This window comes from Chryseolinea sp. H1M3-3 (assembly GCF_029360725.1).
Classification (GTDB): Bacteria; Bacteroidota; Bacteroidia; order Cytophagales; family Cyclobacteriaceae; genus Chryseolinea.
This window is the reverse complement of the sequence record NZ_JARKMY010000002.1, coordinates 173,015-230,685: the sequence shown is the minus strand read 5'-3', so window position 1 is coordinate 230,685 and position 57,671 is coordinate 173,015. Positions and strand designations below refer to the sequence as shown.

Sequence of the window (57,671 nt, the reverse complement as noted above, 5' to 3'; positions counted from 1 at the left end):
AGAAGATTTGTTGGAAACAGCTCAACGTGAATTTTTTGAAGAAACCGGCATCAAACCCAAGCCACCCTTCAATCCTCTGGGGACCGTTAAACTAAAAAGCGGCAAGGTGATTCATGCATGGTGTTTCAAAGGGGACTGGAAACCTTCCGAAGGTATCGTATCAAACATTTTTACAATGGAATGGCCACCCTCTTCAAAAAAATTTATCGATGTACCCGAAGTTGACAGAGCTGAATGGATGACATTTGATAAGGCCTCTAAAATGATCAATCCGGTTCAAATTCCCCTGTTGGAAAAAGCTCATAAAATTTATCACCCTCAAATAAAGAAATAGAGAAAGAACCGCGGTAGTAACGTTTAAAATGGTCAACGTTTTATAATACATTTTTTTTACATTGCCCTTTCCATAAAACTATTCCTTGACCATGAGAATAATTGTTACGCTTTTGTTTTTCATTTCATCTTATGCGGCATTTTCACAAAATGGCTTGCTAAAAGAAAGTCTTAAGGTGAAAAGCACTATTTTATCAAAAGATGTTGAATACAGCATTTATTTACCTGCCGATTATGAAACGTCAAATCGACGCTATCCGGTGTTGTATTTACTACATGGTTATACCGATGACGAAACCGGTTGGACACAATTCGGCGAAGCCCACCTTATCACTGACCGTGTAACCCAAATTGGAGAGGCAGCGCCGATGATTATCGTTATGCCTGACGGTGGCGTTACCTGGTATGTAAACAGCCATGATGGAAAGATAAACTACGAAGACTTCTTTATTAAAGAATTAATACCGCACATTGACGCAACCTATCGAACTCGTTCTACAAAACAATACAGAGCGATAGCCGGATTATCAATGGGAGGATATGGAACGTTAATTATGGCTACGAAACATCCTGAGTTGTTTTCAGCGGCAGCACCGTTAAGTGCTGGAGTATTTCAGGATGAAGCAATAGTTAATGGAGATGATAATTTATGGAAGAATGTATTAGGGGACATTTACGGCAAAAAGGACTTAACCGGCAAAGCAAGGTTAACAGATCACTACTACAAGAACTCAATTCTTAAAATCGTCGAAACAGCTAATGCGGACGAATTAAAAAAAGTTAGGTTCTACATAGACTGTGGCGACGAAGATTTTTTAATTAAAGGGAATATGGCGCTGCACGGTGCCATGATCGATAAAAAAATACCTCATGAATTCCGGGTTCGTGATGGCGTTCATAACTGGACCTACTGGAGAACCGCATTACCTGACGTCTTGACATTTGTCAGCGAAAGCTTTCATCAAAAGTAAACCCATTTAAAGTAAGGGATACGTTGTGAAGTATTTTAATTTCATTGTCGCGATCGTATTAACTCTATTGTATTCGATAGGGAAAATTCCCCCATCGGAAGACTATAATTTATGGATCGGCACCTTTCTCATACCTTTTGCCCTTGCCTTAAATATTATCTTCCTGCTCATTGCTTTATTATTACGAAAAAAATCCAGCCTCTACTACCTTGTTACGCTCGTTATTGGTAGCAATTATTTACTTGGAACCATAGGATTAAAAAGCATTTTTAAGCGACATGTATTATCTGAGCAATCCTTCCGCGTTCTTAGTTTCAACAGTCATTCCCTGGGCGGCCGATTCTTAACGCCAAGAAGTTTCAATGAAATGACTAAAGCAACGGCGGATCATAAGGCGTGGATACTCAAGCAAGATGCCGAAATCCAATGTTACCAGGAATTTATTAATTATAATGGTCACAAGGAACATGATGTTGTGAGGAAGATGAATGAGAAGGGATATCATGCTTACTTTTCATTTGACTCCACCCAACACAACGTTAATTCAGTGGCAGTCGGGACATTAATCATTTCAAAATATCCCATGATAAAAACTGGCGATATTATGGTCAGCACAAATGGATTTAATCGAATAACATTTGCAGACGTTAACATCAACGGTGACACACTACGCATCATTAACGTTCACTTGGAATCGATGGGACTAAAACAGTTTGATCCCATCCATACCTCGAGCTTTCAATCCCGAAAAGAAAATGCAAAAATTATTTTAGCCCGACTTAAGGAAGGAGTGTTTGAAAGAAGCAGGCAAATAAAAATTCTTAGAGACTTTATCGAAGCTTCCTCTTATCCGGTGATCTGTGTTGGCGATTTCAATGACATGCCTTATTCGTATTCATATCAATTTATGAGACGTAAGCTAAAGAACGCTTTTGAAGAAAGCGGCACTGGATTTGGATTTACTTACAATGGAAATACATTGCGTGCGTTGCGTATCGATAATCAATTTTATACAACAGGCGTTACAGCAGTAAATTTTGAAACGCTGCACGATGTTAAACATTCAGATCACTTCCCCATCATTGGTCAGTACCAGTTGCAGCAATGAGTTACCCGCATCATGAGAAATGAATTAAAAAAACAAGAAGGCCAACGAAAGAAATTTCGCGCTACTGTCATTAAATATGGCAAAAAAATTAATTATCAAGGTTTTTCCGAAGAGACTATTTTACTGAAGGACATAATCGATTTGGAAACGCAGGCGATTGTCGCTGACCACGTGTGGTTTACGTATTCCAAAAATTTTCAGAAGGCAAATATTAAAGAAGGTGCAAAGGTCGAATTCGAAGCTAGGGTTAAACAATACGTTAAGGGATATGTAAATGCCCGGTATAAAATCAACAAACAAACCACGGACTATAAGTTAAGCTACCCGACAAAAATTGAACTGGTGTAGGGATAGTTACCAGTGTAAGATTGGAATACTAAAAAGAACGTTTTCACCCGCAGAATCCATAAGATGAGCGCCTTCATCGTAATGATTATCTTTTCCTCGCGTTTATACTTATAAAATTGATTGCCACGCACACACCCCCACTTCATTAAAACCGGAGTAGGTGTTATCTCCCGTAAATCTTTGCAAACGTTTGATTTCCTTGCATTCAATTGGGCCTAACAGGCAAATTGAGTTCCTTTAAATAGATTTTGTAAGCCCCAAAGTCACTTTAATACCTGCAAAATGCGATTTCTAAAGAAACAAGCACTGTTGATTTTTACGAGTGTGTTCGCCGTATTGCTTATTGTGCATACGGCTTTTGTTTTTATCTACATAATGCAACAAAAAGAACTGGCGGCGCCGTTGCAAGACGCCGCCAAGGTATCAGGTTCTATAATGCCTGAGACCAATGCACTGAACATAATAACCATTCTTCAAGTTTTATTGGTATCATTTGCACTTCCTGTACTCTACCTTTTTTTTACAAATATTAAGCGCAATCGCGAAAGGCTGAGCAACGTCATGTCCGACCTCGATCAGAGCAACAGAACCTATATCTTCAATTCACTGGAGCAACTGAGTAATCAAAATGAAGAAGAGGTAAAGGCAAAAGTAATTGCCAACTTAAAGCAGGCGCGCGAATTCATCAAGGCCATCTCAAGTGGTAATTATGCCATCACCTGGAACGGCATGACCGATAAAAATAAAGAAGCTAATCAGGAAACAATAGCCGGGGCGTTGCTTCACATGCGCGATCAAATGCAACGTGTCAAGGAAGAGGACCAGATACGGATATGGACAACAGAAGGGCTATCCAAATTCGGAGAAATAATCCGTAAGTATCAGGACAATTTTGATAAGCTATCCGAAAATCTGATTTCGAATGTTGTAAATTATGTGGGTGCAAAGGTAGGTGGTCTTTTCATTTTGGAGGAAGATGAAAAAAGCAATAGTAAGTATTTACAACTGCGGGCAAGTTATGCTTACGATCGAAAAAAATATATCTCCAAGACAGTCGAAATTGGCGAAGGTATCGTGGGTCAATGTTACCTTGAAGCGCAGACCGTCTATTTGGCCAAGGTACCCAATAACTATCTTTCGATAACATCAGGACTCGGTGGAGCGAACCCCAATAGCTTGTTAGTGATACCGCTACGAACAAACGACAAGATAGAGGGCGTGCTGGAACTTGCCTCTCTAAAACCTTTCAAACCTCATGAGATCGAGTTTCTCGAAAAGTTAGGCGAGCTGTTGGCTTCGTCGATTATTACCGTGCGAACAGCTGAAAAGACAAACCATCTTTTGCAGATTTCGCAAGAGCAGGCGGAAGAAATGAGGGCACAGGAGGAGGAAATGAGGCAAAACATGGAGGAATTAGAGGCGACACAGGAGCAAATGAATAGAACAGTCTCGGAGCTGGCGACCCTGAAAGGGAATCTTGAAAAAGAAAAGTATCTTCTTGACTCCTTAATGGATAACATCCCGGACGCGATTTACTTTAAAGACCGTACGAGCAAGTTTATTCGGGTGAGCAAATACCTGGCAAGCCATTTTAGCGGGAATGTGGAAGACCTCATCGGAAAATCTGATTTTGACTTTCAAGATAGATCCAGGGCACAACAAGCTTATGATGATGAAATGAAGATCATGGCTACCCGTAAACCCAAGATTGACTACATTGAAAAAGAAATCATGACCGATGGTTCAGAACACTGGGTATCAACAACGAAGATGCCGTTGATCAACGGTAAGGGTGAGGTCGTTGGAACATTTGGTATATCCAGAGATGTAACGCGACTAAAAAAGTTAGAGAATGAGGTAATAAGCAAGGACAAAAGTCTTTCTGCCGAAAAGAAACAATACGAAGACAAAATTAAACTTTTGGAAAATCAGCTAAAAGGTAACGGGATTGCCGATGACTAACAGTACTCATCCCCTGCAGCAGTGTAGAAATAAAACCACAGCATGCGACCTACTTTTACCCGCTTGAGATTTTAGAAGCTATCAATACCAGTAACGTACCTCACTTTTCTGGCACAAATTTGTAGTGAATGTTTTCAAACAAAAAAACAGTCGCTATGAAAAAAATAAACATATTTATCCTCAGTGCAGCCTGTATAGTCGGATCAGCTGCCTACGCACAAGAATCCTCAGATTTGGATACAGCCCAAAATCCAGTAAGACAAGGTGATCCTGCTGTGCGGCAATCCCCGGAAGAAATCCGAGACAACGGCCTTCGGGATATGGTAAAAATATCAGCACGTGAAATTCCGGCGAACTTACAAAACGCTTTAAAGGGTGACGATTACAAAGGGGAGTCTAAAACGTTTTATAAAAGTAAAGATGGCGAATCCTATGCAGTCGAAATCAAGGATGGAAACATCACTCAAATCTATCGTTTCGATAAAGAGGGTAAGCCTGTAAATGATAAGAAAAATCGCTAATGGCGCAGTCTAACAATTATGGGAAACGCATAGGTTAAGGCTACAATCCTAAAGGAATTCCGAAAGCATTCACCAACAACTACTAAAAAACTTCTCAAGCTACTTCGACATTAATTGCGTCAGTAATCTTGAGAAGTTCTTTTTTTGAGCAAACCTAAATCTGATTTCTCATTAGATCTTGCTCGGTATGCAAGTGGCTATGTGAAAATGCTTCGTTTAGTGCATTTACGATTTGAGAAATGTATTCTTTTTTGTCGCTGACGATTGCATTCTTTTCGCCCTCGGCAGTCGCTATCCGCACAGCATACCGTTCGCGCAGAACGGCAAGAATTAAAAGACCGATCAATGCAACAGAACCTCCTGCCCACATGGCTACCGTATTCGCTGAAACATATTCGTTATCAATCTGCATGTTGGGAATAAATGATGGCGGGATTAAATTAAGAATGCCAACAACAGCGACAATAAACCCAACTATCAATAGGAGCATGCCGGGCAAGCGCTCAGGCCGCATGATGAATAAACCATGTTTCACTATACCATTAAGTCGGTAAGAAGTTTTATTCACCTGAAACGTTGAGTCAGTTACAGTAACCCCACGTCCATCTGTGTAAAGTACTTTATCAGGTATCATAACGTTTTTATAATGTTTTAAAGTTTAACTTCCTTTTCTTCCTGCTACCAGAATAATTGCACCAGCTACAATAAGTATTCCACCTGTAATCGGTGACCAATAAATCGGAGTTTTTTCTTCCTTGTTGATTTCCAGCGGCCCTATATCCACAACCTTCTCCTTCGTGATTATATTAAATCCGGTGAAGATTGTCATGATGATACCAAGAGCAAGAACAACTATTCCTAAAGTCTTCATAATTTTTTTTGTTAAATAAGCTTGTCACAAACCATTGCAATTATTCCGCCATTGATTTTTAAAGGAATATCCAACTATTTGCATGAAGGCGTTAAAAAATTGGGCAATTATTTCTACAACAGTTATCATTTATGTGAATTTTAAAAGATAAAAAAATAAGATCTTGCCTTATTGACTACTAACGTTGAACTATGTAACCAAAAGCTGTAACACACAACTGCTAATGATTAAGTCCCTTCGATCAGCATCCAAACGTCCTATACTTTACTTAAAAGATAAGTTACCGCCGACCCAGTTCTTTGTGCTGTCGAGTATTCTGGTCGGGTTGCTATCAGGGTTTGCAGCAGTCATGTTAAAATATTTTGTGCATTCCATTGAACGACTCGTCACTTATTATTCTAATGCTTTTGAAGAGTTCCTTGTCTTCGCCTTATTTCCGCTGATTGGAATCTTATTGACGGTAATCTATATCCGTTATGTACTCAGAAAGGACATCCAGAAAGGAACGGCTGAAATCGTACACACAATCGTAAAGAAGTCGAGCAGGATACCACGGGAAACAATGTATTCTCATGTCATTACCAGTGGACTGACCGTTGGTTTTGGCGGCTCTATGGGACTCGAATCACCGATGGTGAGCACAGGATCGGCCATCGGTTCGAATTACGGATCTACGTACAATCTATCCTATAAAGACAGAACCATCTTACTGGCTTGTGGCGCTGCCGCAGGCATTGGTGCCGCCTTCAATTCTCCTATCGCAGGCGTTCTTTTCGCTGTGGAAGTTTTGCTAACGGATATCAGCGCAGCTGCCCTCATTCCACTGATCATTTCGGCAGCGTGTGGAGCGTTGTTATCAAAAATTATTCTACAAGAAGATGCACTCATCTCTTTTTCTTTACAACAACCCTTCAACTATTACAATGTTCCCTACTATATTTTATTGGGTCTTCTCGCTGGATTTATGTCCTTATACTATGCACGTGTATTTACCTGGGTAGATCTAAAAATGAAGGCAGTCAGCAACCTGTGGATCCGGGTCTTTATGGGCGGTACACTGTTATTCATTTTAATGATATTTTTTCCGCCGCTATTTGGTGAAGGCTATGAATCCATTAAGTCATTATCGTTGCTTCAACCAGCAGTGCTAACAAAGGTGAGTGTATTGAATAACTTCATTCGGAATGACATACACCTCCTGCTATTTTTAGCGGCACTGATGTTTTTGAAAACAATCGCCGCCGCTATCACGACGGGCAGTGGAGGAAATGGAGGAAGCTTTGCTCCTGCTTTGTTCGTTGGCGCCTACCTGGGATTTGTCTTCTCCAGGTTCATCAACCTTACGGGCATTGCCAAAATCCCGGAAACTAATTTCACGCTGGTGGCAATGGCCGGAATACTTAGCGGTGTATTTTATGCACCCCTCACCGCCATATTCCTTATCGCCGAAATAACAGGCGGTTATGAATTAATGATTCCTCTCATGATCGTTTCAGCGCTTAGTGTTACCGTGGCAAAGTATTTTGAACCCCTCTCCATGGAGGGTAAAAAGCTTTCCCATATGCTGAACCTAAGTATGGAAGATAAAGATCGTTTTCTATTGAGTAAACTTGATCTTACCACTCTTATTGAAACAAATTTCTCGATTGTAAAGCCTGATGATACACTTCAGTCTATGATCCAGATCATTTCAAATTCACGGAGAAACACTTTTCCGGTGGTCAGCGATAAGAATGAGTTGCTTGGGCTCGTGCACATGGACAGCATCAGAAACATCATTTTTAACCCGGAGAAATATGATAAAATTACCGTGCGAGAACTGATGACAAAACCGGCAGCCATCATTAACCTGAACGAAAACCTACACACGGTTTTAAAAAAATTCGACGACACCAATCAATGGAACTTGCCGGTTGTTGAAGACAAGCAGTATCTGGGTTTTGTTTCCAAATCCAGTATTCTCACAAAATACAGGTCAGAGCTTTTAAAGTCGGTCTAGCCTCTCGATTGCTATCTTTCAATTCTATTTTAACAATAGATAAAAAGATAATTCAGATCGTTTACTGCTCCTCCCCTTTCTTCACTTCGAACTTACCCAGCGCCGTATTCTTATTGATCTTGCCTGAATTAAAGTCCTTTAGCACACCGCTTTTTACGGTGTATTCCAACGACGACGGAATTTTGCAGCCTGCACAACGGGTCATTTTTACCTGAAAGACCAGTACCTCCTCATCTTTAAGGCTTTTTAAGGTACGACCATACTCAAGAATATTATCTTTCAAATCGCCCTCGAATTTTGGATATAGTTCCTTGACTGTTTTATCACGGGTAGCCTGATCAACATCTTCCAACCCAACGGTGGGCATAACATATCTTCTTGAATACCCTAGTTCCTGTGCACTCAATGCCTGCATATAGTAAACCACACCGTAATCTTTTAGTCGTTCAAAGTAAATATTATCCTGTATAAAAAAGGTCTTAGAAAGATCTGGACGGTATAAGCGGGTAAAAATGCTGGATAACAATTCCAGGTCTGGTTCTACCTCGTTGACCGATTCGGTATTGATCACTTTTATTTTTGCTAATGCCTGATCGCGTGTAATTTTATTTTGCTTGTATTGTACTAAATCTGATTTCATAACTTCAATAGACAAATGCGTCCGGCTTGGTGAATTAAAATACTTTTTTACCCAAACCCGTGGCTGGTCGCCCTGATTCGATATGGTGATTCTTTCCGTTGCTGCTAGCTGCGTAATCATATCTCCATAATCAACTAAGAACGTTTTTGCCGCTTCGATAACTTTATTATTGTACATATCCTGAACGCTATCCATATCGAGTTTTGATTTTTCTTTCGCCCTGTCTTTCAGGCGAAGCGTTTCTTTTTTTCCAGCTAGTTCAGGCCTGTTAACTCGGTCGTCTTCATCACCTTCTTCAAAATCAAAGGAATAATTTACATTAGGACCTTGAACCCGTTCTTGCCAGAGATCCGCGCCCTCAATGGTTAATACGATTGGTGTTGTATAGTCGGAAGGGATGTAGAAAGTAACACCATACCCAGGCTGATAGTTGCTTTTGATTTCCAATGAGAAAAACATTTTTTGTTTCTCAAATTGCTGCTTTATCAATGTACCCAACACGTTTTCGGCCACAGCAATATCACGCTCCATCCGCTCCTGGTCTATCTTTTGTGCTAAAGCAGATTGCATTACTAAAATCATCGCACTGGAAAGCAAAGTTTGAATAATCTTCTTCATAGTCTTACATATTTTTAAAACTTAATGCATTTTTAAATGCATATCAATTTGTGGTTCCTATTGGATTTTTATTTTCTACCGTCGTGATTATGCTCGACAGTATTTGTTCTGTTTCTTGCTTAAATACATTCGTATTTTTTTCCAAACTGTTCAACCTGCTTTGTACAAGCTGAAGATCATCATTTCTTTGCTGCTGAAGGTATTTCGAAAAATCCACCAACAAGCTTTCGATGTATTCCTTCTGCTCGTCCGAAGAAAGTTTAAAATAACTTTTTACCAATTGCAGGTTTTCTGTTTGCATACCCGATACATATTGACGTATCTGGTCTTGTGACGCAACGGAAGCTTCGCGTAACAGCCTGTCAATTTTACTGGAGTTTAGCGCAAGACTTCTATTGATGGATGCATCGAGTTGTTCCTGCGTTTCTTTCCAGCTCGATTGCATCGTCTCATTATTATTATCTAGAGAAGCATTAATCATGGCCTGAACATCATCAGGGGATAATGAAGCCGCAGGATTGGAAGTTGGCGTTGTTGCAGGATTTGCCGGGGTGTCTCCACCAAAGCTTATTCTTACCTCATGCTGCTGGTATTGAATTCTCATGCCCGAAAATCGTCCTACCAAGATCACAATCAATAACGATGCGGCTATACTAATAATGGTTTTCAGGTAAGGGGCGTTCCAAAGGACGCGGTGTCTTGTATCACCTACAAAAATGGGAGGCGCAATTACTTCCTTATCCTTCACCTGATTTAACATCTTTCGAATTTGATAAAGGCGCTCCATTTCCGCACGTGCCTCCGGATGTTGAAATAGATATTTCTCCATAGCCTCTAATTCAGCACCTTCTAATTCGCCGTACAGGTAAGCCATTAAATCATTTTCACTGGGTTTATAACTCATAGCCTATTGTATCTTTATTAATATTTTTTCGATCTAAAATTTTTCGAAGTCCATCCAGTCCGTAATACATCCTCGACTTCACTGTATTCTCCGAGATATTTAATACTTCTGCAATTTCCCGAAATTTTAATCCTTCATATTCTTTCATGATCACTACTTCACGTTGCTCTACATTCAATTCACTTAAGGCATCCTGTAAAATATCTGCGAGTTCGGTTCGATGCAATTGAGATTCCGGGTTATCGTATCGCTGCCCTGCCGATTCCCATTTGGGCGATTCCTCTGCATCACGGTTCCATACGACATCAAAAGACAAGGACCGGTCTCCTTTCTTTTTCCGAACTTCTTCGCGACAATAGTTTACGGCTATTTTATAGAGCCAAGACTTAAACCGGGCGTTGTCTTGAAGGCTCGGAAGATTCTTGCACATGGAGATAAAGGTTTTTTGTGACACCTCCATGGCCAGGTCATGATCCATAAAAAATTTGTACCCGAAGTTGTAGATACGTTTGTACCACAGCTGCACAAGCTTCCCTTGGGCGCTCTGATCCCCTTCCTTCGCCCGTGTAACAAGGGTATCAGAATGCATCATGGCAATGTCCAGTAAAGTATCTACCACAGATTCGGTTGGTTTTTAAATTCTTCAGCTTCTTGCCTTTATACGCTTAGGATGGAAAGCTTTCACAAAAAGTTTTATGAAGTTTGCCTTTTTTACCCAAATAAACATACCGTTCTCATTAATTTAAGCCTTTCACCTTTAAGCATTTAACCGTAAGCTTGTAGCCGAATTTCGTCTTCATGAAAAAAGTAATTTCCTGGCTGATCCGTTACGTGCCGCGAAAATATCTTCAACGGGTTAGTGGTGTCGGCCTGAAGGTTTTAGGACTGTTGTATCATGGCAACATTGTTACGTGTCCTGTTTGCAGTAAAAGTTACAAGAAATTTTTGCCGTATGGACGAATCAAGCCCAGGGAAAATGCCTTGTGTCCCAATTGTCTTTCATTGGAAAGACATCGCCTGATGTGGCTGTATTTAAAGGAAAAGACTCCTTTTTTTAACAAAAAATTGCACATACTTCATATTGCTCCTGAAGCGTGTTTTATTAAACGATTTGAAAAGGTTCATGGCGATCAATATGTTACTGCTGACATCGAGTCGCCGTTGGCAAAAGTGAAAATGGATATCCATCAAATTCCCTTTGATGCAAACACTTTTGATGTCGTTTTGTGCAATCACGTGTTAGAACACGTGAACGATGACATTAAGGCGATGACCGAAATTAATCGTGTACTCAAACCTGGAGGTTTTGCAATCCTTCAAGTACCTTTCTATAACCCGGTTTCGGATGTCACATTTGAAGACTCAACGATCAATGACAAAAGGGAGCGCGAAAAGATTTTTGGCCAGGATGATCATGTTCGAAAATATGGAAGAGACTACCCGCTACGCATAAAACGCGCAGGCCTGGAGCCCATCGAAGATCCCTACGTGAATGATCTTCAGGAAATCACCCGAAAGAAATTCGGCCTCGTGAAAGGTGAAATTATTTACGGAGGCCGGAAGAAAGTGTTGATATTATAGGTGTTTAAGTGTTTAAGTGTTTGAGTGGTGTACAACCTTCAACACTTCGAACTTCAACACTTCAACACTATCAGGTTTTTATTCAACAAAAAAGCCGGCTTCACACCGGCTCTAATTGTTTGCTGTAAGTTTCGTGCTTCTAGCCTTATCCCAGCTTTTCCAACACATCCATCACTTCGCGAACTGCCTTACGGCTGGATTCAAGCAATGCTTTTTCGTCCTTATCAAGGTCAAGTTCAATAACCCTTTCAATACCATTTTTACCAAGAACTACAGGGACACCTAGGTAACAATCTTTGATGCCATATTCACCTTCAAGCTTCATACACACCGGGAAGACTCTGCGCTGATCTTTTACGATCGCTTCCACCATTTGCGCGGCCGCTGAACCTGGCGCATACCAAGCTGAAGTGCCCATCAATTTCACTAATTCTCCGCCTCCAACTTTAGTTCTCTCAAGAATAGCATTCAGTTTGTCCTTGTCTATCAACTCCGTTACAGGAATACCGGCAACAGTAGTATAGCGCGGCAGTGGCACCATTGTATCACCATGGCCGCCCAATAACATTGCCTGGATATCTTTTGGAGAAATATTTAATGCTTCAGCCAGGAATGCACGATATCGTGCTGTATCTAAAATGCCTGCCATACCCATTAACCTAGTCCGCGGTAATTTCGATGTGATGTGTGCCTGGTATGTCATTACATCGAGCGGATTGGATACCACGATGATGATAGCCTTCGGGGAATGTTTAATAATATTTTCAGTAACTGATTTTACGATACCGGCGTTCGTTCCGATAAGATCATCACGGCTCATACCTGGTTTGCGTGGAAGCCCTGACGTGATCACAACTACATCTGAATTTGCAGATTTAGAATAGTCGTTAGTTGCGCCGATCGTGCGACTATCATACAAATCAATAGGAGCTTTTTGCCAAATGTCAAGCGACTTACCTTCAGCCAGCCCTTCTTTGATATCTAATAGTACAATTTCATTTGCTACCTCGCGGTAAGCAAGAACATCTGCACATGTAGCGCCAACATTACCCGCGCCAACTACAGTTACTTTCATAATGATATAGATTAAGTTTTAAAAATCGGATTCGGCCTGATGTGTTGATCAAGTGTTGTGAATGAACGTTTGGAAATGGTATCGGTCTAGAAATCAACACATTGCAGGATGGGGAAAAGTGCTCCCCTAAACCGGGCGGCAAGTTATCAATAAGAAGGGATTTTGAAAATAATTTTTAAGAAACGTAGGCGGAATGGCTGTTCAAACTTTCTCCACAGAGATATTCAACACACGCTGCGTTTCATCAGAAATTTTAACCCGCTCATCAATTCGCCAGCCAACTACGTAGACTATTGTTCCTTCAGATTCTAAAACAGTTACAGTATCCTTATCGGGGAGGGAAACCTTATTGTCGATTAAAAAATCACTTAACTTTTTGTTGTTTTTCATTCCAAGGGGTTGGAATGAATCACCGTGCTGCCACTTTCTCCAACGTAATGGAAATTTAAGTTTGTCGGCATCAATGGATACCTGCATGTTGCTTGTGCGCGGCACTTCCACATGTCCATTGGATAAACTCAATTTCCAAGGGCCGAGACTTACCGCCTGTTCACTACCATCAATCACAATCGTGTCCCAATCCTGCGGATGACGTGTAATAATGATCACTTCCCTATCAATCACCAAAACATGGGTAGGTGATAGAAAACGTTTACCCGATTGCCCCTGCATCGCCAAGACAATTTCACGTGCCTGATCAAAATTGAAAGCGTATTTTTTTATGAAACGCCACAATACGGAGACTGCTGATGAAAAAGAATCAAATGCTTTTTTATCGATCACGGTCCGCTCTTCCGTTTCTCGTATAAATTTCTTTTCCCAATCCTCAAAAGCAATGTGGATCAATTCCAAATCACCCTGAATTTTTGCAATACCCTGCTGCCATGTAGATTCCAATGAAGGATTTACCTCTCTAAGTTTCGGGATGACATGGTGGCGTATAAAATTTCGTTGATAGTCATCTGTAAGGTTGCTTTGATCTTCACGCCACGCCACCTTTTTCTCAGCACCATATTTTTCTATTTGAGCACGCGTGGTAAAAAGCAACGGACGAATGATATACTGGTTCTTAAGAGGAATTCCTGTTAAGCCCTCCGTTGCAGCTCCCTTTGTAATATTCAACAACACGGTTTCCATGGAATCATCGAAATGATGAGCGGTTGCCAATAGATTGTACGAATATTTTTTTACGAGGTCATCGAACCATGCATATCGCAATTCACGCGCTGCCATCTGGATCGACAATCCATGCGCAACAGCAAATGATTCGGTTTCAAAACGCTGATTAAAAAACGGTATACCTAATGCAATACATGTTTCATGAACTAATTTCTCATCCAGGTCAGAATCCTGTTCCCTCAATTGAAAATTGCAATGCGCGACGCCGACATTAAAGTTAGCCTCCTTAAAAAGTTGTAGCATCACCATCGAATCCAAACCACCGCTAACCGCCAGCAAAATGGAATCTTCATGGCTGCAGAGATGATGTTGCTGAATATGGTTCAGAAATTGCTCAAACACAGTCAAAAATACGAATTACAGGGTATGAAGTACGATTTTCAGTTAAAGGATTGTAGCTTGCACAAATGAATTTCCGACTCACAATTAACCATTTCAGATGCTATTGCCTGCTCATCATGATGTTGGTAATTGGTAACGTGGCGCTGGCGCAAAAAAAAGTGCAGCTGAAGCATGCCGATCAATTGCGAGCAGGAAAAATTGGTGATGAACGAATTGAACGTCTTTTGGGTAACGTGGTGCTCACCCAAAATAAAACCACCATTTATTGTGATTCTGCTTATCTCTTTAAGAAGAGAAATTATGTTGAGGCCTTTGGAAGTGTGCGCATAACGGAGGGGGATTCGATTACCATTGTGGGCAAGAAACTGGAGTATGACGGCAATACAAAGCGGGCAGAACTTCGTAAGGATGTTGTTTTCACCAAGCTCGCAACGTCTACCTTATACACGGATCACCTGGATTTCGATCGACCTAAAAATCTCGCGTACTATTACAACGGTGGTAAGCTTGTCGATAGCATTAATACCCTGACGAGTAACAAAGGTTATTATGACCTCACTTCCAACATGGCGTCCTTTAAAAAAAATGTCCATGTTGAAAATCCACCGGATTACACCATGACGTCCGATAGCCTTCAATATAATTCCACAACCAAAGTTCTGTACTTCAGAACCCCTACCACTGTACTTGATAAAAAAGATAGCAGCACTTTCGTTTATAACGGTGGAGAATATGATACCAAAACAAAACAGTCTGACCTTGATTTAGGAATAGCAGAAAGCTCTGAATACACCCTGGAAGGCGAAGATTTTCAGTTGGACGACATCAGAAAAATTTACAGGGTCAGGCGGTCTGTAAAGATGATTTCTAAAAAAGAAAACCTGATCATTTATGGCCAGGCAGCCGACTATTACAAGGGAAAGGGAATTATAAAGGTATATGATCGGGCCTATCTGGCAAAAGTGGGTGATCAAAACGACACACTTTTCATCGCTGCCGATACCCTTGTATCGATCGATAATGTGGATGAGAGCAAAAAAAGATTGTTGGCTTACAACACGGTTAAAATATTCCGGGACGATCTTCAGGGAGTAGCCGATTCAGTAGAATATCGCGCCGCCGACTCAACCATTTATTTTTACCAGGATCCCATTTTATGGTCAGATGGCAATCAAATGACCGCAGATTCAATCCGCATGCTCATTAAGAACAATACGATTGATAAGATTTTCATGAATGTGAATTCATTTGTTATCTCAAAAGACTCATTACTGAACTTTAACCAGATCAAAGGAAGAAAAATGATTGCCGAGTTTGAGAAACAAAAAATTAGCAAGGTTATCGTGGAAGGAAACGGGGAGAGCATTTACTACATACTGAGCGAGGAAGAGGATTCGGCCCTGGGTTTAAACAGAATTATTTGCAGCAACATCACCATTCGATTCAAGGAAGGGCAAGTCAACAACCTCAGCTTTTATGTCCAGCCTGAGGCGCGGTTCATTCCACCTCATGAAATAAAAGAAGAAGACATCCGCCTGAAAGGATTTTTGTGGAATGAAAAAGCGAAACCTATCAAATCAGAGGTCAAGAAAGAGCAACCAAAGACTTCGGTAATTCCGCGGTCACCCAAGCAATTAAGGTGACAAAAGAAGCATATCTTTTCCCTCGAATTTCCTATTTTTTTCAGCCGATTAAACATTTTTAGAGCCGAATAACACGGGCGAACGGTTGGCCTATTATTTTATTGTTATGCCTAACGAAATATTTCATTTTCTATTATGAGAATCATCGAAAATGTTTAACTTTTGTGAATTCGAGAAGGATTTTATGGTAAGAACCCTGTTGTCGGCAGTCATGATTTTAGTGAGTTCCTGGGCATTTGCCCAAGGATTCGAAATCGCGCCGTTGCAGGAATCCTACAAAGCAAGTATCGGAGAAACGATCAAGGTCCCTCTTCGCTTTAAAAACACCTCCGAAAAATCCATCACCCTTATCATCCGGAAAGTCAACGAACAGATCGGAAGCACTCAAAAGAAATACTTCTGCATCGATAATAATTGCCTCGATGCAAAAATTGAAGATTACATCATCAAGGTTGAACCCGGCCATACCGTAACAAATTTCTATGTGGCGTTGGATGCTGGTCTCAATCAACATGAAAGTACACTCCGATATATCGCTTACAACAAGTCAAATCCAAGCCAGGCATTAGATCTTGACCTCAACTTTAACGTGGAGGAAAAAACTGACAAGGCTACCATTTACCAATCGCGATACATCACGCTGTATGACGTTTATCCAAATCCAGCAGTAGAGCAGGCGAATTTGTCTTATAAGCTATTAAGCGACCAGGTTAAAGCTAAGGTACTGCTTCACAATATCCTTGGAAATGTCATAGGAGAGTACAGCCTTTCTTCATTTGAAAACCTCATCCGAATCAAAACAGAGGATCTAAATCCTGGCATCTATTTTTATACGCTATACATTGAAAGCGAGGGTGTAATGACGCGCAAACTGATCGTTAAGAAATAATTCTGCGATTCCGCCAACTTTAAGAACCTTTTTCCTTCATTTTTCATCACTTCGTAAGTGATGGTTTGTAATCAAACCCTTTAATTGGTTGGATTTAAGCCTAAACAAATGAAAATCAATCGGGAAACTGAACGTTTTTCAGAATATGGCGTCTTATGTTATATTTGCGGGCTTATGCAACGAGTATCATCTTATTTTCTTTTCGTCCTCATTCTGGTGATTGGAGTCTCCTGTGGAAAATTCCGAAAAATTGAAAAAAGCCAGGACTGGCGGATAAAATATGATGCCGCCCTCAACTACTACAACCAGAAGGAATATTATAAAGCTTCTGTTTTATTTGAGCAGATTATTCCGATCGTGCGAGGTCTTCCGGAAGGTGAAAAGGTGCAGTTTTATTTAGCCTATTGCCAGTATTACGACAAATTATACCTCCTGGCCTCCGAGCAGTTCAAGACTTTTTACGAAACGTATGGGCGAAGTTCGATGGCAGAAGAAGCTCGTTATATGTATGCCTACTCCCTCTATAAGTCATCTCCTAAAGACAATCTTGATCAAACCAGCAGCATAGATGCTATGGCGGCGATGCAGGAGTTTTTAAATCGGTTTTCCAATAGCAAATTCAGGGATCAGGCTATTGACGTAATTGTAACCACACAAAAGAAATTAGAACGGAAAGGCTTTGACAACGCCTATCAGTATTATAGGATGCGCCAGTACAAGGCTGCTATTGTGGCCCTGAACAATTTTAAAAATAATTTTCCCGACTCCGAATTTCTGGAGGAAGCATATTACCTCGTCATTGATGCAGAGTTTCGTTTAGCTGAACAAAGTATTGTCAGCAAACAAGAAGAACGTTATAAAGGAGTGGTAGAACATTACAAGGAGTTTGTAGATAAATACCCACAAAGCCCCTTCCTGCGTGAAGCAGAAAAACTTTATGCCGACAGTTTAGAAAAACTTAATAAGACAAAAAATAACAATTCATAATTATGGCAGTTCAATCCTCAATCATCACGCGCGATGTTGAAAAGATCGCATCACAGACAGGTAATCTTTACGAATCTGTAGTGGTCATCTCCAAAAGAGCAAGACAAATTGCAGTTAACATCAAAGAAGAGCTTAACAACAAGCTGGCGGAGTTTGCTACGACAGTAGACAATCTTGAAGAGGTTTTCGAAAACCGTGAGCAGATTGAAATTTCAAAGTTCTATGAACGTATGCCTAAGCCCACAACAACAGCAACCGAAGAATTTTTGGAAGGAAAACTTAATTTCCGTCTGCGCGGTGAAGGCGATTCTCAACCGGAGTTATAATTTCCTTTAAATGATTAGTGGCAAGAAGATCATTCTTGGTGTTTGTGGAGGCATTGCTGCCTATAAATCTGCAGTGCTCACCAGACTTCTTGTCAAAGCTGGTGCTGAAGTAAAAGTTATTATGACGCCTTCAGCACATAGCTTTATCACACCCCTTACCCTTTCGAGCCTGTCAAGAAATCCTGTGCTTACGTCTTTCGAAAAGGAAGACACAGGAGAATGGAATAACCATGTGGAATTGGGTTTGTGGGCAGATGCAATTATCATTGCACCGGTTACGGCCAACACCCTCGCTAAAATGGCTAATGGCATTTGTGATAACCTGCTTTTAGCCACTTATTTGTCTGCACGTTGTTCCGTATGGCTAGCGCCGGCAATGGATTTGGATATGTTGCAACATCCTTCCACTAAATCCAATATTGAAAAAATAAGAAGTTTCGGCAATGTTCTGATAGATCCCACTCACGGCGAACTAGCCAGTGGGCTGACTGGAACCGGAAGAATGGCTGAGCCTGAAGATATCTTCAATCAGGTGGATTTTTTTTTTAAAGGAAGTCAGAAGTTAAAAGGAAAAACGGTTCTCGTTACCGCCGGCCCCACCTACGAAGCAATTGATCCTGTTCGTTTCATCGGCAATCATTCCAGCGGCAAAATGGGATTCGCCATTGCAGAAGTTTTGGCAAATGAAGGGGCTGCTGTAAATCTTATTGCAGGGCCAACAGACCAACAGACTCGTCATCCGGGAATTACAGTAAAACATGTTACTTCAGCGGAAGAAATGTACAACGCCTGTACTTCACTTTTTAATGAGGTTGACATCACCGTACTTGCTGCAGCCGTTGCCGACTATCGTCCAACAACACAGGCAACTGAAAAAATAAAGAAGAACGGAAGTCTGACCCTGGAATTGACAAAAACGCACGACATTGCTGCTTCATTGGGAAAATTGAAACGCGAAGGTCAGTTTGTTGTAGGCTTTGCGCTCGAAACGCAACAAGAAGAAGAGAATGCACTCAAAAAATTGGAATCCAAAAATTTCGATTTGATCGTTCTCAATTCATTGAAAGACGCCGGCGCCGGATTTGGCTACGACACAAATAAAATTACCATTATAGACCGTGAACATAAATCGACGTCTTTCGCGTTAAAGGATAAAAAGTCTGTAGCGAAAGATATTGTTCAGGCTATCATAGCAAAGCTTCATGCATAAATATGCGTCATTCATATTACTTCTTATCTCGTGGTGCCCACTCGTTGCACAGGAGCTGAATTGTAACGTTACCATTAATTCCACGCAAATCACAACGTCTGATCGTGGCATTTTTCGTGATATGGAGACAGGTATTGAACAATTCATGAATTCACGTAAGTGGACTAACGAAGCCTACAAGGTGCATGAAAAGATCAACTGCAATATGCTCATCACCATCACAAAGATGCCAGCTATCGGCAGTTTCTCCGCTACCGTTCAGATTCAGGCTGCGCGTCCTGTCTACAACACCAATTATTCCAGTCTCATTTTTAATTTTGCAGACCGCGACTGGGAGTTTGAATATATTGAATCCCTTCCCCTGGAGTACAACGATAACACCTACACGTCGAACTTAACGTCAATGCTCGCTTTATACGCCTATCTAATATTAGGCGTCGACGCAGATACTTTCAGCGAGCTTGGTGGGACACCGTATTTTCAACGTGCGCTCACCGTCGTGAACAATGCTCAACAATCCAACAGGCCCGGATGGCAATCCATCGGCGGAAGTAATAGAAGCCGGTATTGGATTGTTGAAAACTATAACAACCCTCAAATGGTTGATCTTCGTAAATCGGCGTATACCTATCACCGCTTGGCATTAGATACGTTTGATCAAGACCCAGACAAAAGCCGAAAAATTATTCTGGATGGATTGAAGGAGGTTAAAAAGGTCCGTGATATAAATCCCAACGCCATTCTTTTGGTAAGCTTCCTGGATGCTAAAGGCAAGGAACTCGCTAACATTTTTTCTTCTGGTAATATTCAGATTCGACGGGAGGCCTATGATATCGTAACAACTATTGATCCTTCAAACCGGTCGACTTACGAAAAAATGATTCAGAATTAATATTTCAATTTCCTTCCTGTTGCATTCGACATTTGAATTATTCAGATTTGTCTGAATAGCGTTTTAACAATGCGTACCAAACAATTAAGATTGAGTGATGTTGATCAAATCCGCCGTAGAATTGCTGAATTTGTAGGAAAGAAAATTAATGTTGTCTTAACCGACAGAACGGTTATGTTCGGCGAACTAAGCAAGGTTAATGACTCAGGAATTGTGCTCAAAAACATGCGCCTCGAAAATATGAAATATCCATTTCAATCCATTGCTGAAATTTATTTTGACATTATAGTATAATGCTAAAGCACCTTACCATACGAAACTATGCCTTGATAAAACATTTGGAGATGGATCCTTCCGCTAATCTGAATGTGATTACCGGTGAAACCGGCGCAGGGAAATCTATTATGCTCGGTGCCATCGGATTGTTAATGGGGAACCGTGCCGACACAAAAGTATTGTGGGATGAAAATGAAAAGTGCATTACCGAGGGCACGTTCGATATTAAGAATGAAAATCTGAAATCAATTTTTGCAGACGAAGATCTCGACTACGATTCAACAACGGTAATACGCAGGGAAATTAGTCCTGGTGGGAAATCAAGGGCATTTATCAACGATACACCTGTTACCCTGGAAGTAATGAAGCGAATTGGAAATTTCCTGATGGATGTTCATTCACAACATGAAACCCTGCAACTCGGACAACAAACATTTCAATTAAAGTTAGTTGATGCTTATGCTGAAAATCGAAACCTTATAGAAGAATACGCCGCAGCCTGGTCCAATTACCTTAAGGCTAAAAAAGCATTTGAAAGTTTAACATCGGAGGCAGAAACGCTTCGACAGGAGTCAGATTATGTTCGCTTTCAATTGGATGAATTGGTGAAAGCGAACCTAGAAGGAGCAGAACAAGAAACGTTGGAGTCGGAATTGAAAATCATGGAACATGCGGGCGAGATAAAAACCCGTTTCCAACAGGCTATTGAATTACTCAATGATTCAGAATATGCTGCACTTAACAGCTTAAGAGAAGCGAGAAACCACCTGCAAATTGTTACATCGTTTTCAACTCGTTATGAGGAAGTGTATAAACGAATTGACAGCCTCATGATTGAACTTGATGACCTTGTGAGTGAGATTGAAAGAGAAGGTGATGAAGTTGAGTTTGATCCTGAACGTACGGAGACTATAAAAGAGCGCTTAAGCCTCTTATACCGGTTATTAAAAAAGCATCGTGTTCAAAATGTGAAGGAGTTGATTACTATTCAAGAGACATTACAGCAAAAAGATAGCCTCACATCAAATCTTGACGAAGCGCTTGCTGCCTCGAAAAAAACTTTTGATCAGACTCAACAACAGGTAAAGATTATTGCGGCAAAACTTAGTGAGTCGCGAAAAAAAGGGTTTCAGCCATTGTGTAAACAGATCAGCAAATTATTGCATGAACTCGGGATGCCTAATGCTGTTTTTGAAATCGATTCAAAAATAACCGAACCCTCTCCCACCGGGATTGATCGTATTGAAATTCTCTTTAGTGCCAACAAAGGAATTTCTCCGAGGCCATTAGCCCAGGTGGCTTCGGGCGGCGAATTCTCACGGGTAATGTTTTCTATCAAATATGTGATGGCTTCAAAAACCGCGATGCCAACGCTGATACTAGACGAAATAGACAATGGTATCTCCGGAGAAGTAGCCATCAAGCTCGGTAACTTAATGAAGGGGATGTCAAAAAAACATCAGATTATTTCCATTAGTCATTTGCCACAAATCGCAGCGAAAGGTGATGCTCATTATTTTGTGTATAAAGACAACTCAGCTGCCAAAACGGTAAGTTCTATTAAACGTTTGACGAACGATGAGCGGGTTGAAGAAATCGCTAAAATGATTGGCGGATCAAAACCTTCCAAAGTTGCCCTTGAAAATGCGCAGGAACTTTTAACGAACTAATTCCAAAGTTCAGTTTCAGGTAGGATTAACTATTTAGACCCGCCGCCCGTCAAAGTCACTTCTTCTTTTTCTCTCCTTGCTTCTTTAGATTGATCTCTGATGTCTTCTCTTACCCGCTTACCCAGGGTGCCCCGGAGTCGTTCCCAAAAACTCTCACGTTCAGTAATCGAAACAAAGTCCTCGACATAGGCTGCCGTGGTATCAATTTTTGGTAACGAACGGTCATCAATATCTAACATTGAAAACACAATAGGAATGGTTTTAACGCCAGGAGTATAACGTCTTATAAATCGTCTTAGCAAGGCAGCCTGGTATGGGTCGGTGGCCACAGCGATTTTATCAAATCCTTTTTCTTTTGCCATCTTCCAGGAATAGTAAACATTTTCAGTACTGTGCTCGGCATTTGTTTCATAAAAGGTATGATCGGATGGAATACCGAGTGAATCGGCCATTATTTTCATGGCGATTCCTTCTACGAAATGTGTGTATACTGATGAACCCGAGAAAATAATATTTTTAGTAATTCCGCTGTCATAAAGATGCTTTGCCCAATAGAGCCGCAAAGTCATCACGGACGTTGTTGCTGCTTTGTCATAAGGAACGCCCGGTACGATGATTACATCGTACGGTTTTTCTTTTTTTGCCCGCGCATAGGATTTTTCAGCATGATTGGAAATGGAACAATGGGTAAGCAAAAGTGCTAAACCTACAAAAACATGGAAATATAAAAACCACCTCAGAACTCTTTTCACCGTCTTCATACCCTATATAACAGGGATTTATCGTTTTTGTTGTAATAATTTTAAGCGCCAGGATGCATCATATTCCAAGTAGCCATCGTCCACCATCTCCCGGATCACATCAACAAATAATTCGTGTTCACGCGGGGCAATCTTTTCTTCAAGTTCTTCCACCGTCATCGAATTTTTTTTAAGCATGTTTAAAACTTCTTCGCGGATTTCATCAAAGGCCCGGATATTTTCCTTTTTACGTTTCTCAATGCATACGTCACAGATTCCGCATTCATTGAAAGTAATTTCATTAAAATATTCCTGAACCACTTGCATGCGGCAACGATGTTGGGTTGTAACAAAATCGATCATGGCATTCATTTTTTCCATGGTCAATTTTTTTCTCGCCGCCATCCTCGCCGTATCCAGCGGAAGCCGGCTTACATCCTGACGTGGAAGCACGAACGTAAGCTGGGGTTTCTCCTTTACCGGTTGATACATGATTATTTTCAATTCATCGAGGTGTTTAAGGATCTTTATCATTTCCTGAAAAGAAATTTTTAATCCTTTCGCCAGATATGATTCAGAGATTTTTACAAAATCGGAAAACAACTCACCCCCATAAAGCCTTAAGATCATTTTGATTACCGGATCAAATTGTTCATTTGCGATTTGAAATTCATAAAGTTTAGTTTTATCAACCGCGATGTGAAGTTGTGATGGGCTATAAAAACTTTCGTTAAATTGAATGAGCCCTTCTTCCTCTAATTTCTTTAATGCCACGTACACTTCGGCTGTATGGAAGGAGAAGCGATCGGTAAAGTCGTGCAGATCAAAATCAAAACTCTCGCCCGCTGCGCTACCAACAGCAAGCTGATAATAATTTGCTAACGCCTGGTAAATTCTTTTTAACACCTCGGGTGAAGGATGTGCCTGTTCGGTCTTTATTTGGAGATTTGAAACATCGGCATCCTGATAAATCATGACTGCGTAAGAACGTACACCATCGCGTCCTGCGCGGCCTGCTTCCTGGTAATAAGACTCCAAATTTTCCGGAAGGTCGAGATGTATTACGATCCTGACATCCGGTTTGTCAATACCCATACCAAAGGCGTTGGTTGATACCATTACCCTGGTGATGTTTTGAATCCACTGATCCTGACGCTTGGACCGTTCTTCATGATTAAGTCCGGCGTGATAATAAGCTGCAGAAATTTTCCTTTTTACGAGAGATGCAGCTATCTCTTGGGTAGCTTTTCGTGATCGTACATAGATGATGGCAGAGCCTTTCACTTTCTGAAGGATTTCCAGCACCTTCTTTTCTTTGTTCTCCGATTTCCGGACCACAAAAGAAAGATTGTCCCGGGCAAATGATTTCCTGAAAACCAGAGAAGATGGTTTGAAAGCCAATTTGTCTTGAATATCCTCACAAACAATCTCAGTTGCCGAGGCCGTCAACGCTATGACTGGAGCATCGGGAACTAATTCACGCAAGGCAGCAATCTGCAGGTACGGCGGCCGGAAATCGTAACCCCATTGTGAAATACAGTGTGCTTCATCCACAGCAATAAGGCCGACCTTCATCTGTTTGACACGTGCAATAAAGATTTCAGTCAGCAAACGCTCGGGCGATACATATAAAAATTTTACCGCGCCATAAATACAATTGTCTAACAAAATATCGACTTGTTGCCGGCTCATTCCCGAATGAATGGATACCGCTTCAATGCCTCGTTGCTTTAGTTGCATCACCTGATCTTTCATCAACGCTATTAGGGGCGTTACAACGATGCAAATACCTTCCAGCAGCAAGGCGGGTACCTGAAAGCATACGGATTTTCCACCACCTGTCGGCAATAAAGCCAACGTATCCTGGCCTTTCAAAACTGATTGAATAATATCTTCCTGCAGCGCCCGGAAGGCATTATGATGCCAATACTTCTGTAATATGGAAAGCGGAGTTTCGATTGCTTGAACGTTAAAGACTAAGGTTTAAATTAAAGTGGTTTAATGTAAAACTATAATAAGACTACGAAGGTTAGAAGGCACGAAGTGATTGTCTGAAGCTCAAAGGTGCCGTTAATGCGGTTCCATCTAAGTCCCAATATAATACTTAGATTAATCAAAAGCGGCTGCTGCTATTTTGATAGAAAAAATAAGTCTACCATTCAATTTTTTCTTTTTTCAGGAAAGCGTTGATACCACGCTTAAAATCGTCGCTCTCGCGGGCGCGGGCATTCATATCCGCAGCAATAGACAACGATTCCTGAAGAGACATTGAATGCAGTTTCGTGATCATTTGCTTGGTAATCATCATGGCATGGGAAGAGTTGGTATGGATTAATCGGGTGGCAAAATCCATCACATGCTTTTCGAGTTTTTCGCTTGAAACAATTTCATGCACAAGACCCATTTGAAAAGCTTGCTCTGCGTTAATTGAATCACCGCTCAGCAGCAGTCGTCTTGCTTCGGCCTCACCTATTTTGCGCAAAAGAAAAATCATTACAATCGCAGGGATAAATCCAATCTTAACTTCCGGATAACCGAACCTCGCTTCCGGCACAGTAAAAACAAAATCGCAAACAGTGGCTAACCCGCAACCCCCTGCCAATGCATGACCTTGAACCTGAGCGACAACGACTTTCTTTAAAGTATAAATTATAAGAAACAATTCTTTCAGATGATTGGAATCAGCAACATTTTGCTCGAAAGAATAGCTTTGAAGTCGTTGCAGATCCGTAATGTCTGCACCCGCACAAAACGCTGCCCCGTTGGCTTTTAATATGATAATATTCACACCGGGGTCCATTTCATATTTTTCAAAAGCCACTTTCAATTCGGCAATTAAGTCAAAGCTTAAAGCGTTTCTTTTTTCCGGACGGTTGAGCGTGATGATTCCAACCCTTTGATCCGTGATACAGGTTATGTAGTTAAATGTTGTCATAAGTAAAACTCGAATGCTCCTTGATGTAAAACTGAATAAGCCCTCGCTTTTGTTGTAGCTGCCTGCTCTAATAGTTTTTCTGCCGAATATACGGAGTTGCTGCTGTCAACGATAAGTTGATCCATTTGTACGTACGTTTCCAGAGCTTGCAAATTTTTTACCGCATCATTACTGATAATTACAAAATCTACTTTAATACCGGGAGTTAACACAAAAGCAGGGTCATGGATTTGCAGAAAAGTTTTTCCTTTCCATACCATAAGCGCACACCCCGATAATTCCTGTCGAAACGCCAAACGCTTCGTTATAATTTTATCTACGCCTGCTTTGGTCCGGTGAGGGGTGATATGAAAACCGATTTTGGCTTCGTCGTTTTGAAGTGCAGTGTCGCCCATAAAATAACTTTGACCGTCCTGAATGAAGTCGATCGCAAAATGCCCCTTGACATTATAAACGATCATCTTTTGTACGTTAACGTTTTTGTAAAAATGCCACCATTGGGTCAAGCACAACATTGATACAATAAAAAAACTCGTGATAACCCATTTAAATCTCCGCGAATGAATAAGCATAAGCACCGTAGCAATTAATACGAGAAGCAAAGCACATTGAAGCGGCGTAATGTAAACATCTTCGATGAGGCTGAAAGGCAAATCCTCCAGGGCAAAAATAATGTAATTCAATAGCTTTATAATCCATCCAAGTATAAAACCTAACGCTGAAGCTATTGGCTGAAGGGCGCCAACGACAAGTATCAGCAAGCCTAAAATTAAAACAATAAAAGATCCAGGTATAACAAAGAGGTTAGACAGCAAGAAATAGTTGGGAAACTGATGGAAGTATAATAATCCCAACGAAAAAGTTGCAAGCTGCGCTGCTACGGAAACGCAAGACACTTTCCATATTTCATCCAGTAAACGGTTCGTTGGTTCCCAAAGATTATATAATCCCGATTGCATGTAAACAATGCCTAACACCGCCAGGTACGACAGTTGAAATCCAACTGACATCAACAGGAAGGGATCATACCACAAAATAAAAAAGGCTGAAGCCGCAACAGTATTGTACATATTGGTGCGATAACTTGCCGGCCTAGCAATTGCGACAAAAGAAAACATGGTAACCGCCCTTAAGACTGAAGGTGATAATCCGGTCACAAAAGCGTAGCCCCAAAGCACAACAATACTGACACCTGCCACCACCCACGGACCAAATTTTAACTTTGCTAAAGGTTTTAAAACAAGCAGCAGTAACCCATAAAGAATACCCACATGCAAACCGCTTACTGCCAGCACATGCATGGCACCGGTCGCTTTATACGCTGATAATACATCGTTATCCAGGCCATCCGTTACTCCCAACACCAAGGCGGATGCAAGACCTTGTTCCCGTTCGCCTTCGATATGCTGTCTCAACGCGGCGTCAGCCCACTGTCTACAACCCAGTGCATAGTACGTAATCCAACTTGGGGGCTCATGGCCAATTTGTTTTACATCACCTGATTTAGCAAACTGCTGATGATAAATGTTTTTAAAACCCACGAAACGTTTGTAATCAAATTCCTCTGGATTGGCCGGTCCAGCGACGAGTTGGGGTTGCCCCTTTACTAATAAAACATCTCCATATCTAAATGCAGCAGTTAAATCCCGCTTCGAAACATACAGCATAATCTTGGAATCGCAAGTTCTCCATTCGCCTTCTGTTTTAACAGCCTTTATAAGAGATTCAATTTTCCAGGAATTCGCTTTTTCTTCAGGTAAATTTGTTATGACCAGTTTAGAAAATTCGACAGGAGATTGGATGTGAATTAAGTGCTCAGTCTTATGAAACTGCTTACTGGAATAAACATTTAGAAAACCCGCAATAACAATTGCCGATAATCCAATAATACCCGCAATAACTTTTAATTTATATCCTGGCAGGAACAGTTTTTTCCACGAGCACCAAACCACGATTCCATAAGATGCACCGAGAATAAGAAATATCAAGCGCCCATAAAAAGGATCGATTAATTCACCATAGTCGATGCCCAGGTATATACCCAGTATAAAAAACAAAACAATCCTGACAAAGGCATAGGGAATCCAGCGGATCATAAAGAAAGTTAATAAATAAATTCAGCCAACGGTCAATACTACAACCGGACAACTAACGGTCCGTTTCAATCTAAAAAAAAATTAGCTAAGGAAGCCTACCGCTATGCGGAATCTTTATTGTAGGCATCTAAAATATCACGAACCAATCTATGCCGTACAACATCTTTCTCATTAAGTTCGACAAACCCAATGCCTTTTACATCTTTTAGAATTCTGGCAGCCTCCTTTAAACCCGAATGTTGTTTGGTTGGCAAATCGATCTGAGAAGCATCTCCTGTCACGATCATTTTAGATTCCGGACCCATACGCGTCAAGAACATCTTCATCTGCATGGGCGTGGTATTTTGTGCTTCGTCCAATAAAATAAAAGCATTGTTTAACGTACGGCCGCGCATATATGCCAACGGGGCGATTTCAATAATTTCCCGTTCCATGAAGTAGCGGAGTTTTTCAAACGGGATCATATCATTGAGCGCATCATAAATAGGACGCAGATAAGGATCAATCTTTTCTTTTAAGTCACCTGGTAAAAATCCAAGGTTTTCTCCTGCCTCTACTGCCGGACGTGTTATGATAAGTTTTTTTACCTGTTTGTTCTTGAGCGCCTTAACCGCCAGGGCAACAGATATGTATGTTTTCCCAGTCCCTGCAGGCCCCAACGCAAAAACAAGATCATTGTCCTTCACAAGTTCAACAAGCTTCTTCTGGTTAACTGTTTTTGGCTTGATGGCAACGCCTTTAGCACCGAACACAATTACATCTTCAGACAATACCTGCTGGGTTTCCGGCAGCAAAATCTCCTGTTCACGATCAATGTAAGCTTGCACGTTTTCTTCCGTTACCCGGCCATAAGTATGGTAATGGTCTACCAATGAATTAATAACATCATCGATTTGAATAATTTCGTTGGTAGGCCCTTTAATGAGAATTTGGTTACCGCGTGATACGATTTTGCTTTTTGGAAAAGCCGCAGTTAAAGTATCAATGGTCTTATTTCCTATTCCCAGGAAGTCAATCATGGAAATATTTTCTAGCGTGACTACTTTTTCGATCAAACTGAATTAAAATATTAAGTTAAACGTATCGTGTGGACATGAACGTGTGAGCATAAGCTTAACGTATTGTTTTAAACAAAGTTCAATACCTGAATTATCTGCTGCAAAAATGATTATTTTGCAACTTAGAAAACAATAATAATTGCACGCAAAAGTTTCTTACACTACCAGTATAAAAGTAGTGCTACTTTTTCACGAAAGTCAAACAAGTAACTAAAACTTAAGCACCGGGTATCCACACCAAATATCAACCATGGCGATCGTAACCTTACTTACTGACTCGGGGACCAGTGATCATTATGTGGCTGCGGTTAAAGCACGGATTATAAGCATCAATCAGGCCATACGCATAGAAGATATTACCCACGATATCAAACCTGGCGATATCGGTCACGCTGCCTTTGTTTTACGTTCTGTATTTCGGGAGTTCCCCATGCAGACCGTCCACCTGGTTGGTGTCAACGCCACGGGTGACAGAAATGATTCGTTTATCGCTTTACAGCTTGAAGATCATTTTTTTGTCGGATGTGATAACGGTTTATTTGGTTTAATCAGTGATCAGTCACACCAGCAGGTCATAGAATTGAACTCACTCAATCCCATCACCACTACTTTTCCTGAGCGTGATATTTTTGCTCCCGCTGCTGTTAAACTGGCCAGCGGTATGCCGATAACAAACCTTGGTAAACCGCTACCGGCGTTTAAAAAAATGATTGACCGGCAGATCAAGGCCACAAAAAAGCAAATTACTGGTAGCATCATTAGGGTGGATGGGGTCGGCAACCTGATTACCAATATTTCGAAACGCGTTTTTGATATTTTAAGCCAGGGAAAAAGTTACACAGTTATTTTTGGCGGAGAGAAGTTCAGAAAGATATACACCCAATATAATCAGGCTGAGCAGGGTGAATGTTTTATTGTTTTTAATAACCTTGGACTTTTGGAAATCGGAATTTATAAAGGCAACGCTTCGGAACTTTTGGGATTGGAATATGATGGCGTTGTGAACATCGTATTTGACTAGCGGCCAGTCTCAGCATATTCCTATTACAAAAAACGGATTCTCAATACGTTCATCATGCTAATAAGGATTGTAAGAATGCATTTCAAAGAAGAAAACTTGGACCAGTTTTTAGAGATCTTCGGGAAGCATAAAAATGCTATCCGGAATGTTCGTGGATGTACACACCTGGAATTATTGAAAGATGCGAGTCATCCGCTTGTCTTTACAACCCTTAGTCATTGGAATACTGCTGAAGACCTTGAGGCGTACAGAAATTCCGAGTTGTTTAAAAATGTCTGGGGACAGGTTAAGGTGCTATTTTCGGCATCACCTTATGCCTTTTCATTGGAAAAATTCATAGAATTGTAGGACTTACAGGAAGGGATTGGCATCCTGATTTGTTGGGAAAATAAACTTTACACATATTTGCACCCTTCTTCGCTAGAGCTTTGACGAAACTCCCTTAAAAAAGGTCTGTTATCAATGTTCTGGCGAAGCCAAGCCAAAGTGGCGGAACTGGTAGACGCGCACGACTCAAAATCGTGTATCTTCGGATGTGAGGGTTCGATTCCCTCCTTTGGTACTTTAAGCGAGGAGTTTTGACTATCGTTAGCCGTTAATATGTTAATATCAATACTTGTTGACCGCACCAAAGACCCTCGTCATAAATAGTTAGCGCACGTCCCGACAGTTATCGGGACAAAATCGTGTATCTTCGGATGTGAGGGTTCGTCACGATAGCTATCGTGACCCTCCTTTGGTACTTTAAGCGAGGAGTTTTGACTATCGTTAGCCGTTAATATGTTAATATCAATATTGGTTGACTGCACCAAAGACTCTCGTCATTAATAGTTAGCGCACGTCCTGATAGTTATCGGGACAAAATCGTGTATCTTCGGATGTGAGGGTTCGTCACGATAGCTATCGCGACCCTCCTTTGGTACTTATTATCTGGCCATTACAAGCCATCCACTTTGTACCCCTGCTTCAGCGTCAATTCTTTTGCAGAACAATCGGAAAGTTTTTAGGTAACTCCGCGGAAAGTGTTGCACAAACTGTTGTACTTCCACCGCGAGTTACCACATTCCAACATCGACAACAACAATCAATTTTTCATGATTTAAAAAATACATCTCCATTAACCTATCAATTTGTATAGCCGCAGCCGGACCAACGCTCTACTCAGTAAAGCCAGCGCCGGATTATCTCAAAGTGTAAAGGTTTTTTCGTATCGGGACACCGGATCGACATTCTAGCGTGTTCCGAGCCTTGGCCTTCGGTTAAGGCTCGTTCAGCCTTCGGTAAACCTGCGCTAAAAGGGCTTTTTTCCGAAGAAATACCGAATCTACCGAACAGATCCACCGATTCTTGATGCATGAAACACTGTCCGCCCTCTAACCTTTCTCCATACCCGAGGCTTTCAACAAGGTGTTTCAAAATTAAATTTTTGACGCAGCAAATTAAGCGACTCACCTGACATGACGACCGCCGGGAACCATTTTGATCACGACCGACATCGTTGAGGTAGCGATAGTGTCGTCGACCTTCAAGTCAGATTTTTTTCCATTAACTCTCACGCGACCGTCACCAGGTTCTACTACTTGCGCATAGCGCACACCCAAAATAATGCGACCACGATCTTTCGTATAAAACTTGTAATCGAATTCACCTCCATACGTGAATATGAAAGCTCTTTTCCTCATCGATGTGTTCACCATTTCGTCTAACAGGCCCGGTATGTCGGTAACATTTATATTTTTTTGCTCGACACGCAGGTTAAAATCCTGAAAACCGATCGATACCTGTGGGAAGAGGTCGATATGTTTGTTTCCGATGAGGTCATAACCAATCCCTGCCTCGAATGCTCGCCTACGGGTCCTCAATTCATAGTTTTCATTTGATGAAAGATTTCTGAAACCGGGCGTAAAAATATAGGACATCATAAAACGATTTTTATACAAATCGAGCGAGACCACGAAATTGCTCATGTCTTCCTTAATGTTGTTGAATCCAAGGGGACTAAGTTCCCGCCGAAGATTGTCAAACGATGCAAAGGCGTGTTGATAGCCTATGGCTAGCGTAGCAAACTGATTTTCGTCCGTTGTTTGGACATAATGCTCAAGCGCCTTCAACGAATCATACCCTGAACTGACTCTGGCATTTTCCACTTTTTTATTAAGTTCTTCCTTATCAATAGTGGCAGGATCTACGTTGCTAAAGTCGTATTTTTTTTGATGGTGGTACTTGTGATGTTGCGCGTTGCAGGTTAGTACAATGGCGTAAGCAATGAGCGTAAATATATATTTCATATACCATTAAATAATTTTGTTAAAATTTTTGGAGCAAAAGCTGCACCAAGTGTCCATTGGGTAATGATAGCTTTTCCAAGCAGTATGGTATTGACAGGAATGTCTGGATGGTAGTGCTGCTGTGAATAATGCCGGCACCAAGCCCCATCCTGGGGATGGAATTCCATAATCTTCAACAAACTTGCTTGCTTAGATTTTAGCTCTTACTCCAAAAAGTCGTGATAGACCTAGCGGTAAACTATCTATGGATTTCTTACTGGCTTGTCAACTTTGCCAAGAGCATCGATCTCGATGCATCATATGTTATTGCTGCAGCCCTTTGCTTTACTTTTGACATGAATCATTGTGAGTAATCATGCCTGGCGTGCCTCCCGGATACCGTTCAATATAAGTCTTAAGAACGAGTGACGTAATCTTTCCATACATCCTCAATGCCATTCAAATCTCTTATAAAACTGTTCGATATTCGGGACGTCCAGTGTAGTTTATTTTTACTGTTGTGTATTATGGTTATGCAATTCGGAGCCTTCAAAGAAATTACGCTATGTCGGTCGGCAGCAGTCTTACCTGCTAAACCAGTCGTAGGTCTGGGTAAAGCGAGAGGTGCAAAATATTATGCAGCCTGGCAAATGCTGCGCATTAAGACCTCAACTATCACGGTTCATTTCCCAGTTGGGTGATTTTTTTAAGACTTAAAAATTTTAAATTAATGCATCTGCTAAAGTGCATGAAACTACTTTGTTTTATTCAAATCTTCTTGTGGCTAAATTTTTGGCCGGGGGAGGAACATCCTGGTGTTAGAAATGGTCATAGAATGATATTTCATGAAAGAATAGGTAAAGTTTTTTTATTTGGAGGTGCTAATGAACGGGAAGTACTTGGTGATTTGTGGATGTTGAATCAGAATCACTGGGAAAAAATTACAAGCGATGGACCTTCCCCACGAACCTTTCCTGCAATGACATATGATCCTGATCAAAATCGCATAATTATTTTTGGCGGTAACAAAGTGCTCTTTGGCGCCTCCAAAGATTCATCAGCATTTCTCAATGACACTTGGGAATGGAAAGATTACAAATGGAATAAAATTCAGGTAAGCCAACAGCCTTCGCCAAGAGCTGAAGCGTCCATCGAATACGACAAAGAAAGAAAACGTTGTGTTTTATATGGCGGTTATCGCTTTGATAAGAATAACCAAACTGTCCGACTCTACGATACATGGGTGTTCGAAAATAATAAGTGGCGAAAACTCACGGAAAAAGGAACGTTCTCATCGAATGGTACAACAATGGTTTATCATGAGCATGACAAAATTATTTACATGTATGGAGGAAATATCCCGAGAGATTTAGATCCGAAACAGATATTTTCTACTTGGAAATTTGAAAATAATGAATGGAAGGGGATAGATGTCAACACACCATATTTTTTCAATTCCTTAATGAGTTATGACAGCAATCTTGAATTCATTGTTCGCTTTGGAGGATGGAATGGTAAGGAGAGAAATAATCAAACCTGGATCTTCAATAAATCCTGGGTTCAATTAAACGTTGTTCTTTCTCCCCCCGCAAGAAACCACCATGCAATGGTTTATGATAAAAAAAATAAGCGTCATGTTTTGTTTGGCGGGCACAATGGAGATCATGTTTTCGGTGATACCTGGATATTCCGTGATAATCATTGGTCGTGTGCAATTCCATATCAGAAAATTCTAAGGGTAGAGAATAATCATTGAAGAGATATCTTCGCCGCCACAATTGCATTCTTTGCAATGTTATCGGATAAACTGCTGTTGTCCTTCCAAAAAACAGTTCGATATTCAGGACCTCTAGCGTGATACCCCCCAATGCGACGGTTCGATTCCGACCAAATTGCTATCACTAGGACTGATTTTACAATTGTGTCCCTTTTATTTTTGCTAGCGATATTTGATGGACCAAAATAATTCTTAGCGGATCGACTCCTTGGAATACTTAGAACTTTGGCAATCCTTCTGCTTTCCTCTCTCGCACAAATGGTCGTAACGCCTACTCGACCGATTTGATCTTGAAAATACGTTCTGCATTTCCATAGGCAATTTTAGCTCGTTCTGTTTCGGAAAGCGGTGCTGATTCAATAAACGCGACAGCCGGCTCAGTGGGCTGAAAAGGATAATCAATGGCCCACATAATACGATCAACTCCGATTTTGTCAATGCAGTAGCGAAGAGCCATCGGGTCTTCAACACCACTCGTTGTAATGGTTATGTTACGTTGAAAATATTCGCTTGGTTTAAGCGTATTTTTGCGACCTGCACGAGCACCGGGTGCACCCATGAAGTCGAGCCTCCATAACCAGAAAGGCAAGGCCTCACCCATATGCCCAATAACGATTTGAAGCTTCGGAAAGCGGTCTAAAACGCCGCTGAATATCAGACGCAGAATATGTGTACTGGTTTCAAGACCATAACCCCAAACTGCTCCTTCCAAACGGTAGTCACGAAAAGGAGCAGCCATACCATCAGAAGGTGCCCGCGGATGAATATACAACGGGGCGCCTAGAGCTTCGGCAGCCTCCAAGATCGGCCAAAATCGAGGGTCATCAAGGTAAGCATTGTCAGTATGAGAATTAACAATAAAGCCATTGAGCTTTAGTTCATTAATTGCCCTTTCCATTTCTTTTGCTGCTGTGTTTGGATCCTGAGGGGCAAAAGTAGCAAGGCCAGCAAATCGCTTAGGATAGCGGCGAACCGCTTCGGCCAAGCGATTATTTGAAAGGCGGGCCAATTCCATCGCTTTCGTACGTTCAAATATTTGTACGCCGGGCATAGCCAGAGAGAGAACGTGGATGTCAACACCATTAATATCCATGTCAGCTCGCCTTATCTCGTTCAAATCAAGAAGTTTCGGTAGTAGACTTAGAGCGGCACGGTCTCTATCCGTAACCGCACTCCCTGGCGATGGAGATACTGGTGTTACAGTTTGTGGAGCATCGTAGATCTGCTTTAAAAGAAGTAGATCCAGGTTTGTTCCTCCCTTTCGCACAACATTCGCTATGGCTTCAGCTATTTCAGGAATATTGAAAGCTTCTTCAGTAGCAATTTTACGCAGGCGTTGGTTAGGGGCAACATTCGATAAAGCTTTTTGCGACTCGACGTCTTTTGCTTGCCCAAAGACTGGCAGTGTGGCCGCTGTAGCGAGCGAGGATAATTTTTTTAAAGCACTTCTTCTGTCAATGGCTTTAAACGTCAAGTTTTGAGTATTAATAGAATTATCCTTTACGTACTTCTTTTGAGGTTTAGCCGTGGTACGCATAATTGCCAGTGTTTTAAATTTATAGTTCTTAAACTCTCCGATCCAATAAATGCAATAAAATCACGGCCACGCTGCACAACTGTTAGTATACCAGCCGCAGTCCGTTTCGTATTTTAAACATGCATGCAAATCAAACACCTTATATATGGTTATGCAATGACCCTTTTGGGTGAGATGACAACAAGAACTCGTACACAATACCATTTAACTTTTAATTCACATTATTTCCGGTAGACTCAATACTTTATACTCGAGAAGCTTCTTTTAACTGCATCTCTGAATCTTCTTATGAGATCGCGCGTTCTCACATTTTGCTTGGCCAAAATTTGTCCTTATGATCTCCTAATAAATCTGAAATGAATGGGGGATTCTGAGGCTTCCAGAAATTTTAACTGCACCGAAATGTTGTAATAGTTTTCTCAAGGATTGACTAAACTTCCGAATGTGGCCGGGTCGTCCGGAAAATGGTTCAATATTGTGGAACCGCCAGGTACATAGAATAAAAAAATTAACTAAAAGCCTTCAGATGATGAAGGCTTTTAGTTTCTGATGAGAGGGTGCACCCGTAGCGCCTCCAGGAGGAGGTTTTCTTTTTTAGTTTAGACGTGTCCGTGGGTCGATCACTTTTGCAGGGCTCAGCGTACCATTGATAACGCTTCCTTCAATCGCGTAGCAACAATCTTTTCTTGTCCGGGTTTAAGCATGAATGCGGTAACGCTTACGCTATTGGCTGTTCCTCCGCCCAATTCAATAGATGGATTCCCATTGCGTAACGCTTCGCGTAATTGTTTATCTGTTATTTTGATCTTATCGGTATCCCACGAAACATGAAGTGTCGGTGTATGATTGCCTAGTGGAGGAATCTTAATCTCCGTGGTGATGCCTTGAATTGTGCTAACCGCATTTTTTATCAACGCGATTCGTGTTTCCCACTCCTTCCATTCTTTGTCATGATCCTGGTTGATATATTTTTCCAAAGCCACATACATACCCAGAATTTCTTCCTTGTTTATTTTCATTCCGCGTCCAATATTGAATCCACGGGGTGGCATGGATAAACGCGCCGCGGCGATAATATCTTTTTTGCCCATAAGCAAACCAGCACTTTGCGGGCCGCGAATAGCCTTACCGCCTGAGATCACAACGAAATCAAACCCCATGTCATTGAAGCGCCAAAGATTAGATACGGGCGGAACGTCAGCAGCGATGTCGATAGACGTTGGAATACCGTGAGTCTTTCCCAGTGCAACCCATTCTTCGTGCTGAATTTTGCCTTTGTCCGATTCTATGTGCAAAAAATGCATTAACGCCGTTCTTTCGTTTACCGCTTTTGCTACATCTTCTGCAGTTTCAACCCTGACGATTTTGCACCCTGTGTTTGTTAACGCTTGATTGTATACAATATCATGGCTTGCCTGGCAAATAACCTCCGACTTCATGCCCGTGTATTCAAGATGTGGCAGGGCCTTCACTTTTTTTTCATCCATCCCAGTAAGAATCCCAGCTAATCCTAACGTCATCCCAGAGAAAGCCCCTGATGTTACAACGGCGGCTTCCGAATGAACCAAACTGGCAATTTTTTCTCCCACCTTATCCTGCAATTCATCCAGCATACAAAATTCTTTCGCCGCATTATTGATGGTATCCAAAACTTCTTCGTGCATCAATGAGCCTGTCATGTAGGTTAAGGTACCAGCAGCGTTTATAAATGTACGCACACCTAATTCTTTAAATAAATCGCGCTTCGGTGCTTTTGCTACACCAGCCGAGATAGTCGAAGGAGTTGCCATTAAACCTCCTAAAAATGGAAATGCAGATAGTCGCTGGATTAGTTGTCTTCGATTGATCATATGAAACTTAAAGAATAAAAAAGTTAGCTGTTGAAGCTTAAAGTCTTTTCGTTTAAAATGTATTCCATTTCACTGTCGTGCAGCAGTGACCTGGGTCATCGATCCCGAAAGGAAATACATTATTCATTTTTACTTATCCCACCACACAACACTGGAGAGTGTATTGGTTCCACCTTGCCTGTCTACCGCTTCATTAAAATTATCCGTGTTATATATTCCTTCAGAATCAGGCACAACAAAACGCGTTGGAATTTTGCCGCCTGTTAAGTTTCCTGGATAGTTAGTCGGCGTTAGATCAGGATATCCCGTGCGCCGCCAATTGGAAAATATCTCGTATTCATCTTCCAGAAATAATGTTACCCATTTCTGAGTCTGGATTTGTTCCATCTGTTCATTGAAGGTACCTGCGGTTTTGTATGGATTAGCGGCTAGATATTTAGCAATTTTATCGTCCGAGATCACACCAGCACCTCCAAATAAAGACCACTGTTTCATCCCTGACGTAACGGCCTGCATATACGACGCTTCTGCCGTGCTGCCTGAATACCAATTTCTCAATGCCGCCTCTGCCAGAAGCAGGTGTACTTCAGCATTGGTGAATACTAATAAAGGAGCATTATATTTCAGGATTGTATTTGGATTCGGTTCCGAAAACGAGTTGAACTCAGCGGGAAGTGAATTGAATGCTGCGTTAGGCATTCCTTTTTGCAATGCTGTGCTTGTATCTGCAACAAAAGTAGAACCGGAAGGAATCCAAACTATTGAAATCACATTCAACCGGGGATCAGCGGTGTTCTTCAGGTGATCGATCAACGTTTTTGCTAATTTTCCTCCCTCGACATTATCACCTCCAGGTGTGATATAGTCTGTAGCCAATAAACCACTCGCAATAAAATTCCGGCTAATAGTTTGAGAACCATCCACATAATTGATAACAGCAATGTCTGAATCGTCAGTAATCACGCCACCTGCAATTGCTTTTTCAACCCAGTTTTTCGCCGCGCCGGGATCAACTTCAGACAAACGCATTCCGAGACGCAACATCAACGAGTATGCAAATTTTTTCCACTTAGAAATATTTCCTCCATAGATTAAATCAGCATTTCCAAATGTAGGCTGAGCGTCATCAAATGCGCTTGCAGCTTCTTCAAGTTCACTCAGCATGTCTGCATAAATTTCAGATTGCAGGTCATATTTAGGTGTGTAGTTCTTTTCCGTTAGTGCTTTTCCTGCCTCCCGGTATGGTACATCTCCATATAAATCTGTGAGCCGGTGAAACAGATACGCTTTCCATATTCTGGCTACCGACAGTTTATTGATGTCAATTGGATTTTCAGACACTGCATCAATCACTTGTTGTATTTGAATAACTGCTCCAGAGTATGCATTCCAGGCTCCCGTTGAATAGCTGAAGTTGAAATATTTATCACCCGCAGCCGGTACTTCTTTATAAGTTGCAAAATGTTGCATTGACTGGCCGATTGTCAGGTAAGCCGAACCTGTAAAGTTTACATTAACAGTGCTCAACTGCGCATTTGTAAAAAGAAAGCCTGGGACCACCTCGGTCGATGCATTTGGATTTACGTTCATCTCTTCAAATCCGTTATCACAAGATGCGAGCAGTATGCTCATCGGAACCAGACATAATATTTTTATAAACTTGTTCATATCTCAAGAATTTTAAATTAGAATTTCACCATAAGATTCGCCCCTAGACTTCTCGTTCTAGGTACTCCAAATGCCTCCAGACCTTGTGCATTGCCATTGGTGTAGCTCGACTCGGGATCGAAATAATCATTCTTCTTGTCTTTATACAACAGCAAGAGATTACGCCCCACCAGAGAAATTGAGGCAGCTTGTGCCCACTTTAAAAACGAAACTTTTTGAACAGGGATGTTGTACGTTAAAATAACCTGCCGAAGCTTGATGAAGTCGTTGTCGAACGTAAACATAGCGGTGTAGTTTTTATCATTATCGTAGTACGTATCAATGTCCTCTTTTGTCCATGTTTTGCTGAATGAGTCGCCGGTAGGCGTTACACCTGTTACTGTCAGGCCCGTCTCGCGACCTGGCAACGTTTCTTTCGGCAATCCGAAACGGTAGGCATACTGGTAAAGATTTGAGTATACAACGCTCCCGAATTTTCCGTCGATGAGGATGTTCAACGAAAAACTTTTATACCTGAAATTGTTGGTAATACCCATGGTTAAAGGAGGAATTCCATTTCCGATTCTTTCGAGTGGCCCCCTGATTGCATAACCGCTTGCCGTATTAAACACAACCTGACCATTTTCATCTGTCAACTTGCGATAACCCCATACTTCACCGTAGGTACCCCCAACAGCATTGCGTATGGTACCGCCTCCTACTCCATTTCCAACGGTAAGATTATCGATCCCGTCCGCGAGTTTTACAACTTTACTTTCATTGTACGCTACGTTGTAACTCACCTCCCAGTCGAATTGTGCCTTTCTTACAGGGGTACCCGTTACCAGTACTTCCACGCCTTTGTTACTAAGTTCGCCCACGTTTAACAACGCAGCAGTATACCCCGAAGAAAGTGCAATATTGCTCTGCACAATATCATCCGTTGTTTTACGATTGTATAGCGTAACATCAAATCCGACGCGATTATCGAGGAAGCCTGCTTCGATACCTGCTTCATACGTAGTTGATGTCAAAGGCCGCAAATCCGGATTTGGCACAACCGTAATGTTGGAAGCATCCGTAGTTAGCGCCTGCACAGGCCTTCCATTGTGACCGCCCTGAACCATCGTATAGGTCTGTGATATTTGATATGGTGATACCGTTGCGCCACCCACCTGCGCCCATGAGCCACGTAGTTTGGCAAAGCTGAATACCCTTGGCAGGTCAAAGGCATCGGAGATGACGAACGTCCCGCCAATGGCTGGGTAAAAGATGCTGTTGCTGTTTTTATTAAGGACAGAGAACCAATCCTGTCTACCTGACATTGTCAGATATACAAATCCTTTATAACCGAGGTCAACGGAGGCAAAAAGCGAATTGATTCCACTTTTTGAATAAGTGGGCCGTGTCGTGGTAGTAGCAAGATTGGTGTAGCTATAAAAATAAGGGATGGTAAATTCGGCTCCGTCTATGGCCGTCTGATCATAAATATTCCGTTGCATGTTTCCACCCACCATTGCAGAAAAGCTTAATATCTCGAGTAGGTCAGTATTGTAATTCACGGTAACCATACCGTTGGTTTCCGATGAAATAACCCTTCTACTCTCATAAGTGCCCAAGGGAGCAAAAGCGTTTCCGGTAGGTTGAATAAATTCGGATTGAAAATTATAATAATCCTGACTTGCGCTACCCTTGATAAACAGTTTCTCAGTTATGTCATATTTTATACTAGCCTGCCCGAGAAAGCGGTTTTTCTTGTCTGAGTTTTGAAACTTATTGATCACAAAATAAGGATTGGGTGCAGCCGGAACAGGATTCCATTCTACTTCCTTTCCAGTTACCGGATCATATCCGGGCGCGAGACTTCTAATGTCCACTGTATTGGCAACGAGGTATGTTGCCCAATGCGAGTTTTGATCAGCGTAGCCTACCTTTGGCCTGTTATCGCCATTCTCGATGTTGTACTGAACAACAGTTTCAATGCTTAATTTCTTTCCCAGGTAAGCATTCAAATTCAAATTGGCAATCCTTCTATTGAATGATGAGTTTGGCACAATACTCTTCGAACTTGTATTGTTCAATCCAAATCGAAAATTCACCACTTCATTACCGCCGATGAATGCTATTGAATTAATGAAGTTGGCGCCAGTTCTATAGAAATTTTTTAAGTTGTTTTTCTGCGGAGAATATGGACGCATTTGTCCGTCAAATTGAATGTAAGGCTGACCATCCATTTTTGCACCATAGGATAATCTGCCTGAGCTCTTCGCCTGTGTTTGAGTAGTGGGCTTAACGCCATCTGTACCTTGTCCGTATTCATATTGCCAATCAGGAATAATGGCGATGTCTTCGAAGGTAACATTGCTATTAATTTCCACCCCGATACCTTTTTGCGCCTTACCTTTTTTTGTCGTAATTAAAATAACACCGTTGGAAGCACGGGCACCATACAATGCCGCAGCCGGCCCACCCTTTAATACACTTATGGACTCGATATCATCCGGGTTGATACCACCAATTCCATCACCACGGTCAACATTGTTACCTTCTCCGGCCGACTGATTGCTACCGCCGGGCACACTGTTATCCATAGGCATACCGTTGATAACATACAACGGTTGGTTATTTCCATTCAGTGAACCATTTCCACGAATGACAATGCGGCTAGACCCACCGGGGCCGGTAGCCATACCCGTTGCATTGACGCCGGCAATTTTACCAGCAAGGGCATTGGCAACATTGGTTTCACGTGCTTGCGTAAATTCACTTCCCTTAACCTCACTCACCGCATAGGCCAACGCTTTCTTCTCCTTTGAAATACCGAGCGCTGTTACAACTACCTCGCTAAGCGATTGGGCTTCTTGTGCCAGCACCACGTCAATTGTCGTTTGGCTTGAAACGGTAATTTCCTGCGTTGCATATCCAATAAAAGAAAATACCAGAACACCACCGCCATCCGGAATTGTAAGGGAATATTTTCCATCCGAATCTGTAGTCGTACCGGTTGATGTTCCTTTAAATACTACGTTAACCCCCGGTAATGGTAATCCATCATCCTGGGATGTGACAGTTCCACTGACATCGAGAACAGAAGCATCGCGTACATACCTTATATGTAAGGCTGTTGAATCACTGCTACCTGCAGGTGTAACTGCTTTCAGATACGGTTTATTTATGTTCAGGAAAATTGTAAACTGTTTTTTATTAATTCGCTTATAATCAAGCCGTGACTTTTCCAGGAGTTGTGACAGTAGCCTTTCAAGCGAATTAGTTCCATTATGAAGCAACGTCTGAGAAACTCTCTCGCCATCTAATAGGCCTTCTTTATAAGCAAATTTTACATGGTATTGCTCTTTAATTAATTGTAAGGCCTCTTTCAGACTTAACATGCCATCATCCGAAGTATGGCTTATCTGGGGAGAAGATCGATGGAGCTCTCCCCTTACATTGCCAGACGCGCTGGCATATTGTTGGGCATAGGAGCCGGGTGGAAAACTAAGTGCCACCATCAGAAGAAAACAACTTCGTAACATCATAGCATAGTCGAATTTTTTCATAGGTTATTGATTAGGGATATTAGGCTTTCTTTAAATCTATTTTCGCGTGATAATGATTTCCTTTCCAGATTCCTCGACGCGTATGCTTAGCGTTGTAGAAACCAGTGACAGCAATTCCTGTATGCTCGTTACGCTGATTTCTCCCTCAATCTTCATATCCATCATGTCTTTATCTTCCACATTTATTGCATAGCCGTAGTTATCCTGTAGTGTTTCCATAATATCATTCAGTGAAGGATCTGTAAATGTTATCTCGCGAACTGTCCAGGTCGCTGCTTTGTGTGGCCTCAATAACTTTTTCTTTATCAGCAATTTTTGTCCGGAATATTCAACATAGTCGCCTGGCATCATAACAAGCCCGCCGGATGGCACCGATGCTGAGTCTGCATAACTCACTTCAATTTTTCCGCTGAGCAATGCGATGTTTGTTTTATTTCGGCGGCTCTTCACGTTAAATGAAGTTCCCAATACACGAATGTCAATGCCGTTCCCATGAACAATGAATCGCTCTGAAGGCATTACAAATGCGGTGTCCTGATTCAAATGTCTGATATCAAAGTATGCCTCACCTTTAATCCAAACTTCCCTCGCTGCCCTGTTATCCCATGAATCCTCATAGGTGAGCGTGGAATTGCCATTAAGCATTACTATTGACTGATCAGGAAGGGTGACCGCTTTTACCTCGCCATAGGATGTTGTTACAACTGTGGTGTGATTGTTTTTCAGCGTCCATAGCATAACACTACACGCGATTAAAATGGCTATTGACGCTGCAACTTTGAAATAAAGCGGCAGTCTGAAAGTCTTTGTCGGAGAAACCGTCCGCTTTGGAATTGACGCATCGATTCTATTCCAAACTTTTTCGCGATGATCGTCATTTGTAAAGATCACCTGCTTACGGTACACGCGAATAATCGATGCGGCTTCTTGAACAACCTTGTCCTTTTCCGGATAGCTAATCAAAAAAGATTGCCAGAAAACGTTGGACTTTGCATCGCCATTGATGACCCATTGTATAAAGGAATCGTCTTCTAAAAAATCAGTTAGTGTGTATTGTGCGTAGTTTTGGTTGCTCATTAAGGTATGAAGTCTGTTACACTCATACCTAATAGCATGGAAGGCGCAGAATTATCCCTCGGTTTTTAGATTATTTTAAAAATAATATTTTATGGGAGAGAAGACGATTGAAACAAACGTTGTCGATAGAAAACATTTCCGATCAATAAAAATCTGGCGGATATACGTTTGAGGCAGAAGGTGTGGCGAGGTCGGTCCGGCCATTTAATATTTTTACAAGAACATCCACGATTCCAATGCTCACGATGGTTAACGATTGCTGTAAATTCTCTAGTGCTTTATACAATAGCTTGTAGGTAGAACTAACATGTATACACATTACCTCGGCAATTTCTTCGTATGAAAGGCCGTCATAAAAACGAAGGTAAATAATCTCCTGTTGCCGTGCAGGCAATTTATAGAGTACGTCTTTTATTGTTTGCTGCAATCTGTTTTCATCCTCATCAAGAACCAACTGCTGGTCGTATGAGATTTCAAATGGAATTGAGTTATCATCCTGCAAATCAAAGAATCGCGATTCAGCTTTAATTTTTCTAAAGAGCGTGTTACGAAAAGACTTGTAGAGATAATTCTTTACCGAGATAGGATTTCCAAGATTGTCACGGTTTGTCCACAACGATACAAATAGATCATGGATTGCATCTTCGATAAGGTTTAAGTCTTTAGTAAACTTGTGTCCATAGTTGTTAAGCGATCGGTAGTATGCATGATATAAACTAGTATATGCTTCCCAGTCGCCACTTTTAAAGGACTTCCAAAGTAGGATATGTTGCTCCTGTTTATTATCCATATGTTAACTAAATGTAAAACTTTCCGGAATTATAACTTCAAAAAAAATCGCGGACTAGCGGAAGGATGTAATACAATCATACTTTAGCCTGACAATTCCAGTAACGCTGGAACCGTATCCGTACGATGAAATTCTATGTTTATGAGTAGGCGCATTCGATTGTCGCATATATCAATTTTCTGCTCAGGCCCGCGTATGGTGACCAACAGGAATTTCTGTTACAAAAAAATACCTATTCTTGGTGATTTCGTTTGACCATTGGAAATCGTAAATTTCATAAGGATCAGATCTTCCCGTAATCGTTTTTTCTTAATCGAAATCTCGTCATGAAAAAGATCCTTTCTACTTCATCTTTGTTGCTGATATCGATCGGAGCTGTTTTGATCGCATGCTCTGGATCAGAAGAAATAACTCCGCCCACAGGTACAAGAGACACAATCATCACAATCGAAGAACGGATGGCAGTATTCGAAGCGTGCAAGAAAAAGTCTGCTGAGCTAAATAATCTTGAAGGTCTTGAAGATCGCATAACTTTCCTATCATGGTTGGCAACACAACCAGCGTTCGATTCTTTTGGATTTGCGGGAGAAGATCTCTACGCCATTTTTGTTGATGGCCGCGTTGTGCTCTTTGTAAATACTCCCGTGGACGAACATGTTGGAGGACGGGCTTCTGTCGGTGGTCGTTCCCCAACGCAGTACCAGGCCAATCATTCAACGGGGCGCACTGAAGACATCCCTAAAACAAAAAAGGTGAGCTTGTTCAACGGATTGGGTAAACTCTTTCACAATAACGTGGGCAGCCTGAAAAGTATTTTCGCAGAGGCGGATGCTGGGTATCAGGTCGAAGTAAAGGACGCTACCATCGAAAATTTGAAAGCAGTTTCCGGTGATGCAGTCTTTTATATTAATACACACGGAGGTGCAGGCCAACTCAATCGAAAAGGAGGAACACAATCCATTATGGCACTGTGGACCACACAACTTGTTACAGACGAACGCGACCAGCTTTACAAAGACGATCTCAATAATCGTTTAATCTGTTACATGTTTGCTACGAACGACACAAAAGCATGTGAGTTCCATTATGCTATTACATCTTCCTTTGTTAGGGAGTACATGAGCTTCGGGGAAAACTGCTTTATCTATCTGGATGCTTGCAATGGATTTAATGAATCCATTCCAGGCAATGCAACATTTCGCGATAGAATGATTGCGAAAGCAACGAACGAGATGGCTACGCTCGTAGGTTGGACCGGCCCGACAGACAATTACGTGCGCACAAGTCAATTTTTCTTTGACAGGTTGCTGGGCGCTAATGCCGGAGGGAGTATTTCTCAAGAGGATCCATTTCAACGGCCTTTCGACCTAGCGCCAGTGTTTGCAGATATGCGAACTGAAGGCCTTGGCGTTGCGTCCGGTGGCGTTCAACTCACCTATAAAACAACACTGGAACGCGAAGTCCTGATTCGGCCAATAATCGAGTCGATGAAAATCGATGAATATACCAGCTCTTTAACTATTGAGGGATTGTTCCCTTGGGACGAGGGCAAGGTGACGGTGAATGATGTAGCGGCAGTCGTTACCTCATGGTCACCCAACGGAGTCACTTGCATTATTCCAGAAACAGGAAATGGTTCGGTGGGTGATGTTGTTGTTACTTCTTCTCAAGGTATAAGGAGCAATGTTGTTCCTCTGACGGAGTGGATTATCAAATTGAACTACGCTTCAGATGACAACGGTATAAAGCTTGCAGGAGTGTGTGACCTTCGGCTTAGGGCAGACATCCATCCACGAAGGTCAAGCATTGGGGAGACACCAACAAAACCAACGTATCCTGATTATTCTCCTTCAAGTGGATTCATCTTCAATGCGAAAGGTTCTTCAGCAGTTTACACGCTCACCGGAAGGAAGTACGCGGTGTGTGACATGACCGGGTGTCGTGTCCAACTTTCAGAGTCGCCAACTCCAAAAGTCGGAACAGTCAACTACAAAATTCCAGGTGATCCAAATCCTCCGCTCTTTGCCATGTATAATTGGAGCCCAGAAATGAAGTCGATAAAGTTAAGCTATATCATGATCAATGTTCAGGATATACCTTTAATGGCGGAGGAGCGGGTACAGTGTCCGGACATGGATGAAGCTGTCATTCCAATTGAGATGGCGTATTCCGCATGGTTTGGTTTTCCTACCAATGAGGTTGATGGTGCGATCACATTTGACATCGCGCCGAACTACAATATTCGTCCCGGCGAATGGTCCAAAACAGTAGACCGGCAGTGGGGGTTCTGTAACGAGCAAGGATCATTTAAACAGACCTTGCGCTGGGAAGTAATAGTCCCAAAGCATGCACCAACGGATGAGACAGGCGCCAGGTTTGCCATGGATGAAAGTGGTGGAGGCTAGATGAAAATAAAGATCGCTTCGTACTCACCTGAAAAATCCAGTACAGCGGTTATTCGTCGTTATGATAATCCCAGGTGCCCGACCTTTACATTGAATACAGAACCTACTTCAGCGAGACAAGATAATATTAAACACCTCTTTCAGTTTTTAATAAATTCCGGCATCTATTTAATTTTTAATAGCTGGACGTTGAATGCGCGCACAACGGTGTTGACTCATGAGAACAGCACCCCTTGCAGGACTAGCCCCGACATTTTATGATGTCGTCGGTTCGGTGAGGTTACTCGAATATACTGACAGTTTAGCTACAGTATAGTTAAGGTTTATCCAGAGTCAGGTCCCGCAATGGAACCTGAAATAATGTCATGTTAAAAAAAATTATAAAAATGCAACACACCGATAAGTAAACACCAGTTGAAACAGGTTTTATTACCTATTCATTTTTGTTTTCCTTATGGAAGTTATACGTCGCGTCCGGATATCACTACTAAACTTCAAAGTATGAGACATGAAACATGACGAAAATCAGTTGGTTTCAAATCAATTCTCAATCAAATAAGACTGTAGTTGTTTTACTTTCAATCTTTCCAAACTAACATTTATGAAAACAACAATTATTGCGTTTATGCTGATGATTTTCGCATGCACGCTAGTTTATTCTCAAGATGTGCCTCCAAAGCACAGAGGAATGCACCCACGTCTAACTGCTGATGGCAAGGTTGTAGACGAAGCAGGCAAGCAGCTTGGTTACATTAGGAACGATGGAAAAATATGTGACGTTACCGGTAAAGTTATTGGCATTATTGCAGAGACTGGAAATGTAACGACGGCGAATGGTAAAGGTATCGTTGGCGTTATACAAAAGGATGGAAGTTTTAAAACAAAGGAAGGCCACGTTGTAACAACTGATCCAGACGGCGTTGTAAAAGTGGCTGGTAAGATGGTGGGTCATGTGGATCAAGGCTACAAGAACAAAGCCCATGGATGCGCGCTTCATTGTTTCTTCAGCGCCGAGAATGAACATGCCGAAGGGATTGACAAGGGAATCGATCAGTAAGTACTCTACATTACAACCAGACCCGTCTTTATCTTTCACAAGAAACGCGTGAAAACACTTGTAAGAGAAGACCATTCAATGCCCCGGGGGAGTATGAAGTGTTGTCGATGATTTGACCATGATTTTGCGATCTCATAATTAATTCATCATCAAGCTGCATACGGACATGGCTCAATCTCTCTTCACGCTGGCGTTCTGATGAACTGATATTTGGTTTAGCATCAGGCGATTTTCTTTGGCGCGGTCTTTTTAGTGGCCCATTTTTCAAGCAGTTTAAGAAGCTCTTCCAGCTTAATGGGTTTGCTTATGTAATCATCCATTCCTGCTTGTATACACATCTCGCGATCGCCTTGCATAGCATTGGCAGTCATGGCAATAATAACAGGACGTGGTCCCATCTGTTGACGGATCGCTCGTGTAGCGTCCAGTCCGTCCATTTCCGGCATCTGAATATCCATCAATATTATATCGTAATGATGTAAGTGCTGCGCATCCACTGCCTCACGGCCATTCAGTACCTTGTCGGTTACATAGCCCAGCTTGCTCAATACCCGATCTGCCAATTTTTGATTCGTAAGATTATCTTCGGCAATAAGAATATTCAATGGAAACTGTTTTGCGAAATCGACCGATAAATTTTTCCTGACATCGATGTCTTCTAATAACGACTTTTGATTCTTCGTAAGCTGAGCAACGATATGTTTATAAAGTATTGCTTGTTTTACCGGCTTGGTTAAGACAGAAACAAAAACTTCATTATGCTCTTTCGAACGTTCGCCCAAGGAACTAAGCAGAATGATTGGAAGTGCGTTATGTTGCTTGCGAATTTGCCGCGCCAATTCCATGCCATCCATTTCTGGCATCTGCATGTCTGTTAGCACAAGATCAAAATTTTGTTTGTCATTCAAAATAGCGAGAGCCTCTTTACCAGACCTTGCTATAACGGGAACAAGATTCCATTGCACTAATTGATTTTTCAGAATGGTGAGGTTTGTTTCATTATCGTCCGTTACCAGAATGCGCTTTCCTTCAAGCCCCACGGTATTCATATGCACATAGGTTTTTGTTGCTTGGTTGCTGCATCTTACCTGCACCGTAAACATAAATTGTGTTCCCAAACCCGGTTCACTTTCAACTTTTATTTCTCCTCCCATCAAGGCCACGAGTTTTTCAGAGATGACAAGTCCTAAACCTGTGCCACCATATTTACGGGTGGTGGAAGAATCGACTTGTGAAAATGCTTTAAACAGGCGTTCAAGTTTATCTTTAGGTATTCCTATACCCGTATCTCGCACCTCGAATTTTAACTGCAGATCATTACCGTGCATTTCTTGTAACCTTACTCCAATAAAAATTTCACCTTCATGAGTGAATTTAATAGCGTTGCTCACCAGGTTCAGTAAAACCTGTCTCAAGCGTAAGCTATCACCTATAATCTGGGCGGGTACATTGTAGTCAATTTCGTAAATAAGATCCAACTGAGATTTTGCTGCTGTTACGGCAAATACGTCAAGGACTTCTTCAATGCAATCGCGCAAGTTGAAATCATTACTTTCCAGTTCCATTTTTCCGGATTCGATTTTAGAAAAATCCAGAATATCGTTAATTACCCCCAGGAGTGCTTCTCCGGAACTCTGAATCGTGTGTGTATACTCACGTTGTTCACTGGTCAGTGAAGTTTCGGCCAGAAGGGAGGCCATGCCCAAAACACCATTCATGGGTGTACGGATTTCATGGCTCATGGTGGCGAGGAATATACTCTTGGTGCGATTAGCTTGTTCAGCTTCCTGACGGGCCAGTTGTGCTTCTTCTGTCGAAGCAACCAATTGTTTTGTACGCTCCTGCACTTGACGTTGCAGTTCGGCTTTTTGTTTATTTATAACATTAAGACGTGCTCTTACCACCGTTACCAAACTCATAGCCACCAAGAATATTGAAACTATCTTGAACCAGGGAGTGAGCCAAAAAGGAGGTGTAATGATAACTCTCACCGACGAGCCTTGCGTGTTCCAAACTCCATCGTTATTGGTACCAATGACCTTAAATACATATTCGCCTGCATTTAAATTTGTATAAGTTGCTGAATTTTTATTGCCGACATAATTCCAGTTTTTATCAAAACCTTCCAGATGGTAGGCGTATTGATTACCCTCGGGATTTGTAAAGTTTAGAGATGCAAATTCAAATGGAAAGACTGACTCGCGATATGAGAGTCTGATTGTCTGCGTATAGTTAATGTGTTGCTGAAGCTTAGGGGCTTTGTCGCCAATCTCTGCCGATTCATTGAATATTTTAAAATCTGTTAATACAATAGGGGGAACAAATAGATTGGGTTTGATTAATCGTGGAGTGATGCAGTTGGCTCCAAAATTTCCTCCAAAAAAAATCTCCCCATCCTCGCTTCTAAAATATGAATGTCTGATAAATTCGCTTCCCTGCAAGCCATCCGCTACACTGTAATTTCTATAAGCTTTGGTTTGTGGATTAAATTTGCATATCCCATTCAAGGTACTCAACCATATATTCCCTTCGTCATCACAAAGCGCGCCATCAATGACATTACTTGGTAATCCGTTTTTAGATGAATAATGAGTGAATGTAGATTTTTGATGATTGAATATACTCAATCCATTATTAGTACCAATTAGTAAATTCCCGTTGTTATCCTCAGAAAGAGAATTGATGGAATTGTTGCTAACCGAATTCTTGTTATTCTCATCATGAGTATAGTGTATAAATTTTTTGGTGGCATAATTAAAAAGATCCAAGCCATTTGTTGTGCCCACCCATAAATTTCCTCGCTTGTCTTCATAGATCGCAACGACCTCGCCACTGGACAGACTACCTATATCGTTATTCTGATGCTTAAAGTTTTTGAATCGCTTTGACAATCGGTCGAAAAGAAATAGCCCGTCGTACCATGTCCCTACCCAAAAGTTTCCTTTGCTATCCTCGCACATCACACTAACGCTTGCTGATGTAAGCTCAGTGCTATCCGGGCCTGGAAATATATGTTCAAAGGTGCCTTTTTCTTTATTCAATTTACTTAATGCACCATAGAATGTACTCACCCACAGGTTTTCTTGTTTGTCCTCATACAATGCAAGGATTAAATTGTTGGGCAAGGTATTCGGATTTTTGGGATCATGTTTATAAGCTAAGAAAGTCCCGTCTTCCTTCAGCAGGGCTAGGCCCCCTCCATCGGTGCCTAGCCACAGCCTTCCTTTTTTATCTTTTGTAATCGCCTTTATAACATTATTGCTCAGGCTTCGAGGGTTATTTAGCTCGTGTGCATAAAGCTTAAAATTATTTTTTGCAAAGTGATAAACGTTTAGACCTGTGTTCCTGCTTCCGAGCCAAAGGTTGTTGGACTTATCTTTATAAATAGTGGTTATAAAACTTTCACTTAAGCCATCTGGATTATCAATGTCGTATTTATGATGGGAAAAGTGTTGTCGGGCTTTATCCAATATACTTACTCCTCTGGAATGGCCGACCCATAAGTTTCCTTCTGCATCTTCCGCTAAACAATGGACGTTATTGCTTGAAATAGAATTTTCGTTTTTTTCCTCCTGACGGAGCCGAATAAAACTTTTTACTATAGTGTCGTAATAATGGATTCCTTCATTAGTTGAAACCCACAATACCCCAAACTGATCTTCCATGATGTCGCTAAGCCGTTCATGATATGATTGGTTGTTCCGGTCTTTTTGAAATTCAACGGACGTGAAAGTTTTTTGCTTGGGATCGAAAAGAAAAACACCTTCTGATTCGGCTCTTGAGCCAACCCAGAAATTACCTTTACTATCTTCCCAGATGGTCTTGAACCATTGCGTTTCTAACTTCGGATTTTGAAATGTTGTCAGCGACTTACGGACCTCGTCCACAAGACTCAACCCCTCATCAGAACAAACCCAAATATTTCCTTTTTTGTCTTCAATGATATCGCGAATAACATAGTTGCCTTTAAAATGTATAAAAGTATTTTGCTTCTCATCAAATCGGTCTAGCCCCGACAAGGTGCCCACCCACATCCTACCCTGGCTGTCCACGAACAAGCTCCATATTCCATTTGAGCGTAGGGTAGCAGAGTCGTCAGGATTGTTTCGGTAAATCGTAAATTTATAACCATCATATTTGTTTAACCCGGCGTCGGTACCAAACCACATAAACCCTTTCTTGTCCTGAGTAATGGATATTACAAAACTTTGTGAAAGTCCGTGATTCGTATTCAGTCGTTCAAACTTTACTCCTTCTTGTTGAGCATATAAATGACAACTCAAAAAGATTAAAATGACCGATACTAGTTTAAACATTCGCTTAAAGATTTTCATATGTCATATTCCGAAACAAAAATTTCGGTCCAGGGACATTTTTTAAAAAGACTGACACATCCGTAAAAAATATGTGATAACACCGATATTAAAATTTGATAGGGTCACACCACGCAATTGAATCGGATTTTTAATTTTTTTCTTGGAAACTGAATAGCGAGACATAAGAGAATAAAATCATCCAGACTAAAGTATTGAGGTGGTTACATTTGACACCGCATTTAAAAGTTCCTGTGGGTAAAACCCCTAAGGGAAATCCCTTAGAAGTCAGGAAGCAATTACTTGGTAAGCTAATTCCAACTGCAGCGTGATTTGTAATTCTTTTTTTGCGTAAGATATGAATAGCCCTTGCTCTGTATTTATTAATTCAGATGCAAAAGGTACCCTGATTTGAAAATCTCTCCATAGCCAAATACAGCCACTTCGGAGGCAGCATTACAGCAGCTTTATAAGTTGTAAATTTTGTAACATTAACCTTATCTACGATTTTAGAAATTGTAGAAACACGATATTTCATATCTCCAGTGTACCAACTACAACTTAGGATGCTGCAAATTTCTACAACTCACCATCAGTTTGTTAAACTGATTGGATTTTCCTCTAAATCACAGTTATGATGCGAGCCGCGGTTCTCATTTAGATCCAATGCCTGCTGTAGAATTAGCATTCCGACTGTCAGCAAGTTTCGTATTTCATACAACAGCCAGTTTGGTGTTGAGACCTCCAGCATTTCCTCGACCTGACAATGAAATTCCTTTAACTTTTCAAGTCCCTCCCTCATGGACGCGAATGAGCGGACAATACCTGCTGAATTTACCATAATAACTTTCATTGCTTGCCGGATATTCCTGAGTTGGGACTCATCAGGTAAATGGCTGCCATATTTACGTTGGACTATACGTAATGGAGATTTTTGGTGAGACATCCGTTCGCTAATGTCCATGTAACATCGGTGAGCAAATACCAACGCTTCAATCAGCGAGTTAGAAGCGAGTCGATTCGCTCCGTGCAGACCGGTACACGCACATTCGCCGATAGCATATAGATTTTTGATATCAGTCTGTGACTTCATGTTTGTAACAATGCCTCCGCAGAGATAGTGGGCTGCAGGTGTCACAGGAATTTTTTCCCGGGTGATATCAATCCCAAGAGAAAGACATGTCTGATAAATTTTGGGAAATTGACGCTTTAGCGAATTGCTTGGCAGATGCCTGCAGTCAAGATATATGGGATGATTTTGCGATTCGAGATAGATGGCACGCGCGACAATATCCCGGGGAGCAAGCTCACCTCTAACATCGTAATCAAACATAAATCGCCTGTTATTATTTGAAACAAGGCGTGCACCAAAGCCACGCAATGCCTCGGAGATCAGAAAAGCAACGTCATCCATTCGTACATTCAGCAACGTGGGATGAAATTGGACAAAAGCCATGTTGTCAATAGAAGCTCCGGCACGATGGGCCATCGCAATGCCATCGCCTGTAGCAATGGATGGATTTGTAGTCAAAGCATAGGCCTGACCGATACCACCCGTTGCAAGCACGGTGAAGGAGGCCTGCATTATTCTTAAATGATTGTCTAGCTTGTTTACATATGTGATTCCGTTACAGACCCGTCCCTCTTCTGAATTCTCAGTCAATAAATCAACAGCGAGGGTGCGCCACAACACCTGCACGTTGGGTAGCCCATCTAATTTTCTTAGCAGTGAATGCACAATGGCAAACCCTGTTTCATCTTTTACATGCACTATACGATGCGCTGAGTGACCACCTTCCAGACCTAAGACAAGTTTACCGGCGTCATCCCGATCAAAATCGGTGCCCCAGGCGATCACCTCCGCCAGACGCTCGGGAGCCTCCCGCACAACTGCTTCAACTACCTCGCGACGGCACAGACCACCTCCGGCATCCAGTGTATCTTGAATGTGTTGCTCAAATGAATCGTCCACTGCATTTATTACTGTAGCAATACCGCCTTGCGCGTAACGGGTATTTGATTCCCCCGGTCTGTCTTTTGAAATGAGTGTTATGTTTTTTTCAGGAAACCTCGTTGACAACTTTATTGCCACTGACAGGCCAGCAATACCAGCTCCAACAATCAGTATATCCGTCTCGTAATCTTGATTTTCCATTTCAAACATCCTTACAATATTTTCTTTGCTTGGGCATCGGTTTTATTATAACTCGTTACACTTCTTAGTGGAAGTAATTTGCTTACATCCCCACTCTCAAATAGCAATGAATTTAAAGACTACTTTATCCTTATCTACTATCAAATAATTCCTCCCATTGGAAACGATTTCATAAACAGGTTAAATATGGCCGTCCAACTACATCCGTGAAATTCTTCATCCCAACTTTCTATAAAGGTTCACCCAACGATTTAGCCCTCAATTCAAATCTTAAAATTTATATTATAACTTATGCCGGCTGCCATCACCTGTTTCCACTCAATTGGGTCATGATTAATCTATCGGTTTAAAATTATGCAAAACTAACAATAAAAGATATTTTTATCTTTTATTTACGGTAATTTGGGGCGATAAAAATAACGGGCCTCAGTGGATGCATCGTTCGCGGGAATTCATCCAATTATTATACAGAATAACTCATCAAGGCAGAAACAACCAGGTGCTTTCTAAAATATTTGTAACAATGACAGCGTTGCCAGCATCACAAACCATTTCATCAGAAATAAAAAAATTAAAGAAGCGCAAAAACGCTCTCATACTTGCGCACTACTATCAAGATCCAGACATTCAGGATGTCGCTGATATGGTGGGCGACAGCCTGCAAATGGCCCAGTTTGCGGCTACTTCGACCGCCGATATTTTAGTAGTGGCGGGTGTTTTTTTTATGGCCGAAACGGCTAAAATACTTAACCCTTCACGCAAAGTCTTGCTTCCTGATTTAATGGCTGGTTGCTCATTGGCTGACTCTTGTCCTCCTGATAAATTCAGCGCATTTATAGAACAACATCCCGGCTCACCTGTAGTAACATACATTAATTGCAGCGCAGAAATAAAAGCGATGAGTGATGTCGTATGTACTTCATCGAACGCAGTAACGATTATCAAATCAATAAAGACCGAGAAACCAATAATTTTTGCACCTGATATAAATTTAGGGAAGTATTTAATTCAGCAAACGGGTCGTGACTTGCTGTTATGGAACGGCAGTTGTATGGTACATGAAAATTTTTCAATCGATAAAATCCTGGAACTTCATCGCACGAATCCGAAAGCGAGATTCATTGCGCATCCGGAATCACCGCCGCATATCCTCAAAGTTGCCTCCTACATCGGATCAACCAAAGGCATGATCGATTTTGTCCGGCAGAATCAATGTGACGAATTTATTGTGGCGACCGAAGCTGGCATCCTACACCAAATGCATAAAGAAGTACCAGATAAAACGTTGATACCGGCGCCCGGTTACGAGGACAACACTTGTGCCTGCAGTGAATGTCCATACATGAAAATGAATACAATGGAGAAGTTGTACCAAAGTCTTTTATTAGAACAGCCCACCGTGCACGTGGATGAAGCTGTTCGGTTGAAAGCCGCACAGGCATTAGCGCGCATGTTGACTTTGTCCTGACATGCCATGGTTTGTTGGCACTACCTTTTTTAAATTAAGTAAGCCACGTATAAGATACTCTCATTAAGTAACTCCCTCAGTAAGTTATCGAGTACGAAAATATATTAATGGTAAAATCTGAGGGCAGCGTCCGAATCTGAAGATGCTGATAACTTTACAGCCTTAGAATTTTTTGCATAATATCCACATACTTGTTTCCCTTCAGTTCGCGCTCGAGTGCATTAAGCGTAACGACATCTTTTTCAGCCGTAGCAATAACCCAACGCTGCAGTGGCCGATTGGCATCCGGCGTCGTCTTTAACTGACGTAATAATGCATCGGCTTTTTCTTGCTCACCTTTTTTAAAATAAATCATAATGGGTAAAATGTTATTTACAGATGGCTCCGCGAGCGCTACCGTTGTATAATCGATAACCTTATTATTCCATTCAACGGCTTCACTGTGCCTTCCTAGTTTATCAAAACAATAGGCTGTCAGATAATCCTGAATCCTATTATCCACATCATAAGGTTTTCCAACACCAAGATTTTCCGGCCATTGTCGTGATGCCTCAATCTGAATTAATGCGTTTTTATATTTTTTGTTTTGTATAAGATCGATTGCCCACAGCAACGTGGCTTGTTCAAAAATATCTTTTCCCTCGCTCGATCCTTCAAACGGCAATATGTTAAGTTTCTTTAACACGTTGACTGACGCTTCATACCGGCCGTTGTTGAGCAATGCCTTGGCGTATTCGAAACCGAGCGTATAACTATGTCTGAATTTTTTGGCTGCCTGGCTTGCGATAGCAAGTTGCTGTTTAAAATCGCCAGCGCTTTCGAAGTAACTAATAAGGTAACTCCATGTTCTCCACTCTTCGGGTGCCATGCGGTTTGCTAACTGAAGATCAGCTAGCCTCTGTTTTGAACCTTGATCAAAGTTTGCCCGTGTTAAATAAAACGGTGCATAGTCCGCATCCTGTGCACAGGCCCGAAATAATTTTATCGATTCATCGTGCCGTTGCAAAGCATAATAATTCAAGCCGAGAAAATATTTGAATTTCCAGTTGTTGTTTTCTGTTGTGGCCCACGCAAGTGCAGCTATTGTCTCTGTCCTATATGGAAAAACAAACGCCGCCGAAGCAGTAGCGATGTCGTTGAGCTGATTGCTGTCTTTTTTCAAATAAGCGCTCCATATTTTGACTAGCACATGCTGGGGTGCAATCGCAAGTAAATCAATCGCATCTTTTTCTAAACCAAGAGAAATATATTCCAGTGCTATCTCAAGATAACTCTGATACGGAAATTCGCCTCTTACAAGGTTTTTAAACGCTTCGAGGTCTTCAGGAGACTTAGTTAAAAGCGATTTTTCATAGTGCGCAAAATGATTCAACGGATCATATTCGACAATCTCGTTCAGTATCTTCTCCGCATGTTCCCGGCTATTTAATTTTCGATAGATCACTGCAAGGTTGTGCAGTGCATTGAAGTTGTATTTGTTAAAGCTCAACGATTGTTGTGCATAATGTTCCGCAAGATGATAATCACTTTCCTGAATTTTTATACCGGCCATGTGTGCATAAGCAGCAGAGCGAAA

Annotated in this window: 45 protein-coding genes and 1 tRNA gene (2 of these 46 running past the window's edge); 23 read left to right on the top strand and 23 right to left on the bottom strand. The window is 41.5% G+C overall.

Annotated features, from left to right (window positions below; translation table 11 throughout):
- From P2W71_RS08390 to P2W71_RS08365, 6 genes are all read left to right on the top strand, one after another.
- On the top strand, window positions 1–334 hold the 3' portion of the coding sequence (locus tag P2W71_RS08390) for an NUDIX domain-containing protein (RefSeq protein WP_276369565.1). 143 nt of this gene lie to the left of the window's left edge; only the last 334 of its 477 coding nucleotides appear in the window; the start codon falls outside the window, past its left edge; the stop codon is at window positions 332–334.
- Window positions 335–425: 91 nt separating this feature from the next.
- The gene (locus tag P2W71_RS08385; protein WP_276369563.1) at window positions 426–1,304 is read left to right on the top strand and encodes an alpha/beta hydrolase family protein; all 879 of its coding nucleotides are present in this window, start codon (window positions 426–428) and stop codon (window positions 1,302–1,304) included.
- Between the two features lie 25 nt (window positions 1,305–1,329).
- Window positions 1,330–2,412, top strand: a complete 1,083-nt coding sequence (locus P2W71_RS08380; RefSeq protein ID WP_276369561.1) for an endonuclease/exonuclease/phosphatase family protein — start codon at window positions 1,330–1,332, stop codon at window positions 2,410–2,412.
- 12 nt (window positions 2,413–2,424) lie between these two features.
- The gene (locus tag P2W71_RS08375; protein ID WP_276369559.1) at window positions 2,425–2,760 is read left to right on the top strand and encodes a hypothetical protein; all 336 of its coding nucleotides are present in this window, start codon (window positions 2,425–2,427) and stop codon (window positions 2,758–2,760) included.
- Window positions 2,761–3,042: 282 nt separating this feature from the next.
- Window positions 3,043–4,722, top strand: a complete 1,680-nt coding sequence (locus tag P2W71_RS08370) for a GAF domain-containing protein (protein ID WP_276369557.1) — start codon at window positions 3,043–3,045, stop codon at window positions 4,720–4,722.
- A gap of 155 nt (window positions 4,723–4,877) precedes the next feature.
- Entirely contained in the window at window positions 4,878–5,243 is a 366-nt protein-coding gene (locus tag P2W71_RS08365) for a hypothetical protein (protein ID WP_276369555.1), read from the top strand.
- Between the two features lie 154 nt (window positions 5,244–5,397).
- Here P2W71_RS08365 and P2W71_RS08360 read toward each other — a convergent pair whose 3' ends face one another.
- The gene (locus P2W71_RS08360) at window positions 5,398–5,877 is read right to left on the bottom strand and encodes a DUF6232 family protein (RefSeq protein ID WP_276369553.1); all 480 of its coding nucleotides are present in this window, start codon (window positions 5,875–5,877) and stop codon (window positions 5,398–5,400) included.
- Between the two features lie 24 nt (window positions 5,878–5,901).
- The gene (locus tag P2W71_RS08355; protein WP_276369551.1) at window positions 5,902–6,114 is read right to left on the bottom strand and encodes a hypothetical protein; all 213 of its coding nucleotides are present in this window, start codon (window positions 6,112–6,114) and stop codon (window positions 5,902–5,904) included.
- 223 nt (window positions 6,115–6,337) lie between these two features.
- Between P2W71_RS08355 and P2W71_RS08350 the strand changes: the two genes are divergently transcribed.
- Window positions 6,338–8,113, top strand: coding sequence for a chloride channel protein (locus P2W71_RS08350; protein WP_276369549.1), 1,776 nt, complete (start codon window positions 6,338–6,340; stop codon window positions 8,111–8,113).
- Between the two features lie 61 nt (window positions 8,114–8,174).
- Here P2W71_RS08350 and P2W71_RS08345 read toward each other — a convergent pair whose 3' ends face one another.
- From P2W71_RS08345 to P2W71_RS08335, 3 genes are read right to left on the bottom strand one after another with little or no spacing between them, the layout of a single operon-like run.
- The gene (locus tag P2W71_RS08345; RefSeq protein WP_276369546.1) at window positions 8,175–9,371 is read right to left on the bottom strand and encodes a hypothetical protein; all 1,197 of its coding nucleotides are present in this window, start codon (window positions 9,369–9,371) and stop codon (window positions 8,175–8,177) included.
- A gap of 43 nt (window positions 9,372–9,414) precedes the next feature.
- A complete protein-coding gene (locus P2W71_RS08340) occupies window positions 9,415–10,275 on the bottom strand; it encodes a hypothetical protein (RefSeq protein ID WP_276369544.1) in 861 nt (286 codons plus the stop codon).
- Complete coding sequence (locus P2W71_RS08335; RefSeq protein ID WP_276369541.1) at window positions 10,265–10,894, bottom strand: RNA polymerase sigma factor; 630 nt, start codon at window positions 10,892–10,894, stop codon at window positions 10,265–10,267. The genes P2W71_RS08340 and P2W71_RS08335 overlap by 11 nt, the downstream gene beginning before the upstream one ends.
- Window positions 10,895–11,073: 179 nt before the next feature.
- Between P2W71_RS08335 and P2W71_RS08330 the strand changes: the two genes are divergently transcribed.
- On the top strand, window positions 11,074–11,856 hold the full coding sequence (locus P2W71_RS08330; RefSeq protein WP_276369539.1) for a class I SAM-dependent methyltransferase: 783 nt from the start codon (window positions 11,074–11,076) through the stop codon (window positions 11,854–11,856).
- A 145-nt stretch (window positions 11,857–12,001) separates the two neighbouring features.
- Here P2W71_RS08330 and mdh read toward each other — a convergent pair whose 3' ends face one another.
- Window positions 12,002–12,934, bottom strand: a complete 933-nt coding sequence (mdh, locus tag P2W71_RS08325) for a malate dehydrogenase (protein ID WP_276371723.1) — start codon at window positions 12,932–12,934, stop codon at window positions 12,002–12,004.
- Window positions 12,935–13,132: 198 nt separating this feature from the next.
- Window positions 13,133–14,452, bottom strand: a complete 1,320-nt coding sequence (gene tilS, locus P2W71_RS08320; RefSeq protein ID WP_276369537.1) for a tRNA lysidine(34) synthetase TilS — start codon at window positions 14,450–14,452, stop codon at window positions 13,133–13,135.
- 116 nt (window positions 14,453–14,568) lie between these two features.
- Here tilS and P2W71_RS08315 point away from each other — a divergent pair, with 116 nt between their 5' ends.
- The 8 genes from P2W71_RS08315 (at window position 14,569) to recN (ending at window position 22,345) form a co-directional block, all read left to right on the top strand.
- Window positions 14,569–16,095, top strand: coding sequence for an OstA-like protein (locus tag P2W71_RS08315; RefSeq protein ID WP_276369535.1), 1,527 nt, complete (start codon window positions 14,569–14,571; stop codon window positions 16,093–16,095).
- Between the two features lie 151 nt (window positions 16,096–16,246).
- A complete protein-coding gene (locus P2W71_RS08310; protein WP_276369533.1) occupies window positions 16,247–16,984 on the top strand; it encodes a T9SS type A sorting domain-containing protein in 738 nt (245 codons plus the stop codon).
- Between the two features lie 174 nt (window positions 16,985–17,158).
- The gene (gene bamD / locus P2W71_RS08305; RefSeq protein WP_276369530.1) at window positions 17,159–17,971 is read left to right on the top strand and encodes an outer membrane protein assembly factor BamD; all 813 of its coding nucleotides are present in this window, start codon (window positions 17,159–17,161) and stop codon (window positions 17,969–17,971) included.
- 2 nt (window positions 17,972–17,973) lie between these two features.
- Window positions 17,974–18,297 carry a DNA-directed RNA polymerase subunit omega gene (locus P2W71_RS08300; protein WP_276369528.1) on the top strand — a complete coding sequence of 108 codons (324 nt, stop codon included), beginning with the start codon at window positions 17,974–17,976 and terminating at the stop codon, window positions 18,295–18,297.
- Between the two features lie 10 nt (window positions 18,298–18,307).
- Complete coding sequence (gene coaBC, locus P2W71_RS08295) at window positions 18,308–19,507, top strand: bifunctional phosphopantothenoylcysteine decarboxylase/phosphopantothenate--cysteine ligase CoaBC (RefSeq protein WP_276369524.1); 1,200 nt, start codon at window positions 18,308–18,310, stop codon at window positions 19,505–19,507.
- Window positions 19,500–20,399 (top strand): DUF4835 family protein, encoded by a 900-nt coding sequence (locus tag P2W71_RS08290; RefSeq protein WP_276369522.1) that lies wholly within the window; start codon window positions 19,500–19,502, stop codon window positions 20,397–20,399. The genes coaBC and P2W71_RS08290 overlap by 8 nt, the downstream gene beginning before the upstream one ends.
- Before the next feature lie 69 nt (window positions 20,400–20,468).
- Window positions 20,469–20,693, top strand: a complete 225-nt coding sequence (locus tag P2W71_RS08285; protein ID WP_276369519.1) for a hypothetical protein — start codon at window positions 20,469–20,471, stop codon at window positions 20,691–20,693.
- Window positions 20,693–22,345: a DNA repair protein RecN gene (gene recN, locus P2W71_RS08280; RefSeq protein ID WP_276369517.1), complete on the top strand. Its 1,653-nt coding sequence runs from the start codon at window positions 20,693–20,695 to the stop codon at window positions 22,343–22,345. The genes P2W71_RS08285 and recN overlap by 1 nt, the downstream gene beginning before the upstream one ends.
- A gap of 29 nt (window positions 22,346–22,374) precedes the next feature.
- Here the strand turns inward: recN and P2W71_RS08275 are convergent, their stop codons facing one another.
- The 5 genes from P2W71_RS08275 to P2W71_RS08255 all read right to left on the bottom strand — a co-directional run bounded on the left by P2W71_RS08275 (window position 22,375) and on the right by P2W71_RS08255 (window position 29,171).
- Window positions 22,375–23,106: a YdcF family protein gene (locus P2W71_RS08275; RefSeq protein WP_276369515.1), complete on the bottom strand. Its 732-nt coding sequence runs from the start codon at window positions 23,104–23,106 to the stop codon at window positions 22,375–22,377.
- Window positions 23,107–23,124: 18 nt separating this feature from the next.
- Window positions 23,125–25,026 (bottom strand): ATP-dependent DNA helicase RecQ, encoded by a 1,902-nt coding sequence (locus tag P2W71_RS08270; RefSeq protein WP_346659957.1) that lies wholly within the window; start codon window positions 25,024–25,026, stop codon window positions 23,125–23,127.
- A gap of 211 nt (window positions 25,027–25,237) precedes the next feature.
- Window positions 25,238–26,020: an enoyl-CoA hydratase-related protein gene (locus P2W71_RS08265; protein ID WP_276369513.1), complete on the bottom strand. Its 783-nt coding sequence runs from the start codon at window positions 26,018–26,020 to the stop codon at window positions 25,238–25,240.
- Window positions 26,017–28,116, bottom strand: a complete 2,100-nt coding sequence (locus P2W71_RS08260) for a ComEC/Rec2 family competence protein (RefSeq protein WP_276369511.1) — start codon at window positions 28,114–28,116, stop codon at window positions 26,017–26,019. The genes P2W71_RS08265 and P2W71_RS08260 overlap by 4 nt, the downstream gene beginning before the upstream one ends.
- Before the next feature lie 101 nt (window positions 28,117–28,217).
- Window positions 28,218–29,171 (bottom strand): PhoH family protein, encoded by a 954-nt coding sequence (locus P2W71_RS08255; RefSeq protein WP_276369509.1) that lies wholly within the window; start codon window positions 29,169–29,171, stop codon window positions 28,218–28,220.
- 253 nt (window positions 29,172–29,424) lie between these two features.
- Between P2W71_RS08255 and P2W71_RS08250 the strand changes: the two genes are divergently transcribed.
- The 3 genes from P2W71_RS08250 to P2W71_RS08240 all read left to right on the top strand — a co-directional run bounded on the left by P2W71_RS08250 (window position 29,425) and on the right by P2W71_RS08240 (window position 30,757).
- A complete protein-coding gene (locus tag P2W71_RS08250) occupies window positions 29,425–30,195 on the top strand; it encodes an SAM-dependent chlorinase/fluorinase (protein WP_276369507.1) in 771 nt (256 codons plus the stop codon).
- Window positions 30,196–30,249: 54 nt separating this feature from the next.
- Window positions 30,250–30,543, top strand: a complete 294-nt coding sequence (locus tag P2W71_RS08245) for an antibiotic biosynthesis monooxygenase family protein (RefSeq protein ID WP_276369505.1) — start codon at window positions 30,250–30,252, stop codon at window positions 30,541–30,543.
- Between the two features lie 132 nt (window positions 30,544–30,675).
- A tRNA-Leu gene (locus tag P2W71_RS08240) sits at window positions 30,676–30,757 on the top strand.
- Between the two features lie 886 nt (window positions 30,758–31,643).
- Here the strand turns inward: P2W71_RS08240 and P2W71_RS08235 are convergent.
- Both P2W71_RS08235 and P2W71_RS08230 read right to left on the bottom strand, forming a co-directional pair.
- Window positions 31,644–32,483 (bottom strand): hypothetical protein, encoded by an 840-nt coding sequence (locus tag P2W71_RS08235; protein ID WP_276369503.1) that lies wholly within the window; start codon window positions 32,481–32,483, stop codon window positions 31,644–31,646.
- On the bottom strand, window positions 32,480–32,650 hold the full coding sequence (locus P2W71_RS08230) for a hypothetical protein (RefSeq protein ID WP_276369501.1): 171 nt from the start codon (window positions 32,648–32,650) through the stop codon (window positions 32,480–32,482). Before P2W71_RS08230 ends, P2W71_RS08235 begins: the two co-directional genes overlap by 4 nt.
- Before the next feature lie 560 nt (window positions 32,651–33,210).
- On the opposite strand from P2W71_RS08230, the gene P2W71_RS08225 reads away from it, so the two are divergent.
- Window positions 33,211–34,218 carry a kelch repeat-containing protein gene (locus P2W71_RS08225; RefSeq protein WP_276369499.1) on the top strand — a complete coding sequence of 336 codons (1,008 nt, stop codon included), beginning with the start codon at window positions 33,211–33,213 and terminating at the stop codon, window positions 34,216–34,218.
- Between the two features lie 292 nt (window positions 34,219–34,510).
- Here P2W71_RS08225 and P2W71_RS08220 read toward each other — a convergent pair whose 3' ends face one another.
- From P2W71_RS08220 to P2W71_RS08195, 6 genes are all read right to left on the bottom strand, one after another.
- Window positions 34,511–35,776 carry an amidohydrolase family protein gene (locus P2W71_RS08220; protein WP_276369497.1) on the bottom strand — a complete coding sequence of 422 codons (1,266 nt, stop codon included), beginning with the start codon at window positions 35,774–35,776 and terminating at the stop codon, window positions 34,511–34,513.
- A 635-nt stretch (window positions 35,777–36,411) separates the two neighbouring features.
- Window positions 36,412–37,626 carry an aminotransferase class V-fold PLP-dependent enzyme gene (locus P2W71_RS08215; protein ID WP_276369495.1) on the bottom strand — a complete coding sequence of 405 codons (1,215 nt, stop codon included), beginning with the start codon at window positions 37,624–37,626 and terminating at the stop codon, window positions 36,412–36,414.
- Between the two features lie 129 nt (window positions 37,627–37,755).
- Window positions 37,756–39,294, bottom strand: coding sequence for a SusD/RagB family nutrient-binding outer membrane lipoprotein (locus tag P2W71_RS08210; protein ID WP_276369492.1), 1,539 nt, complete (start codon window positions 39,292–39,294; stop codon window positions 37,756–37,758).
- A gap of 17 nt (window positions 39,295–39,311) precedes the next feature.
- Window positions 39,312–42,830, bottom strand: a complete 3,519-nt coding sequence (locus P2W71_RS08205; protein WP_276369489.1) for a SusC/RagA family TonB-linked outer membrane protein — start codon at window positions 42,828–42,830, stop codon at window positions 39,312–39,314.
- 36 nt (window positions 42,831–42,866) lie between these two features.
- Window positions 42,867–43,907 (bottom strand): FecR domain-containing protein, encoded by a 1,041-nt coding sequence (locus P2W71_RS08200; RefSeq protein WP_276369487.1) that lies wholly within the window; start codon window positions 43,905–43,907, stop codon window positions 42,867–42,869.
- 142 nt (window positions 43,908–44,049) lie between these two features.
- Window positions 44,050–44,697 (bottom strand): sigma-70 family RNA polymerase sigma factor, encoded by a 648-nt coding sequence (locus tag P2W71_RS08195; protein ID WP_276369485.1) that lies wholly within the window; start codon window positions 44,695–44,697, stop codon window positions 44,050–44,052.
- 326 nt (window positions 44,698–45,023) lie between these two features.
- Here P2W71_RS08195 and P2W71_RS08190 point away from each other — a divergent pair, with 326 nt between their 5' ends.
- Together P2W71_RS08190 and P2W71_RS08185 are read left to right on the top strand one after the other, a co-directional pair.
- On the top strand, window positions 45,024–47,102 hold the full coding sequence (locus P2W71_RS08190) for an IPT/TIG domain-containing protein (RefSeq protein WP_276369483.1): 2,079 nt from the start codon (window positions 45,024–45,026) through the stop codon (window positions 47,100–47,102).
- A gap of 601 nt (window positions 47,103–47,703) precedes the next feature.
- Window positions 47,704–48,159, top strand: a complete 456-nt coding sequence (locus tag P2W71_RS08185; RefSeq protein ID WP_276369481.1) for a 5-fold beta-flower protein — start codon at window positions 47,704–47,706, stop codon at window positions 48,157–48,159.
- Between the two features lie 221 nt (window positions 48,160–48,380).
- On the opposite strand, the gene P2W71_RS08180 is transcribed toward P2W71_RS08185, so the two are convergent.
- Window positions 48,381–52,475 (bottom strand): hybrid sensor histidine kinase/response regulator, encoded by a 4,095-nt coding sequence (locus P2W71_RS08180; protein WP_276369479.1) that lies wholly within the window; start codon window positions 52,473–52,475, stop codon window positions 48,381–48,383.
- A gap of 589 nt (window positions 52,476–53,064) precedes the next feature.
- A complete protein-coding gene (gene nadB, locus P2W71_RS08175; protein WP_276369477.1) occupies window positions 53,065–54,627 on the bottom strand; it encodes an L-aspartate oxidase in 1,563 nt (520 codons plus the stop codon).
- 523 nt (window positions 54,628–55,150) lie between these two features.
- Between nadB and nadA the strand changes: the two genes are divergently transcribed.
- Entirely contained in the window at window positions 55,151–56,095 is a 945-nt protein-coding gene (nadA, locus tag P2W71_RS08170) for a quinolinate synthase NadA (protein WP_276369474.1), read from the top strand.
- A gap of 154 nt (window positions 56,096–56,249) precedes the next feature.
- On the opposite strand, the gene P2W71_RS08165 is transcribed toward nadA, so the two are convergent.
- Window positions 56,250–57,671: the end of a DUF5107 domain-containing protein gene (locus P2W71_RS08165; protein ID WP_276369450.1), read on the bottom strand. Its footprint extends 1,692 nt past the window's final position; 1,422 of the gene's 3,114 nt are visible here — the last part of the coding sequence; the start codon falls outside the window, past its right edge — the gene reads right to left on this strand; it ends in the stop codon at window positions 56,250–56,252.

What these genes read in the sequence shown, in the direction of transcription:
- P2W71_RS08385 (WP_276369563.1), top strand. Translation starts at nt 426, where the DNA reads ATGAGAATAATTGTTACGCTTTTGTTTTTCATTTCATCTTATGCGGCA.
- P2W71_RS08375 (WP_276369559.1), top strand. Translation starts at nt 2,425, where the DNA reads ATGAGAAATGAATTAAAAAAACAAGAAGGCCAACGAAAGAAATTTCGC.
- P2W71_RS08370 (WP_276369557.1), top strand. Translation starts at nt 3,043, where the DNA reads ATGCGATTTCTAAAGAAACAAGCACTGTTGATTTTTACGAGTGTGTTC.
- P2W71_RS08365 (WP_276369555.1), top strand. Translation starts at nt 4,878, where the DNA reads ATGAAAAAAATAAACATATTTATCCTCAGTGCAGCCTGTATAGTCGGA.
- P2W71_RS08360 (WP_276369553.1), bottom strand. Translation starts at nt 5,877, where the DNA reads ATGATACCTGATAAAGTACTTTACACAGATGGACGTGGGGTTACTGTA.
- P2W71_RS08355 (WP_276369551.1), bottom strand. Translation starts at nt 6,114, where the DNA reads ATGAAGACTTTAGGAATAGTTGTTCTTGCTCTTGGTATCATCATGACA.
- P2W71_RS08350 (WP_276369549.1), top strand. Translation starts at nt 6,338, where the DNA reads ATGATTAAGTCCCTTCGATCAGCATCCAAACGTCCTATACTTTACTTA.
- P2W71_RS08345 (WP_276369546.1), bottom strand. Translation starts at nt 9,371, where the DNA reads ATGAAGAAGATTATTCAAACTTTGCTTTCCAGTGCGATGATTTTAGTA.
- P2W71_RS08340 (WP_276369544.1), bottom strand. Translation starts at nt 10,275, where the DNA reads ATGAGTTATAAACCCAGTGAAAATGATTTAATGGCTTACCTGTACGGC.
- P2W71_RS08330 (WP_276369539.1), top strand. Translation starts at nt 11,074, where the DNA reads ATGAAAAAAGTAATTTCCTGGCTGATCCGTTACGTGCCGCGAAAATAT.
- P2W71_RS08315 (WP_276369535.1), top strand. Translation starts at nt 14,569, where the DNA reads ATGATGTTGGTAATTGGTAACGTGGCGCTGGCGCAAAAAAAAGTGCAG.
- P2W71_RS08310 (WP_276369533.1), top strand. Translation starts at nt 16,247, where the DNA reads ATGTTTAACTTTTGTGAATTCGAGAAGGATTTTATGGTAAGAACCCTG.
- bamD (WP_276369530.1), top strand. Translation starts at nt 17,159, where the DNA reads ATGCAACGAGTATCATCTTATTTTCTTTTCGTCCTCATTCTGGTGATT.
- P2W71_RS08300 (WP_276369528.1), top strand. Translation starts at nt 17,974, where the DNA reads ATGGCAGTTCAATCCTCAATCATCACGCGCGATGTTGAAAAGATCGCA.
- coaBC (WP_276369524.1), top strand. Translation starts at nt 18,308, where the DNA reads ATGATTAGTGGCAAGAAGATCATTCTTGGTGTTTGTGGAGGCATTGCT.
- P2W71_RS08290 (WP_276369522.1), top strand. Translation starts at nt 19,500, where the DNA reads ATGCATAAATATGCGTCATTCATATTACTTCTTATCTCGTGGTGCCCA.
- P2W71_RS08285 (WP_276369519.1), top strand. Translation starts at nt 20,469, where the DNA reads ATGCGTACCAAACAATTAAGATTGAGTGATGTTGATCAAATCCGCCGT.
- recN (WP_276369517.1), top strand. Translation starts at nt 20,693, where the DNA reads ATGCTAAAGCACCTTACCATACGAAACTATGCCTTGATAAAACATTTG.
- P2W71_RS08275 (WP_276369515.1), bottom strand. Translation starts at nt 23,106, where the DNA reads ATGAAGACGGTGAAAAGAGTTCTGAGGTGGTTTTTATATTTCCATGTT.
- P2W71_RS08265 (WP_276369513.1), bottom strand. Translation starts at nt 26,020, where the DNA reads ATGACAACATTTAACTACATAACCTGTATCACGGATCAAAGGGTTGGA.
- P2W71_RS08260 (WP_276369511.1), bottom strand. Translation starts at nt 28,116, where the DNA reads ATGATCCGCTGGATTCCCTATGCCTTTGTCAGGATTGTTTTGTTTTTT.
- P2W71_RS08250 (WP_276369507.1), top strand. Translation starts at nt 29,425, where the DNA reads ATGGCGATCGTAACCTTACTTACTGACTCGGGGACCAGTGATCATTAT.
- P2W71_RS08245 (WP_276369505.1), top strand. Translation starts at nt 30,250, where the DNA reads ATGCTAATAAGGATTGTAAGAATGCATTTCAAAGAAGAAAACTTGGAC.
- P2W71_RS08235 (WP_276369503.1), bottom strand. Translation starts at nt 32,483, where the DNA reads ATGAAATATATATTTACGCTCATTGCTTACGCCATTGTACTAACCTGC.
- P2W71_RS08230 (WP_276369501.1), bottom strand. Translation starts at nt 32,650, where the DNA reads ATGGAATTCCATCCCCAGGATGGGGCTTGGTGCCGGCATTATTCACAG.
- P2W71_RS08225 (WP_276369499.1), top strand. Translation starts at nt 33,211, where the DNA reads ATGAAACTACTTTGTTTTATTCAAATCTTCTTGTGGCTAAATTTTTGG.
- P2W71_RS08220 (WP_276369497.1), bottom strand. Translation starts at nt 35,776, where the DNA reads ATGCGTACCACGGCTAAACCTCAAAAGAAGTACGTAAAGGATAATTCT.
- P2W71_RS08215 (WP_276369495.1), bottom strand. Translation starts at nt 37,626, where the DNA reads ATGATCAATCGAAGACAACTAATCCAGCGACTATCTGCATTTCCATTT.
- P2W71_RS08210 (WP_276369492.1), bottom strand. Translation starts at nt 39,294, where the DNA reads ATGAACAAGTTTATAAAAATATTATGTCTGGTTCCGATGAGCATACTG.
- P2W71_RS08205 (WP_276369489.1), bottom strand. Translation starts at nt 42,830, where the DNA reads ATGAAAAAATTCGACTATGCTATGATGTTACGAAGTTGTTTTCTTCTG.
- P2W71_RS08200 (WP_276369487.1), bottom strand. Translation starts at nt 43,907, where the DNA reads ATGAGCAACCAAAACTACGCACAATACACACTAACTGATTTTTTAGAA.
- P2W71_RS08195 (WP_276369485.1), bottom strand. Translation starts at nt 44,697, where the DNA reads ATGGATAATAAACAGGAGCAACATATCCTACTTTGGAAGTCCTTTAAA.
- P2W71_RS08190 (WP_276369483.1), top strand. Translation starts at nt 45,024, where the DNA reads ATGAAAAAGATCCTTTCTACTTCATCTTTGTTGCTGATATCGATCGGA.
- P2W71_RS08185 (WP_276369481.1), top strand. Translation starts at nt 47,704, where the DNA reads ATGAAAACAACAATTATTGCGTTTATGCTGATGATTTTCGCATGCACG.
- P2W71_RS08180 (WP_276369479.1), bottom strand. Translation starts at nt 52,475, where the DNA reads ATGTTTAAACTAGTATCGGTCATTTTAATCTTTTTGAGTTGTCATTTA.
- nadB (WP_276369477.1), bottom strand. Translation starts at nt 54,627, where the DNA reads ATGGAAAATCAAGATTACGAGACGGATATACTGATTGTTGGAGCTGGT.
- nadA (WP_276369474.1), top strand. Translation starts at nt 55,151, where the DNA reads ATGACAGCGTTGCCAGCATCACAAACCATTTCATCAGAAATAAAAAAA.